51 protein-coding genes, 5 tRNA genes and 1 pseudogene (1 of these 57 only partly in view) are annotated in these 56,117 nt (G+C 71.3%); 39 read left to right on the top strand and 18 right to left on the bottom strand.

What is annotated here, in order from left to right:
• Both ABTY04_RS17445 and ABTY04_RS17440 read left to right on the top strand, forming a co-directional pair.
• A partial coding sequence (locus tag ABTY04_RS17445; protein ID WP_352214207.1) for a carboxyl transferase domain-containing protein occupies positions 1-125 on the top strand: 125 nt, incomplete at its 5' end.
• A gap of 23 nt (positions 126-148) precedes the next feature.
• Positions 149-352, top strand: a complete 204-nt coding sequence (locus ABTY04_RS17440) for an acyl-CoA carboxylase subunit epsilon (protein WP_352214198.1) — start codon at positions 149-151, stop codon at positions 350-352.
• A 260-nt stretch (positions 353-612) separates the two neighbouring features.
• Here the strand turns inward: ABTY04_RS17440 and ABTY04_RS17435 are convergent, their stop codons facing one another.
• From ABTY04_RS17435 to ABTY04_RS17400, 8 genes are all read right to left on the bottom strand, one after another.
• Entirely contained in the window at positions 613-1,194 is a 582-nt protein-coding gene (locus ABTY04_RS17435) for a GTP-binding protein (RefSeq protein ID WP_037792108.1), read from the bottom strand.
• Positions 1,175-1,732, bottom strand: a complete 558-nt coding sequence (locus tag ABTY04_RS17430; protein ID WP_352214197.1) for a DUF742 domain-containing protein — start codon at positions 1,730-1,732, stop codon at positions 1,175-1,177. Before ABTY04_RS17430 ends, ABTY04_RS17435 begins: the two co-directional genes overlap by 20 nt.
• Before the next feature lie 93 nt (positions 1,733-1,825).
• Entirely contained in the window at positions 1,826-2,239 is a 414-nt protein-coding gene (locus ABTY04_RS17425; protein ID WP_008739857.1) for a roadblock/LC7 domain-containing protein, read from the bottom strand.
• A gap of 10 nt (positions 2,240-2,249) precedes the next feature.
• Positions 2,250-5,441 carry a sensor histidine kinase gene (locus tag ABTY04_RS17420; protein WP_352214196.1) on the bottom strand — a complete coding sequence of 1,064 codons (3,192 nt, stop codon included), beginning with the start codon at positions 5,439-5,441 and terminating at the stop codon, positions 2,250-2,252.
• 333 nt (positions 5,442-5,774) lie between these two features.
• Positions 5,775-6,356 carry a GTP-binding protein gene (locus ABTY04_RS17415; RefSeq protein WP_048475966.1) on the bottom strand — a complete coding sequence of 194 codons (582 nt, stop codon included), beginning with the start codon at positions 6,354-6,356 and terminating at the stop codon, positions 5,775-5,777.
• Positions 6,337-6,732 (bottom strand): DUF742 domain-containing protein, encoded by a 396-nt coding sequence (locus ABTY04_RS17410; RefSeq protein ID WP_352214195.1) that lies wholly within the window; start codon positions 6,730-6,732, stop codon positions 6,337-6,339. Before ABTY04_RS17410 ends, ABTY04_RS17415 begins: the two co-directional genes overlap by 20 nt.
• Positions 6,733-6,883: 151 nt before the next feature.
• A complete protein-coding gene (locus tag ABTY04_RS17405) occupies positions 6,884-7,297 on the bottom strand; it encodes a roadblock/LC7 domain-containing protein (RefSeq protein WP_008739864.1) in 414 nt (137 codons plus the stop codon).
• 9 nt (positions 7,298-7,306) lie between these two features.
• Positions 7,307-10,912: a nitrate- and nitrite sensing domain-containing protein gene (locus ABTY04_RS17400; RefSeq protein WP_352214194.1), complete on the bottom strand. Its 3,606-nt coding sequence runs from the start codon at positions 10,910-10,912 to the stop codon at positions 7,307-7,309.
• A gap of 565 nt (positions 10,913-11,477) precedes the next feature.
• On the opposite strand from ABTY04_RS17400, the gene ABTY04_RS17395 reads away from it, so the two are divergent.
• The 10 genes from ABTY04_RS17395 (at position 11,478) to ABTY04_RS17350 (ending at position 16,166) form a co-directional block, all read left to right on the top strand.
• Positions 11,478-11,660, top strand: a complete 183-nt coding sequence (locus ABTY04_RS17395) for a hypothetical protein (RefSeq protein ID WP_352214193.1) — start codon at positions 11,478-11,480, stop codon at positions 11,658-11,660.
• 95 nt (positions 11,661-11,755) lie between these two features.
• Positions 11,756-12,544: a fumarylacetoacetate hydrolase family protein gene (locus ABTY04_RS17390; RefSeq protein WP_352214192.1), complete on the top strand. Its 789-nt coding sequence runs from the start codon at positions 11,756-11,758 to the stop codon at positions 12,542-12,544.
• Positions 12,537-14,012: a glutamate--tRNA ligase gene (gene gltX / locus ABTY04_RS17385; protein ID WP_352214191.1), complete on the top strand. Its 1,476-nt coding sequence runs from the start codon at positions 12,537-12,539 to the stop codon at positions 14,010-14,012. The genes ABTY04_RS17390 and gltX overlap by 8 nt, the downstream gene beginning before the upstream one ends.
• A gap of 162 nt (positions 14,013-14,174) precedes the next feature.
• Positions 14,175-14,852, top strand: coding sequence for a DUF4241 domain-containing protein (locus ABTY04_RS17380; protein WP_352214190.1), 678 nt, complete (start codon positions 14,175-14,177; stop codon positions 14,850-14,852).
• A gap of 10 nt (positions 14,853-14,862) precedes the next feature.
• Positions 14,863-15,591, top strand: coding sequence for an HAD family hydrolase (locus tag ABTY04_RS17375; protein ID WP_352214189.1), 729 nt, complete (start codon positions 14,863-14,865; stop codon positions 15,589-15,591).
• Between the two features lie 86 nt (positions 15,592-15,677).
• Positions 15,678-15,749, top strand: a tRNA-Gln gene (locus ABTY04_RS17370).
• Positions 15,750-15,776: 27 nt separating this feature from the next.
• Positions 15,777-15,849: transfer RNA gene (locus ABTY04_RS17365), tRNA-Glu, on the top strand.
• A 63-nt stretch (positions 15,850-15,912) separates the two neighbouring features.
• Positions 15,913-15,985: transfer RNA gene (locus ABTY04_RS17360), tRNA-Glu, on the top strand.
• A gap of 21 nt (positions 15,986-16,006) precedes the next feature.
• Positions 16,007-16,078 (top strand) — tRNA-Gln (locus ABTY04_RS17355).
• A 15-nt stretch (positions 16,079-16,093) separates the two neighbouring features.
• Positions 16,094-16,166, top strand: a tRNA-Glu gene (locus ABTY04_RS17350).
• Between the two features lie 159 nt (positions 16,167-16,325).
• Here the strand turns inward: ABTY04_RS17350 and ndgR are convergent.
• Entirely contained in the window at positions 16,326-17,042 is a 717-nt protein-coding gene (ndgR, locus tag ABTY04_RS17345; protein WP_030304142.1) for an IclR family transcriptional regulator NdgR, read from the bottom strand.
• A 184-nt stretch (positions 17,043-17,226) separates the two neighbouring features.
• Here ndgR and leuC point away from each other — a divergent pair, with 184 nt between their 5' ends.
• From leuC to ABTY04_RS17325, 4 genes are all read left to right on the top strand, one after another.
• The gene (leuC, locus tag ABTY04_RS17340; protein WP_352214188.1) at positions 17,227-18,654 is read left to right on the top strand and encodes a 3-isopropylmalate dehydratase large subunit; all 1,428 of its coding nucleotides are present in this window, start codon (positions 17,227-17,229) and stop codon (positions 18,652-18,654) included.
• Positions 18,655-18,656: 2 nt separating this feature from the next.
• Positions 18,657-19,250 carry a 3-isopropylmalate dehydratase small subunit gene (leuD, locus tag ABTY04_RS17335; RefSeq protein ID WP_352214187.1) on the top strand — a complete coding sequence of 198 codons (594 nt, stop codon included), beginning with the start codon at positions 18,657-18,659 and terminating at the stop codon, positions 19,248-19,250.
• A 137-nt stretch (positions 19,251-19,387) separates the two neighbouring features.
• Positions 19,388-19,615 (top strand): SCO5555 family protein, encoded by a 228-nt coding sequence (locus tag ABTY04_RS17330; RefSeq protein WP_352214186.1) that lies wholly within the window; start codon positions 19,388-19,390, stop codon positions 19,613-19,615.
• Between the two features lie 144 nt (positions 19,616-19,759).
• Positions 19,760-20,434 carry an HU family DNA-binding protein gene (locus ABTY04_RS17325; RefSeq protein ID WP_352214185.1) on the top strand — a complete coding sequence of 225 codons (675 nt, stop codon included), beginning with the start codon at positions 19,760-19,762 and terminating at the stop codon, positions 20,432-20,434.
• Positions 20,435-20,764: 330 nt separating this feature from the next.
• Here ABTY04_RS17325 and cofC read toward each other — a convergent pair.
• A pseudogene (gene cofC / locus ABTY04_RS17320) lies at positions 20,765-21,437 on the bottom strand (2-phospho-L-lactate guanylyltransferase); the annotation flags it as partial.
• A 194-nt stretch (positions 21,438-21,631) separates the two neighbouring features.
• Here cofC and ABTY04_RS17315 point away from each other — a divergent pair.
• Genes ABTY04_RS17315 through ABTY04_RS17305 form a run of 3 tightly spaced genes read left to right on the top strand, consistent with a single transcriptional unit; the run spans position 21,632 to position 24,588 of the window.
• Complete coding sequence (locus ABTY04_RS17315) at positions 21,632-22,384, top strand: lysophospholipid acyltransferase family protein (protein ID WP_352214184.1); 753 nt, start codon at positions 21,632-21,634, stop codon at positions 22,382-22,384.
• The gene (locus ABTY04_RS17310; RefSeq protein ID WP_352214183.1) at positions 22,381-23,391 is read left to right on the top strand and encodes an NAD(P)H-dependent glycerol-3-phosphate dehydrogenase; all 1,011 of its coding nucleotides are present in this window, start codon (positions 22,381-22,383) and stop codon (positions 23,389-23,391) included. Before ABTY04_RS17315 ends, ABTY04_RS17310 begins: the two co-directional genes overlap by 4 nt.
• Before the next feature lie 39 nt (positions 23,392-23,430).
• On the top strand, positions 23,431-24,588 hold the full coding sequence (locus tag ABTY04_RS17305; RefSeq protein ID WP_352214182.1) for a D-alanine--D-alanine ligase family protein: 1,158 nt from the start codon (positions 23,431-23,433) through the stop codon (positions 24,586-24,588).
• 95 nt (positions 24,589-24,683) lie between these two features.
• Here ABTY04_RS17305 and ABTY04_RS17300 read toward each other — a convergent pair whose 3' ends face one another.
• Both ABTY04_RS17300 and ABTY04_RS17295 read right to left on the bottom strand, forming a co-directional pair.
• Positions 24,684-25,184 (bottom strand): DUF3515 domain-containing protein, encoded by a 501-nt coding sequence (locus tag ABTY04_RS17300; protein ID WP_352214206.1) that lies wholly within the window; start codon positions 25,182-25,184, stop codon positions 24,684-24,686.
• A 23-nt stretch (positions 25,185-25,207) separates the two neighbouring features.
• Positions 25,208-25,441 carry an Lrp/AsnC ligand binding domain-containing protein gene (locus ABTY04_RS17295; protein WP_352214181.1) on the bottom strand — a complete coding sequence of 78 codons (234 nt, stop codon included), beginning with the start codon at positions 25,439-25,441 and terminating at the stop codon, positions 25,208-25,210.
• Positions 25,442-25,685: 244 nt separating this feature from the next.
• Between ABTY04_RS17295 and ABTY04_RS17290 the strand changes: the two genes are divergently transcribed.
• Positions 25,686-26,669: a thiamine-phosphate kinase gene (locus ABTY04_RS17290; RefSeq protein WP_352214180.1), complete on the top strand. Its 984-nt coding sequence runs from the start codon at positions 25,686-25,688 to the stop codon at positions 26,667-26,669.
• Positions 26,666-27,469, top strand: coding sequence for a bifunctional hydroxymethylpyrimidine kinase/phosphomethylpyrimidine kinase (thiD, locus tag ABTY04_RS17285; RefSeq protein ID WP_352214179.1), 804 nt, complete (start codon positions 26,666-26,668; stop codon positions 27,467-27,469). The genes ABTY04_RS17290 and thiD overlap by 4 nt, the downstream gene beginning before the upstream one ends.
• A 142-nt stretch (positions 27,470-27,611) precedes the next feature.
• On the opposite strand, the gene rpmB is transcribed toward thiD, so the two are convergent.
• Positions 27,612-27,797: a 50S ribosomal protein L28 gene (gene rpmB, locus ABTY04_RS17280; RefSeq protein WP_048475950.1), complete on the bottom strand. Its 186-nt coding sequence runs from the start codon at positions 27,795-27,797 to the stop codon at positions 27,612-27,614.
• Positions 27,798-27,945: 148 nt separating this feature from the next.
• Here rpmB and ABTY04_RS17275 point away from each other — a divergent pair, with 148 nt between their 5' ends.
• The 9 genes from ABTY04_RS17275 (at position 27,946) to mutM (ending at position 37,063) form a co-directional block, all read left to right on the top strand.
• Entirely contained in the window at positions 27,946-29,727 is a 1,782-nt protein-coding gene (locus ABTY04_RS17275; protein ID WP_352214178.1) for a DAK2 domain-containing protein, read from the top strand.
• 16 nt (positions 29,728-29,743) lie between these two features.
• Entirely contained in the window at positions 29,744-31,945 is a 2,202-nt protein-coding gene (recG, locus tag ABTY04_RS17270; protein ID WP_352214177.1) for an ATP-dependent DNA helicase RecG, read from the top strand.
• A gap of 109 nt (positions 31,946-32,054) precedes the next feature.
• Positions 32,055-32,633: a 16S rRNA (guanine(966)-N(2))-methyltransferase RsmD gene (gene rsmD / locus ABTY04_RS17265; RefSeq protein WP_352214176.1), complete on the top strand. Its 579-nt coding sequence runs from the start codon at positions 32,055-32,057 to the stop codon at positions 32,631-32,633.
• A 29-nt stretch (positions 32,634-32,662) separates the two neighbouring features.
• Positions 32,663-33,142, top strand: coding sequence for a pantetheine-phosphate adenylyltransferase (gene coaD, locus ABTY04_RS17260; RefSeq protein ID WP_352214205.1), 480 nt, complete (start codon positions 32,663-32,665; stop codon positions 33,140-33,142).
• Positions 33,143-33,245: 103 nt separating this feature from the next.
• Positions 33,246-34,286 carry a DivIVA domain-containing protein gene (locus ABTY04_RS17255; protein WP_352214175.1) on the top strand — a complete coding sequence of 347 codons (1,041 nt, stop codon included), beginning with the start codon at positions 33,246-33,248 and terminating at the stop codon, positions 34,284-34,286.
• A gap of 69 nt (positions 34,287-34,355) precedes the next feature.
• A complete protein-coding gene (locus ABTY04_RS17250; protein ID WP_352214174.1) occupies positions 34,356-35,066 on the top strand; it encodes a YceD family protein in 711 nt (236 codons plus the stop codon).
• A 2-nt stretch (positions 35,067-35,068) separates the two neighbouring features.
• Positions 35,069-35,242: a 50S ribosomal protein L32 gene (gene rpmF / locus ABTY04_RS17245; RefSeq protein ID WP_003965982.1), complete on the top strand. Its 174-nt coding sequence runs from the start codon at positions 35,069-35,071 to the stop codon at positions 35,240-35,242.
• A gap of 19 nt (positions 35,243-35,261) precedes the next feature.
• Positions 35,262-36,074 carry a ribonuclease III gene (gene rnc, locus ABTY04_RS17240; RefSeq protein WP_352214173.1) on the top strand — a complete coding sequence of 271 codons (813 nt, stop codon included), beginning with the start codon at positions 35,262-35,264 and terminating at the stop codon, positions 36,072-36,074.
• 128 nt (positions 36,075-36,202) lie between these two features.
• Positions 36,203-37,063: a bifunctional DNA-formamidopyrimidine glycosylase/DNA-(apurinic or apyrimidinic site) lyase gene (gene mutM, locus ABTY04_RS17235; protein WP_352214172.1), complete on the top strand. Its 861-nt coding sequence runs from the start codon at positions 36,203-36,205 to the stop codon at positions 37,061-37,063.
• Here mutM and ABTY04_RS17230 read toward each other — a convergent pair.
• Together ABTY04_RS17230 and ABTY04_RS17225 are read right to left on the bottom strand one after the other, a co-directional pair.
• Positions 37,036-37,413, bottom strand: coding sequence for a winged helix-turn-helix transcriptional regulator (locus ABTY04_RS17230; protein WP_352214171.1), 378 nt, complete (start codon positions 37,411-37,413; stop codon positions 37,036-37,038). The genes mutM and ABTY04_RS17230 overlap by 28 nt on opposite strands.
• Positions 37,414-37,475: 62 nt before the next feature.
• A complete protein-coding gene (locus ABTY04_RS17225; protein WP_352214170.1) occupies positions 37,476-38,459 on the bottom strand; it encodes a CAP domain-containing protein in 984 nt (327 codons plus the stop codon).
• Positions 38,460-38,594: 135 nt separating this feature from the next.
• On the opposite strand from ABTY04_RS17225, the gene ABTY04_RS17220 reads away from it, so the two are divergent.
• The 4 genes from ABTY04_RS17220 (at position 38,595) to ABTY04_RS17205 (ending at position 45,129) form a co-directional block, all read left to right on the top strand.
• On the top strand, positions 38,595-38,876 hold the full coding sequence (locus ABTY04_RS17220; protein ID WP_352214169.1) for an acylphosphatase: 282 nt from the start codon (positions 38,595-38,597) through the stop codon (positions 38,874-38,876).
• A gap of 349 nt (positions 38,877-39,225) precedes the next feature.
• Positions 39,226-39,441: a hypothetical protein gene (locus tag ABTY04_RS17215; RefSeq protein WP_030162422.1), complete on the top strand. Its 216-nt coding sequence runs from the start codon at positions 39,226-39,228 to the stop codon at positions 39,439-39,441.
• Positions 39,442-39,632: 191 nt separating this feature from the next.
• A complete protein-coding gene (locus ABTY04_RS17210; protein ID WP_352214168.1) occupies positions 39,633-43,469 on the top strand; it encodes an AAA family ATPase in 3,837 nt (1,278 codons plus the stop codon).
• Positions 43,470-43,692: 223 nt separating this feature from the next.
• Positions 43,693-45,129 (top strand): sugar porter family MFS transporter, encoded by a 1,437-nt coding sequence (locus ABTY04_RS17205; protein WP_352214167.1) that lies wholly within the window; start codon positions 43,693-43,695, stop codon positions 45,127-45,129.
• A gap of 49 nt (positions 45,130-45,178) precedes the next feature.
• On the opposite strand, the gene ABTY04_RS17200 is transcribed toward ABTY04_RS17205, so the two are convergent.
• The gene (locus ABTY04_RS17200) at positions 45,179-46,165 is read right to left on the bottom strand and encodes an LLM class flavin-dependent oxidoreductase (RefSeq protein ID WP_352214166.1); all 987 of its coding nucleotides are present in this window, start codon (positions 46,163-46,165) and stop codon (positions 45,179-45,181) included.
• A gap of 64 nt (positions 46,166-46,229) precedes the next feature.
• The gene (locus ABTY04_RS17195) at positions 46,230-47,708 is read right to left on the bottom strand and encodes a cytosine permease (protein WP_352214165.1); all 1,479 of its coding nucleotides are present in this window, start codon (positions 47,706-47,708) and stop codon (positions 46,230-46,232) included.
• 237 nt (positions 47,709-47,945) lie between these two features.
• On the opposite strand from ABTY04_RS17195, the gene ftsY reads away from it, so the two are divergent.
• A complete protein-coding gene (ftsY, locus tag ABTY04_RS17190; RefSeq protein ID WP_352214164.1) occupies positions 47,946-49,160 on the top strand; it encodes a signal recognition particle-docking protein FtsY in 1,215 nt (404 codons plus the stop codon).
• 86 nt (positions 49,161-49,246) lie between these two features.
• Here the strand turns inward: ftsY and ABTY04_RS17185 are convergent, their stop codons facing one another.
• Positions 49,247-49,915, bottom strand: coding sequence for a bifunctional DNA primase/polymerase (locus tag ABTY04_RS17185; RefSeq protein ID WP_352214163.1), 669 nt, complete (start codon positions 49,913-49,915; stop codon positions 49,247-49,249).
• Positions 49,916-50,321: 406 nt separating this feature from the next.
• Between ABTY04_RS17185 and nsdA the strand changes: the two genes are divergently transcribed.
• From nsdA to ABTY04_RS17165, 4 genes are all read left to right on the top strand, one after another.
• Complete coding sequence (gene nsdA, locus ABTY04_RS17180; protein WP_502996656.1) at positions 50,322-51,827, top strand: transcriptional repressor NsdA; 1,506 nt, start codon at positions 50,322-50,324, stop codon at positions 51,825-51,827.
• Positions 51,828-52,210: 383 nt separating this feature from the next.
• Entirely contained in the window at positions 52,211-53,557 is a 1,347-nt protein-coding gene (locus ABTY04_RS17175) for an ammonium transporter (RefSeq protein WP_352214161.1), read from the top strand.
• Positions 53,554-53,892: a P-II family nitrogen regulator gene (locus ABTY04_RS17170; protein ID WP_054226484.1), complete on the top strand. Its 339-nt coding sequence runs from the start codon at positions 53,554-53,556 to the stop codon at positions 53,890-53,892. The genes ABTY04_RS17175 and ABTY04_RS17170 overlap by 4 nt, the downstream gene beginning before the upstream one ends.
• Positions 53,893-53,930: 38 nt before the next feature.
• Positions 53,931-56,117, top strand: partial view of a [protein-PII] uridylyltransferase gene (locus ABTY04_RS17165; RefSeq protein ID WP_352214204.1) — the 5' portion only. 234 nt of this gene lie beyond the right edge of the window; only the first 2,187 of its 2,421 coding nucleotides appear in the window; its start codon is at positions 53,931-53,933; the stop codon falls past the right edge of the window.

Below are 56,117 nucleotides of genomic sequence, written 5' to 3'. Positions count from 1 at the left end.
GCGGTCTCGTGGACGACGTCATCGACCCGGCGGAGACCCGCGAAACCCTGATCAGCGCCCTCGCGATGCTCCGCAGCAAGCACGCCGATCTGCCGTCCCGCAAGCACGGCAACCCGCCGCAGTAAAGAGCGAAGGAGACCTGCCACTCATGGCCAAGACCGCCGACACCCTGCTGCGCGTCGAGAAGGGCAACGCCGCCCCCGAGGAGCTGGCCGCGATCACCGCGATCCTGCTGGCCCGCGCCGCGGCCACCCCCGAGGGACGCCCGGTGCACCGCATCGGCTCGCAGGCCGGCTGGCGCCGCCTGGAGCGCACGCCCGGCTTCCGCACCGCGCACAGCTGGCAGGGCTGACACCACCTGCTCCCACCGACGGCCGCCCGCCGGTCGGGACCTTGACCCCTTGGGGGGCCTGGTCCCGGCCTGACGGGCGGCCGTCGGCCGTTCGGCGCCGGCCGTGAGCGCACGGCAGCGCGCGCCCGGAACGCCGGAACGCCGGAACGCCGCGACGCCGGATGCAGGAACACCGGAACACCGGAAAGCCTGAACGCCGAAAGCCGGGACCCGCGACGGGTCCCGGCTTTCGGCGTTCAGGCAGGGGCTGCCTCCGGCGCCTACCGCAGTCGGGCCATGAGGGCGTGCTCGACGAGCGTGATGAGCGCGCTCTTGGCGTCCGCGCGGTGGCGGGCGTCCGTGGTGATGATCGGGGCGTCCGGGCCGATCTGCAGGGCCTCGCGGACCTCTTCGGGGGTGTACGGCTGGTGCCCGTCGAACCCGTTGAGGGCGATGACGAACGGCAGGCCGCTGTTCTCGAAGTAGTCGACCGCGGGGAAGCAGTCCGCCAGGCGCCGGGTGTCGACGAGGACCACCGCGCCGATGGCGCCGCGGACGAGGTCGTCCCACATGAACCAGAAGCGGTCCTGACCGGGAGTACCGAAGAGGTACAGGATCAGGTCCTGGTCCAGGGTGATGCGGCCGAAGTCCATGGCGACCGTCGTGGTCGTCTTGTCCCCGGTGTGGGTCAGATCGTCGATGCCGGCGGACGCGGACGTCATGACGGCTTCGGTGCGCAGCGGGTTGATCTCGGAGACCGCGCCGACGAACGTGGTCTTGCCCACGCCGAAGCCGCCCGCCACCACGATCTTCGCGGAGGTGGTGGAGCGAGCCGCTCCGCCGTTAGAGCTTGCGAAGTCCACTGAGCACCCTTTCGAGCAGTGTCACATCTGGCTGGCCGCCGGCAGACTCGTCGCCGCCGGGCTGGTGAATGGCGACAAGGCCCGCCTCCGCCAGGTCGGCGACGAGGATACGGGCGACACCAAGAGGAATGGAGAGAAGTGCCGAGATCTCCGCGACGGATTTGATCTCCTGGCACAGACGGCAGATGCGCTGGTGCTCGGGCAACTGCCCTTGCAGACGAGCGGGATCGGCCGTGGTACTGACCAGCGCCTCGATGGCGAGCTGGTAGCGCGGCCGGGTACGGCCGCCGGTCATCGCGTACGGGCGCACCAGCGGGTTGTGCGCCTTGGGGGCCTGTGGCTGCGAGCCCCGGAGGGGCTGCTGCGAGGGCCGGTGAGGCGGCTGGGCCTGCTGGGACTGGCCGTACGGCTGCTGGTAGGGGTTCTGCTCCGGCACGGGCCGGCTGGGAGCGGAGGGGAAGTTGAAGCGGTTCTGGTCGTGCTGCCCACCCTGCGGCTGCTGCGCGCCGCCATAAGGATGTCCTCCGGGTGTTGTCACGTCTCCTCCTCCGACTCCAAGAACGCAGTACTCCCTGTGGAACCGCGCCACCGCACCCTATGGTGCGATGACGCGAAACGCACTGCCTGTTTGCTAGTTGAGAAGACTTCCCTGCAGCTCCGAACGCAGTTCCGGCGTGAGGACACTGCCTGCTCGGTCCACGAGGAGGGCCATCTCGTAGCCCACGAGGCCGATGTCACACTCGGGGTGCGCGAGCACCGCGAGCGACGATCCGTCCGAGACGGACATGAGGAAGAGGAATCCCCGGTCCATCTCGACCACCGTCTGGTTGACGGCGCCACCCTCGAAGATGCGGGAGGCTCCTGCGGTCAGCGACGTCAGACCGGAGGCCACGGCCGCCAGCTGATCGGCGCGGTCGCGCGGGAATCCGTCGGACATCGCCAGAAGAAGGCCGTCGGCGGAGACCACCACCGTGTGGGACACCCCGGGGGTGTTGTCCACGAAGTTGGTGATCAACCAGTTCAGGTTCTGTGCCGCCTGGCTCATCGGGCTCACACTAACGCTCCTGGTCATAGCTGTTACTTGACTGCTCAGAACCCGCGCTGCGTCCCTGCTGGACACCGCGCCGCAGGTTGCTCAACCTGCCGCGGACGTCCTCCGGTGCGCGGGAGACCTGGGGGCCGCCCTGCGGGGTCGTCTCCGCCGCGCCCTCGACCAGGTTGGCCTTGGGCACGCGCCGAGGGAGACCGGACGGGGTGACCCCGCCCGCCTTCGGCTCGCGGAGTTTGGCGGCCTGCTGCCAGCGCTCGTCGTTGTTCGAGCGCCAGGCGTTGCTGCCTTCCTCGTCCCGCTCCGGGGCGGCGGGCTGCTGCTGTCGCTGCGGCCGCTGCTCGAAGAGGGATCCGGTGGACTCCGCTTCTTTCTGCGCCGGCTGCCACTGCTGCTGGCTGCCGCGGCGCGGCAGGCCCGCTCCGGTCACTTCGTGGCCGGTGTCGGCAGCGGCGCCCGGACGGTCGAAGCCTACGCGCTCCGAAGCGGGTTCGGGAGCGGACTGGGGTTCCGATTCGTTCCCGTAGCCCTGCTGGTAGCCGCCGGAGTACGTGTTCTGCTCGGGCCACTCTGCCTGCGGGGACTGGGACGCGTAGCCGCCGTCGTACGCCTGGGCGTCCTGCTGCCGATCCTGGTAGCCGGCTTCCGGATAGGCGTAGTCCTGCTGCGGGTACGCCTCGTAGCCCTGCTGGGCCCCGTGGGCCTGCTGGGAGTCGTACGAGGTGTCGTAAGCCTGTTCGGGCTGCTGCTCGTAGTCCTGGTACTGCTGGTACCCGTGCTCGGGCTGCGGTTCCGCATACTCCTGCTCGGAGTACTCGCCCTGCTGCTCCTGACCGTAGCCCACCTGGGCTTCGAGCGCGGCGCGGCGCTCCTGCTGGCCCAGCGAGCGGCCGACCGGGTCCAGGCCGGAGCCCTCGCCGTCGGCGCCTCTGGACTCGTAGCGGGAGTCGTCGAAGCCGAGTTCCGCAGCCGTGCGCAGGGGGGCGCTCTGCTGCGTCTGCTGCTGGGGGATCATCGACGAGACGGTGAAGTCGTCGTCCGGGATCCCCTCGCCGCCACCACCGTGGGTGATCGCGTCGGGGAGCATGACCAGCGACGTGGTGCCGGCGGCCTCGCCCGAGGGGCGCAGCTGGACGCGGATGCTGTGGCGGTCCGCCAGCCGGCCGACCACGAAGAGACCCATGCGCTGGGAGATCGCGGCGTCCACGGTCGGCGGGTTGGCCAGCTTGTGGTTGATGTCCGCGAAGTCCTCGGCGGTGAGGCCGATGCCCTTGTCGTGGATCTCGACCATGACGCGCCCGTCGGGCAGACGTGTGGCGTTGACGCGGACCTTGGTCTGCGGGGAGGAGAACGTCGTGGCGTTCTCCAGGAGCTCGGCGAGCAGGTGCACGAGGTCGGTCACGGCCTGGCCGTGGATCTCGGCCTCGGAGACGCCCGAGAGCTCGATTCGCTCGTACTGCTCCACCTCGGAGGAGGCGGCGCGCAGGACGTCGACGAGGGGGACCGGCTGGTCCCAGCGGCGGCCCGGCTCCTCGCCCGCGAGGATGAGGAGGTTCTCGCCGTTGCGGCGCATGCGGGTGGCCAGGTGGTCCAGGCGGAAGAGGTTCTCCAGCTGGTCCGGGTCGGCCTCGTTGTTCTCCAGGTCGGTGATGAGGGTCAGCTGGCCCTCGATCAGCGACTGGTTGCGTATGGAGAGGTTCGTGAAGATCGCGTTGACGTTCCCTCGCAGGAGGGCCTGCTCGGCGGCGAGCCGGACCGCTTCCCGGTGGACCTGGTCGAAGGCGCGGGCGACCTCGCCGATCTCGTCCTGGGAGTTGATCGGGATCGGCGCGACACGGGTGTCGACCTTGCCCGGGTCGGTGCGCGAGAGCTGGTCGACGAGCATCGGCAGGCGCTGCTCGGCGACGTCGAAGGCGGCGGAACGCAGCCGGCGCATCGAGCGGCTCATCTGGCGGGCCATCATGCCGGCCAGGATGAAGGCGGCGAGCAGGGCGACGACCACGATGGCGCCGGTCCAGATGGCGTCGTTGCGGGCCGAGTCGGAGACCGCGACGGAGTCGGTGACGGCCTTGTCGAGGAGTTCCTTCTCGATCTCGGCGTAGCCCTCGAACTTGGCGGTGGCCGCGGCCTGCCAGGCCTGGGGCGTGGTGCCGCCCGCGGCGAGCTTGGTCTTGTTCTCGCCGCCGGCTATCGCCTCGGTCATGCCGGTGAGCGCGGAGCGGTCGGGCCCCAGGGGCGGGGACTTGAAGACGGTGCCGGCCTGCTCGGCCTGCTGCTTGGCGGCGGCGAGCTTGGCGGCACCCTCCTGGGACTTCTTGCCCATGACCTCCTTGAGGCGGTCCACGTCGCCCTCGGTACCGGCCGCGACGTACTCGCCGATGGCGATGTCTTCGAGGTAGGCGTACGAGGAGAAGGCGACGAGCTGGGCCTTGCGGACCTCTTCGTTCTCGTTCGGGCGGACCAGGAGATGGGTGCCGACCGAGCGCTGGAGCGAATTGGCGGCCTTGGCCAGCTCGACCGCGTAGACCATGCGGCCGTAGCTGGTGACGTTGCCGGTGCCCAGGCCGAGTTCGTTGGAGAACGTCATGAGGTAGTGCTGGACCAGCACGTACCCCTCTTCGGTCGGGATCGGGCCGAACGCGCTGGGCGGGTTCTTCTTCGCCGTCTCCTGCGCGGTGTAGGCCGTCTGCCGGACGGCGGCGAGCTTGGGTTCCTCCTGGCGGAAGAGCTCCAGGCGCCGCTCCAGACCCTGGTTCGAGGGGAGGTCCTTGGCGGCCCGGGCGAACTTGTCCTTGGCCGCGTCGGTGGCCTGGCGGAACTTGGTGACGTTCTCGTTGTTCTGGTCGCCCTTGAGGAGCGGTTCGGCCGTGAGGTCGCGCTCGTTGAGGAGGGCCTGGCCGTATTCGGCCGCCGCCTGGACGATGCGGGCGGTCTTCTCGGCGTCCTTGGCCTCGTTCCAGGTGTCGACCGAGCCCTTCACCTGGAAGCCGCCCATGACCAGTCCGACGAGGACGGGCACGAGCAGGATGGCGTTCAGACGGGTCGGCACACGCCAGTTGCGGGGCGAGAACCTGCTGGTGCTGCCGATCTTCGCCGGTGGGTCGACGGGTACGTCGACAGACGACGCGGCCGCGCGCTGCGGCGGGGTGAAGTTGCCGCGCGCGGGTTCATCCGCGGGGCTCGAGTTGCTTCGCCTCACTCGACCAACAACCTCTCGGCGGTGCTACCAGCTAGTTAGTTGAATTCCAGCACGGTTAACGGTCCTGTTCCAAACAGTTGGAATCAGCCATTCCCGAAGTCTTACGTGCCGCATAAATCGGACATAAAGAGCGAGCCACGCCAAAAATGGAGCCAGTTGTGAGCGCAGCGATACCACCCGACCGCACCGTGTGTCCGACTGGCAACAATTCACTGTCGAAACGTTATGAACCGAGAGGGCGAGCCGTGTCCTATGACACAGCCCGCCCTCTCACGTTGTGAAGAACCAGTGGTACTTGAGTGGTGCCTCTTGAGCCGCGTCAGCCGGATCGTGTTACTTGAGTCGGGCCATGAGGGCGTGCTCGACCAGCGTGATGAGCGCGCTCTTGGCGTCCGCCCGGTGGCGGGCGTCCGTGGTGATGATCGGAGCGTCCGGGCCGATCTGCAGGGCCTCGCGGACCTCTTCGGGGGTGTACGGCTGGTGTCCCTCGAAGCCATTGAGGGCCACGACGAACGGCAGCCCGCTGTTCTCGAAGTAGTCCACCGCGGGGAAGCAGTCCGCCAGCCGGCGGGTGTCGACCAGCACGATCGCGCCGATGGCGCCGCGGACGAGGTCGTCCCACATGAACCAGAAGCGGTCCTGACCGGGAGTACCGAAGAGGTACAGGATCAGGTCCTGGTCCAGGGTGATGCGGCCGAAGTCCATGGCGACCGTCGTGGTCGTCTTGTCCCCGGTGTGGGTCAGATCGTCGATGCCGGCGGACGCGGACGTCATGACGGCTTCGGTGCGCAGCGGATTGATCTCCGAGACGGCCCCGACGAACGTGGTCTTGCCCACGCCGAACCCGCCCGCCACCACGATCTTCGCGGAGGTGGTGGAGCGGGCGGTTCCGCCATTAGAGCTTGCGAAGTCCACTGAGCACCCTTTCGAGCAGCGTTACATCCGGCGTGCCGCCGGCCTCTCCATTGCCCGGCTGGTGGATGGCCACCATTCCGGCCTCGGCCAGGTCGGCGACGAGGATCCGGGCGACACCGAGCGGCATCGACAGCAGTGCGGAGACCTCCGCGACCGACTTGACCTCGCGGCACAGCGTGCAGATGCGCTGGTGCTCGGGAAGCAGGCCGGACAGGTGCATCGGATCGGCCGTGGTGCTCACCAGCGCCTCGATGGCGAGCTGGTAGCGGGGCCGGGTCCGGCCGCCGGTCATCGCGTACGGGCGAACGAGCGGCTGGTCGCCTTCCGAGTACGACGAATCGCCGTACGCATCGGGATAGGCGGGGGGCGGGGTCATTGATCCTCCGGGCTGGACAGCAGTGGTCAGCGTGCCGTCTGACGGGGCGGCCGGTGGGGGGACGGTATGACGGCCTGGCGGGTGTACTGGGTTCCGGGTCTGATGTCCCGGTCCCCCGGCCGGAAGTACCGTCCGGCCGGGAGATACGGCGTCAGATGAGCAGGCTTCCCTGCAGCTCCGCGCGCAGGTCCGGGGTGAGGACACTGCCGGCGCGGTCCACGAGGAGGGCCATCTCGTAGCCGACGAGGCCGATGTCGCACTCGGGGTGCGCGAGTACGGCCAGTGAGGATCCGTCCGAGACGGACATGAGGAAGAGGAATCCCCGGTCCATCTCGACCACGGTCTGATTGACGGCGCCACCCTCGAAGATGCGGGAGGCTCCCGCGGTCAGCGACGTCAGACCGGAGGCCACGGCCGCCAGCTGATCGGCGCGGTCGCGCGGAAAACCTTCGGACATCGCCAGAAGGAGGCCGTCGGCGGAGACCACCACCGTGTGGGACACCCCGGGGGTGTTGTCCACGAAGTTGGTGATCAACCAGTTCAGGTTCTGTGCCGCCTGGCTCATCGAACTCAACTAACGCTCCTGCTGGTAAGTGGGGTCGATGTGGTAACTGCCGGTCGCCGGGCCGTTGTTGCCGGCCTGACGGCCCTGCTGGATACCCCGTCGGAGGTTGGTCAGACGGCCGCGGACGTCGTCCGGTGCGCGCGAGACCTGCGGACCCGACTGTGCGTCGGCCTGCTGCTGCGCGGTGCCGGCCACGAGGTTCGCCCGCGGTACTCGGCGGGGCAGCCCCGAGGTGGTGATGCCGCCGGCGGCGGGCTGGCGCACGCGCTCGGCCTGCCGCATCAGCTCGTCGTTCGGCGAGGAACGCCAGCTGACGGTCGGCGAGCCGCCGGTCGCCGCCTGGGCGGGCTCGGCCGCGGGCTCCTGGCCGCGCTGCGGCAGCGGCTGCTGCGGGCGCTGCCGGGGAGCCGGAGCCGGAGCCTGGGCCGGGGCGAACTGCTGCGGCTGCTGGTCCTGCTGGGGTACCGCCGTGGCCGGTGCCTGACCGGGGGCCTGCTGGCCCTCCTGGTGGAACCAGTTCGACTCCAGCGTGTCGAAGATCGGACTGCGCTCGTTGCCGAGGCTCGGGGCCGGCGGCAGTGCCTCCGGCTGGGGGGCCTGCGGCAGCTGCGGGGCCTGCGGCTGCGCCTGGGCGAATCCGCCGACACCGGGACCACCGGGCCGCGGGGCCTGGAAGTCCGGGCGGGCGAACTGGCCCGTGGTGGACGGGTCCGCCGCCGGACCGCGCAGGTCCGGACGCTCGAACTGGCCGGTGGTGCTGTTGCCGGCCGGCGGCTGCGGGGCGTTGAAGTCCGGACGGGGGAACTCGGCCGTCGAAGCCGGGCCCGAGAGCTCGTCGTGTCCGCGCGGGACCTCCTGACCGCCGTGGCGCGCCTGGTCGGCGCCCCAGCTGGTGGTCTGCGGCATCCCGGCGGGGGCACCGCCGGTACCCGGGAGCTCCGGACGCGGGGCGCCGCCGCGCGGCGGCAGCTGCGGCCGGGAGCCTCGCGGAGCCGGCGCTGCGGGCGCCTGGACCGAGGGGACCGGGCCCGTGGGGGCGGACGGCTGCTGCGGCCGCTCGAAGCCGTTGCCCTGCGGGAATCCCGCCTGGCCGGAGGCCGTGGGCGCGGGCGTCGGACGGGACGGACCGCGGTGCGGCAGCGGAGCACCGCCGCCGAAGGCGCCCTGGCCCTGGCCGGTCGCGGCGCCGGGCATGCCCGGACCGCCCTGCGGACGCTGGCCGGGACCGCCCTGCGGACGCGCACCGGGACCGCCGTCGCGTCCCGGGAGCGCGGCGCGCTGGCCGCCGGAGACCTGACCGCGCTGCGGGCCGGCGCCCACGGGCTGGCGTGCGCCGCCGCCCGGGACGGAACCCTGCGCGGGAGCACCCGGCATGCCCTGCTGGCCGCCGGAGCCGGCACCGCCGGGACCGCCCTGGCCCGGCATCGGACCCGGCTTCTTGCCGCCCTGGGCGACGTCCACCGGCAGCATGACGAGGGCCGTCGTACCACCCGAGTCGGACGGGCGCAGCTGGATGCGGATGCCGTGTCGCAGGGACAGGCGGCCGACCACGAACAGGCCCATGCGGCGGGAGACGGAGACGTCCACGGTCGGCGGCGACGCGAGCCGCTCGTTGATCGCGGCGAGGTCCTCGGGGGAGAGGCCGATACCGGTGTCGTGGATCTCGACGAGCACGCGGCCGTCGGGCAGCGCGTGACCGGTGACCTTGACCTTGGTCTGCGGGGAGGAGAACGAGGTGGCGTTCTCCAGCAGCTCGGCGAGGAGGTGCACGAGGTCGTTGACGACGCGGCCGGCGACGTCGGTGCCGGGCACCGACGCGAGTTCGATGCGCTCGTACTGCTCCACCTCGGACGCGGCGGCACGGAGCACGTCGACGAGCGGGACGGGGCGGGTCCACCGGCGGCCCGGCTCCTCGCCCGCGAGGACGAGGAGGTTTTCGCCGTTACGGCGCATTCGGGTCGCGAGGTGGTCGAGCTTGAAGAGCGAGGAGAGCTGGTCCGGGTCTGCCTCGCGCGACTCCAGTTCGGAGATGAGCGAGAGCTGACGCTGGATGAGGCCCTGGGAGCGGCGCGAGAGGTTGGTGAACATCGCGTTGACGTTGCCCCGGAGGAGGGCCTGCTCGGCGGCGAGGCGGACGGCCTCGCGGTGCACGTCGTCGAAGGCCGCGGCCACCTGGCCGATCTCGTCGCGGGTGTGCAGGCCGACCGACTCCACGGACGTGTCCACGTCCTGCGGGTCGGACTCGGACAGCTGCTTGACGAGCTCGGGCAGTCGGTCCTGGGCGACCCGGGTCGCGGTGTCCTGGAGGCGGCGCAGCGAGCGGATCATCGACCGCGCCATGACGAAGGCACCTACGAGGGAGACGCCGAGGACGAGCAGGATCAGGGCACCGTTGATGATGGCGTCCTGCTGCGAGGAGTTCTTGAGCTCGCGGGCCTTCTGCTCCATGTCTTCGAGCAGGGTGAGCTCGATGACCTTCATGGCCTGGAGCTTGGTGTCGTCCGCGTCGTACCAGTCCATCCAGGACCGGTTCTTCTCCTTGACGAACTGTCCCTGGGTGCTCAGGACGCGGCGGGCGTAGTGGTCGGCGCTGCCGATCTCCGTGTTGCCGTCGCCGAGCGCCGCGAGGAGTTCCTCGGGCTTGCCCTGGTAAACGAGTTCGAAGGTCTTCTTGGCCTGGCTCTCGCCGCGGAGCGCGGAGAGGGCGTACAGGCGGTCGTTCTCGGAGAGGTTGCCCGCGTGGTCGCCGCTCTCGGGGAGCGAGGCCGCGATGACGGCGCGCTGGATCGAGGCGTACTCCTTGGCGGAGGAGAAGGCCGCCAGGGCGCGCGTACGCTTGATCATCTCCGGGCTGGAGGTGGCCTGGGCCATGTCCTGGGAGAGCGAGAGCAGCGAGACGATGAGCGCGTTGTACTCGGTGACGGTCTGCTGCGCGCCGTTGACGTACGCCTTCTTGCGGATGTCCTCGATGCCGGTGAGCTGGCGGCCGATCTGCAGGATGTTGTTGCGGATCGACTTGAGGGTCTCGTCCTTGTCCTCCGCGCTGTCGACCTTGTCGGTCGCGGAGGCGAAGGCCTTGGCGGCGGCGTCGGTCTGGTCGCGGACACCCTGGACGAGGCTGTTGGCCTTGCCGTCCTTGGTGATCGACATCGGGCCGGCCGACTTGTCCCGCTCCTCCTGGAGCATGGCGGCCAGGTTGGTGGCCTGCCGGGTCATCGTCGTCAGCAGCTGCATGTGCTCCAGCTGTGCGATGTCGTTGAGCGAGTCGTTGATACGGAAGCCACCGAGCGTGGTGGCGGCGACGACCGGCAGGGTCAGCAGCGACACGAGTCGCGTGCTGATGCGCCAGTTGTGCATGGCGAGGCGCGAACCGGGCCCGCTGGGGGCCTTCGGTATCGCCGCGTCCTTGTCGGCCGGCTCTTCGCTCTTCGTCTTGCCCCGGGGCCTGAGGCGCGCCTTCGACTTCACCGTGGTGGTGGTGGAGGCGTCGGGGCCTTTGCCTTCGGCAGCCGGCCCGCGGTTCTGGGCGTGCTGGGGCGAGGAGCCACGGTCGGTCCCGCCGCGCGGCTCCTGCTCCGCCGCAGCGCTGCCATCCCTCTTGAATCGTCCCTGCACTAGCGTCGCAACCTCTGGACCAGGCGTCCCGCCGGGCGACCGGTGGGACGGTGTCGAGTCGTGGGGCATTTCGGCCCCATGGTGGTCGTCGGTGACCGGCGCGTCTCCCTCTCCATACCGCCGCGCGCGGCGCTGTGTCGCGCCACCTGCGCGCCGGCTGTTCCCGCGGCGGTCCCGCGAATTCCAGCACAGTGGCGGATCTCCAACAAGGTGCGCGTGTCGGCCCGACGAGTTGGTGACGTTTCGTGACGGTTGCGCTACGCACTGTGGGTCGCGTTTCGGTGTGAATCGGACTTACGCCATCCAAACGCGGCGGCTGGCAAGGTGTCCCAGTCGAGATGATCAGGAGCGGAATGGCTGATTCAGTGGCGTAATGCCCCTTTTGCCGCCCATAATTGACCGTCCGCTATGTCTGTATTGTCGGGTCGCGGGTGAGCAAACTCACACAGTCGTGGCCATTACTTCCCGGCTGAGCCGGGGAGTCGGATGTTTAGCCTTGCCCTTTACAGGGTTGACGGATCCGACAACCCCCACACGACAACCGAGCCGAGGGCCCGAGACACCGATGAAGACGACGATGATGTTCCGCAACATAGCCAACCCCCGCCGCACCACCCTCGCGCACCTCAAGGACGCCGAGGAGCTGCAGGCGACCGAGGCTCCGGAGCACGCCGTCGAGCTGCCCTCCCAGACCGCGAACCCCCGCCGCACGATCCTCATGGACGCGCCGGTGGCCGCCACGCAGTAGGCACTCGGCCAAAGGAGCGCGAAGCCCCGCTGCCCACCGCGTTAGCCTGGGGACGCAGACTCCAGCCAGCGGAAACAGAGGGGCAGACGCAACACGTGCGCATCGCCAGGTTCTCCATCGACGGCAATGTCGCGTTCGGCGCGGTCGAGGGCAGCACTGCCCCCGGCGCCGAGGGTGAGCTCGTCCTCGACATCATCAAGGGCATCCCGTTCGCGGACTTCGAGCTTTCGGGCACGAAGGTCCCGCTGAGCAAGGTCCGGCTGCTGCCGCCCGTGCTCCCGAACAAGGTCGTGGCCATCGGCCGCAACTACGCGGAGCACGCGGCAGAGCTCGGAAACCAGGTCCCGGACGCCCCCATCACCTTCTTCAAGCCCTCCACCTCGGTGGTCGGCCCGGGCGACCCGATCACGTACCCCTCCTTCTCCCAGGACCTCCACCACGAGGCGGAGCTCGCCGTGGTCATCGGCCGCATGTGCCGCGAGGTTCCGAAGGAGCGCGTCAAGGACGTGATCCTCGGCTACACGTGCGCCAACGACGTCACCGCGCGCGATGTCCAGCAGCGCGAGAAGCAGTGGGCCCGGGCCAAGGGCTTCGACAGCTCCTGCCCCCTCGGCCCCTGGATCGAGACCGACCTCGACCCGCGCGACCTGACCATCCAGTGCACCGTCAACGGCGAACAGCGCCAGCTCGGCCGCACCAGCGACATGGTCCGCTCCATCGAGGACCTCATCGTCCACATCACCGAGGCCATGACGCTGCTCCCGGGCGACGTCATCCTCACGGGGACCCCGGCCGGAGTCGGCCCCCTCAACGTCGGCGACGAGGTCGCCGTCACCATCGAAGGCATCGGCACTCTCACCAACAAGGTGATCAAGCGTGGCTAACGCGAACGTCCGCGTACGTTTCTGTCCCTCCCCGACCGGCAACCCCCACGTGGGCCTGGTCCGGACCGCCCTCTTCAACTGGGCGTTCGCCCGCCACCACGGCGGTACGTTCGTCTTCCGCATCGAGGACACCGACGCGGCGCGCGACTCCGAGGAGTCGTACGACCAGCTGCTCGACTCGCTGCGCTGGCTCGGCTTCACCTGGGACGAGGGCCCCGAGGCCGGCGGCCCGCACGCCCCGTACCGCCAGTCGCAGCGCATGGACATCTACGCGGACGTCGCCAAGAAGCTCAAGGACGGCGGCTACGCGTACGACTGCTACTGCACCACCGAGGAGCTCGACGCGCGCCGCGCCGCCGCCCGCGCCGCCGGCAAGCCCTCCGGCTACGACGGACACTGCCGCGAGCTCACCACCGTGCAGCTGGAGGCGTACCAGGGCGAGCACCGCCCCTCGATCGTCCGCTTCCGGATGCCCGACGAGCCGATCACCTTCACCGACCTGGTCCGCGGCGAGCTCACCTTCACCCCGGAGAACGTGCCGGACTTCGGCATCCTGCGGGCCAACGGCGCGCCGCTGTACACGCTCGTCAACCCGGTCGACGACGCGCTGATGGAGATCACCCACGTGCTCCGCGGCGAGGACCTGCTGTCCTCCACCCCGCGCCAGATCGCCCTGTACAAGGCGCTGATCGAGCTGGGCATCGCCAAGGGCGTCCCGGAGTTCGGCCACCTGCCGTACGTCATGGGCGAGGGCAACAAGAAGCTCTCCAAGCGCGACCCGGAGAGCTCGCTCAACCTGTACCGCGAGCGCGGCTTCCTCCCCGAGGGCCTGCTGAACTACCTCTCGCTCCTCGGCTGGTCCTTCTCCAAGGACCAGGACATCTTCTCGATCGAGGAGATGGTGGCGAAGTTCGACATCCCGGACGTCAACGCCAACCCGGCGCGCTTCGACATCAAGAAGGCCGAGTCGATCAACGCCGACCACATCCGGCTGCTCGACCCGAAGGCCTTCGCGGACGCCTGCACCCCGTGGCTGCAGGCCCCGCACGCCAACTGGGAGCCGGAGGACTTCGACGCCGAGGCCTGGGCGGCCATCGCGCCGTACGCCCAGACCCGCGTGACCGTCCTGTCGGACATCACCGCGAACGTCGACTTCCTGTTCCGCAAGGAGCCGGTCGAGGACCAGGCGTCCTGGGACAAGGCGATGAAGGGCGAGCCCGCGGCCCTGCTGACCACCGCCCGGGCCAACCTGGACACGGCCGACTGGAGCGACCCGGAGTCCCTCAAGCACGCCGTCCTGACCGCCGGGGAGGCCCACGGCCTCAAGCTGGGCAAGGCCCAGGCCCCGGTCCGTGTGGCCGTCACCGGCCGCACCGTCGGCCTGCCGCTCTTCGAGTCCCTGCAGATCCTGGGCAAGGAGCGCTCGCTGGCGCGCATCGATGCGACCCTGGCGAAGCTCGCCGCCTAGCCACCCGTACTCCCCCGGCCACCGCTGGGAGGAGCCCCCACCGCAGGGGGCGGCGGCCGGAACCTCCGGCCGCCGCCCCCTGCGGCGTTGTCGGGGGCCGCCGCTATGGTCGTCCACGTTCGAAGATCGAACAGCTCCTCATGCCGTGCGAAAGGCCCTGCCATGCCGATGACTGCCCCCGACCTCGCCGGGTACTTCACCCCGGGTGCCACCTTCTCGTACGAGGACGGGCCGAACGGCACCCTCTCGGTGGCCGACGGGGGCTCCCTGTGGCTGCCCACCGGCCGGGTCGTGGCCTGCGACCCCTTCGTCTACCTCGGCGGAGGCGACCCTTCGTCCTTCACCGCGCAGGTGGAGCCCGGCCGCTACCGGGTGGAGGCCGCCATGGCCACCCTCACCCAGCCCGGCGAGCCCGAGCCCGCGCCCGGCGAGGGGCACCGCAGGGTCGCTGCCGCCCGCCTGGTGATCCGTGAGACCCCGACCGCCTCCTGGGAGCTCGCCCTGCGGGACGGGCAGGACCCGTCCGGGCTCGGCGACGACGAGTACTTCGGCTATGGCGTCGACGCCGGCACGGGCTGCTTCTACGACGCTGCCGCCGACGAGTCCTTCCCCGACTGCGAGGGCGACGAGGGGCCGCTGTGGGACGCCTTCGAAGGGGCGGGCCACGCCGCCGGCGCCTACCGCGTCGAGGGCGAGGACGGCCACGACCTCGTGGCCTTCTCCTCGGGCTGGGGCGACGGCTCGTACCCGACCTGGGTGGGCCGCGACGCCGACGGGGAGATCACCTGCTTCGTGACGGACTTCTTCGTCGTGCCGCCGCAGGACGGGGGAGCAGCGTAGCCTCGGCCGTATGCCGATCCGCGCCGTGCTCTGGGACATCGACGACACCCTGTTCGACTACACCGGGGCGGACACCGCGGGCCTCGCGCGGCTGCTGGCGGAGGAGGGCGTCGCAGAGCGCTTCGGCACGCCCACGGAGGCCCTGGCCCGGTGGCGGGAGGCGACCACCCGCCACTGGGACCGCTTCGCGGCCGGCGAGACGGGATTCCAGGAGCAGCGCCGCGACCGGGTGCGGGACTTCCTCGGCGCACCGGCGATGGACGACGCCGACGCCGACGACTGGTTCGAGCGGTACGTCGACCACTACAAGACGGCCTGGGAGGTCTTCCCGGACGTGGTGCCCGCCCTCGACGCCCTGGCGGCCACCCACCGGCACGGGGTGCTCTCCAACTCCTCGGCCGTCAACCAGGATCCCAAGCTGCGCAGCCTCGGCCTGCGCGACCGTTTCGAGGTGCTGCTCTGCGCGGTGGAGCTGGGCGTCAGCAAGCCCGAGGCCGGGGCCTTCCTGGCCGGCTGCGAGGCGCTGGGCCTGCCGCCCGGCGAAGTGGCGTACGTGGGGGACCAGCCCGAGATCGACGCGCGGGGCGCCCGGGACGCCGGGCTCACGGCGGTCTGGCTCGACCGGGAGGGCGGACGCGGGCCCGGACCGGACGGCGTGCACCGGATCGCCGGGCTCGCCCAGCTCCCGGAGCTGCTGTCAGCGGATACCCGTTTTGGAGCACGGTCAGGCATCCGGTAATGTTCTTTCTGCGCCGCCGGAGCGGGCCGAAAGGCCGGACGGAGGCGCCACTCGAAAGAAAATCCCCCCAAGGGCTTGACTTTCGGTGGGGTATAGTGTAATTGGCAACACGAGGGTTTCTGGTTCCCTTATTCTAGGTTCGAGTCCTGGTACCCCAGCGCAGTGCAGCAGTAACGCAGTGCTTTGCCCCCGTTGTGTAGCGGCCTAGCACGCCGCCCTCTCAAGGCGGTAGCGCCGGTTCGAATCCGGTCGGGGGTACAGATCCTTCCCGCAAGGTCTCCATTGGGTAGCTCCCGGACGTCTTGATGCAGGATCGCTAGGGCCCCCGTTGTGTAGCGGCCTAGCACGCCGCCCTCTCAAGGCGGTAGCGCCGGTTCGAATCCGGTCGGGGGTACTGGTCTGGTATAGACCACATTGGGCTATGGTGTAATTGGCAACACGAAGGTTTCTGGTTCCTTTGTTCTAGGTTCGAGTCCTGGTAGCCCAGCGCAGTACAAAGCAAGCCCCCGTTGTGTAGCGGCCTAGCACGCCGCCCTCTCAAGGCGGTAGCGCCGGTTCGAATCCGGTCGGGGGTACGCACAGAAGAGGCCCTCCGCGTTCGTCGCGGAGGGCCTCTTCGCTGTTCCCGTGCACACTCCGCCCCGGCACAAGTGCGGGCCCGGAGGCGCGTGTTCGGACGTGTGCGGCGTCGTACGCGCCCCCGGGCCCGGGGGAGTGGGGGAAAGGCCGGCAAGTCAGCCGGAGCGGCGCAGGGCCTCCGTCAGGCGGGCGGCCGCGTCGATGACGGCCTGGGCGTGCATCCGGCCCGGGTGGCGGGTCAGGCGCTCGATCGGCCCGGAGACCGACACGGCCGCCACCACACGGTTCGACGGCCCGCGCACCGGCGCCGAGACGGACGCCACACCGGGCTCCCGCTCGCCGATCGACTGCGCCCAGCCGCGGCGCCGTACGCCCGACAGGGCCGTCGCCGTGAAGCGCGCGCCCTGCAGCCCGCGGTGGAGCCGCTCGGGCTCCTCCCAGGCCATCAGGATCTGCGCGGCCGAGCCCGCCTTCATGGGGAGCGTGGAGCCCACCGGGACGGTGTCCCGCAGGCCCGACAGCCGCTCCGCGGCCGCCACGCAGATGCGCATGTCGCCCTGACGCCGGTAGAGCTGCGCGCTCTCGCCCGTCACGTCACGGAGGTGGGTGAGTACCGGTCCCGCCGTGGCCAGCAGGCGGTCCTCGCCGGCCGCGGCGGCGAGCTCCGCCAGCCGCGGTCCGAGGATGAACCGGCCCTGCATGTCCCTCGCCACCATCCGGTGGTGTTCCAGTGCCACGGCCAGGCGATGTGCCGTGGGTCGTGCGAGCCCTGTCGCCGCGACCAGCCCGGCGAGGGTGGCCGGACCGGACTCCAGTGCGCTCAGTACCAGAGCTGCCTTGTCGAGAACGCCGACGCCGCTAGAGTTGTCCATGAAACGATATTCGCGTCTCACACTGTGAAACGCAAGTTCAATTTTTCCAAGAACCAGCGAGTCTGTATGTGCGGGTCCACGAACCACTGGGTCCGAGCCGTCGTCCGGTACGTGGGGTACGGGCGATCAGGCGCACCAGATCTCTACAAAGCGCCGGCACAACCGGCCGGCCGGAGGGAAAGCGATGGGTAGGACACTCGCGGAGAAGGTCTGGGACGACCATGTCGTCCGGCGAGCCGAGGGCGAGCCCGACCTCCTCTTCATTGATCTGCACCTGCTGCACGAGGTGACCAGCCCCCAGGCCTTCGAAGGCCTGCGGCAGGCCGGCCGCAAGGTCAGGCGGCTCGACCTCACCATCGCCACCGAGGACCACAACACCCCCACCCTCGACATCGACAAGCCCATCGCGGACCCGGTCTCCCGCGCCCAGCTGGAGACGCTGCGGGCGAACTGCGCCGAGTTCGGTGTGCGCCTGCACTCCCTGGGCGATGTCGAGCAGGGCGTCGTCCACGTCGTGGGACCGCAGCTGGGCCTGACCCAGCCGGGCACCACCGTGGTCTGCGGTGACTCCCACACCTCCACGCACGGCGCCTTCGGCGCACTGGCCTTCGGCATCGGCACCAGCCAGGTCGAGCACGTACTGGCCACCCAGACGCTGCCGCTGGCCCGCCCGAAGACGATGGCCATCACCGTCACCGGCGAGCTGGCCGAGGGCGTCACCGCCAAGGACCTGATCCTGGCGATCATCGCCAAGATCGGCACCGGCGGCGGCCAGGGCTACATCCTGGAATACCGCGGCGAGGCCATCGAGAAGCTCTCGATGGAAGCGCGCATGACCATCTGCAACATGTCGATCGAGGCCGGTGCCCGCGCGGGCATGATCGCCCCCGACCGGACCACCTTCGACTACCTCCAGGGCCGCGACCACGCCCCGCAGGGCGCGGACTGGGACGCGGCGGTCGCGTACTGGCAGACCCTGCGCACCGACGACGACGCGGTCTTCGACGCCGAGGTCGTCATCGACGGTGCCTCGCTGTCGCCGTTCGTCACCTGGGGCACCAACCCGGGCCAGGGCGCACCGCTGTCGGCCAACGTCCCCGACCCGGCTTCGTACGAGGACGCTTCGGAGCGCCTGGCCGCCGAAAAGGCCCTGGAATACATGGGGTTGACCGCCGGGCAGCCGCTGCGCGACATCAAGGTCGACACCGTCTTCGTAGGTTCGTGCACCAACGGCCGCATCGAGGACCTGCGTGCCGTCGCCGGCATCGTCGAGGGCCGCAAAATCGCCGAGGGCGTACGGATGCTGGTCGTCCCGGGCTCCGTCCGGGTCGCCCTCCAGGCCGTGGAAGAGGGCCTGGACAAGGTCTTCAAGGAGGCGGGCGCCGAATGGCGGCACGCGGGCTGCTCGATGTGCCTGGGCATGAACCCCGACCAACTGGCGCCCGGTGAGCGCTCCGCGTCCACCTCCAACCGCAACTTCGAGGGCCGGCAGGGCAAGGGAGGGCGCACCCACCTCGTCTCCCCGCAGGTGGCCGCCGCCACCGCGGTGCTGGGCCACCTGGCCTCGCCCGCCGACCTGTCCGACGCCAACGCGACCGCCGGAGTCCGATAACCATGGAAGCCTTCACCACCCACACCGGCCGGGCCGTCCCGCTGCGCCGCAGCAACGTCGACACCGACCAGATCATCCCGGCCCACTGGCTGAAGAAGATCACCCGCGACGGGTTCGAGGACGGGCTCTTCGAGGCCTGGCGCAAGGACCCCGAGTTCGTCACGAACCGCCCGGAGCGCCAGGGGGCGACCGTGCTGGTCGCGGGTCCCGACTTCGGCACCGGTTCCTCGCGCGAGCACGCCGTCTGGGCCCTGCAGAACTTCGGGTTCAAGACGGTCATCTCCTCCCGCTTCGCCGACATCTTCCGCGGCAACTCGCTGAAGAACGGTCTGCTGACGGTGGTCCTGCCGCAGGAGACGGTCGACCGGCTGTGGGAGCTGACCGAGGCCGACCCGACCGCCGAGATCACGGTCGACCTGGTCGCCCGCCGGGTCCGCGCGGCGGGAATCGAGGCGGAGTTCGAACTCGACGACAACGCCCGCTGGCGTCTGCTGGAGGGTCTGGACGACATCTCGCTCACCCTTCAGAACGAAGCGGACATCGCCACGTACGAAAGCGCCCGCCCGAGCTACAAGCCGCGCACGATTCAGGCCTGATTCCTGCCTGATCAGCGCTTATTCGCCCTCGGGTGATCACATCGACAACACTGTGCCCCCCGCCCTCCGGCGGGGGGCACAGCCGTGTGTTGAGGCCCCGTGAGGCGACAACTCGCCCCAGATGGCACAATCTGTGCATGGAACGCGACAGTCAACTTGAGCTCTACGCACTCGTCGCGGACCGGTTGAAAGAAGCACACACAAGGGTGCGCACGCTGCAAGTCCCGGAGGGCGTAAGGATGGCGCTGTCCCGGAAGCTGTTGGTCGTCACGGCCGCGGCGAAGCATGATCTCGCCGATGCGGCAAGGCGCCTGGACAGGTTGATGAAGGACCTCGACGAGGGTCGATTCCCTGAAGGCGACTGATGCGAAGGAACTCCGTAACGACCTACACCGTTGCGGCACTAGGGTGATTAGCCCGTTTCGTGTTTGATTTGCGGTATATATCCGCCTAACGTGCGAAATAAGCTTGAACACATTCGTTCTGGCGAAGTCTCCGAAGGGGAAGACGTGAACAAGGCGCAGCTCGTAGAAGCGATTGCCGACAAGCTGGGCGGCCGCCAGCAGGCCGCCGACGCCGTCGACGCGGTACTGGACGCGATGGTCCGCGCTGTGGTCGCGGGCGACCGGGTGTCGGTCACGGGCTTCGGCTCGTTCGAGAAGGTCGACCGCCCGGCCCGCTACGCCCGCAACCCGCAGACGGGTGAGCGCGTCCGGGTCAAGAAGACCTCGGTTCCCCGCTTCCGCGCGGGCCAGGGCTTCAAGGACCTGGTCGCCGGCACCAAGAAGCTGCCCAAGGGCGGCGAGGTGTCGGTGAAGAAGGCGCCCAAGGGCAGCCTCTCCGGCGGCGCTTCCGCGACGGTCAAGAAGGCCGTGGCCAAGAAGGCCACCACCGCCAAGAAGGCGGCGGCGAAGACCGCGGTCGCCAAGAAGACCACCGCCAAGAAGGTCGCCACCGCCAAGAAGGTGGTCGCCAAGACCGCCGCGGCGAAGAAGACCACCGCAGCGGCCAAGAAGACCACCGCCGCGGCGAAGAAGACCACGGCGGCGGCCAAGAAGACCACCGCCGCTGCCAAGAAGACGGCTCCGGCGGCCAAGAAGGCCACCGCGAAGACCACGGCGCCCGCCAAGAAGGCCACGGCGCGCAAGACCACCGCGAAGAAGACCACGGCCCGCAAGAAGTAGGGCCACGAGTCACACACGCCGGGCCGGCTTCCCCAGCAGGGGGAAGCCGGCCCGCGGTGCTGTTCGCGCTGTTCGTGCAGGTCGGCAGGTCAGCAGGTTGGCGCGGCCGTGGGGCGGAGACTCAGAAGGTCTGCAGGGTGATCAGGGTGATCCGCAGCGCCGGCCCCTCGCCGTCCGTCTCGATCCGGACCCGCTGTCCGGGGCGCAGCAGCCGCAGGCCGCCCGCGTCGAAGGCCGGGGCCTCGAAGGGCACCGGGGTGCCGTCGTCCAGCAGCACGCTGCCGCTGCGGGTCTGGGAGTCGTACGTGTACGCGGTCGCCTGCATACGGGAACTGTATCGGGCCGTGTGGCGGCCCACCCCGAGGGCGAGGGCCGTCCGCAGATCCGCGACCGTGTCCACGTCCCGGCGCACGCTCTCGACGTCCGCGAGGACTATTTCCGCAGCTCCCGAGGCGGAATGCCGGGCCCGCGACGGGCCCCCGAACGAGGGTGCCAATTCCACGCCCGGAGAGGCGGAAAGCAGAGTCGTACCGATTTGCGCCGCATCCGCGAGAAATGCCCGGGGAAATGCGGACGCGGCTTCGAGCACGCGTAGCAATTCCGGCGGGCGCAGCGCGGGCAGATCCGCGTTCATCGCGGCCACCGCCGCCCCCGGCCGGGCCGCGCGCACCTCCCGCGCCCCGTGGGCCAGCGCCGCGTTGAGCCCGGCGGCCGGGGTGTCCGGCACGATCCGCGCCCCCAGCCGCGCCAGTTCCGCGCCGGCCTCCGCGTCGTCCGTGACGACCACCACATCCGCCACTGCCGTGCAGGCCAGCGCCGCTGCCACGGTGTCCTGGGCGAACGCCAGCGCGAGCCCGGGACAGGACGCGCCCACGGCCGACGCGAGACGGCTCTTGGCCACCGCCAGGGGTTTCAGCGGGACCACCAGACTCCAGACCGCGTTCGTGGCGCACCCCTTCCCTCCGGTGCACGGCCGCACCTGCGTGGACCGCGGCCGGGTCATGGCCGGGTCATGCGTCGGCCCATTGTCGCCTCTGCCCGGCGGACCCGGAGGCCCGGTGCTCCGGGCGGGGCGTACGGTGTTCTCGACAGAGACCGGACCTGGGGCCACACTTGTCCGGCCGACGAGGTGCCCAAGCTCCCCGGCCGCCGCCGGGAGGCAACCCCGCGCACCCGTTCTAGAGGAAAGGTGTCCGAGTGTCCCGCCGCAGAATCGGCTTCTGGTACCGCCTGGCGGCGGTCATCGCAAAACCGCCGCTGGTGGTGCTCTTCAAGCGGGACTGGCGGGGAATGGATCACATTCCGGCCGAGGGCGGGTTTATCACGGCCGTCAATCACAACTCGTATCTGGACCCGCTCTCCTACGCGCACTTCCAGTACAACACCGGCCGGGTGCCCCGTCTGCTCGCGAAGGCGGCCCTCTTCAAGGTCCCCATTGTCGGCGCGATCCTGCACGGATCCGGCCAGATCCCGGTCTACCGCGAGACCACCAACGCCCTGGACGCATTCCGGGCCGCCGTGGACGCGATCGAGAGCGGCGAATGCGTGGCCTTTTATCCGGAGGGCACCCTCACCCGCGATCCGGACATGTGGCCGATGGCCGGCAAGACCGGCGCCGCGCGGGTGGCGCTGATGACCAGGGCACCCGTCATTCCGGTGGCCCAGTGGGGCGCGAATCTGGCGATGCCGCCCTACGCCAAGGAGGACAAGGTCAGGCTGTTCCCGCGCAAGACCCTCCAGGTGCTCGCCGGACCTCCCGTCGACCTCTCCGAGTTCTACGACCGGGAACCCACCCCCGACGTACTCAAGGAGGCCACCGAGACCATCATGGCGGCCATCACCGCGTTGCTGGAGGAGCTGCGCGGCGAGAAGGCCCCGGAGCAGCTGTACGACCATCGCAAGGCCAGGGCGGAACAGCGGCGCAAGGCCGCGGGGGAGGACCAGAAGTGACACGTCCCGTGAAGGCAGCCGTCTTCGGAACCGGCTCCTGGGGCACGGCCTTCGGCATGGTGCTCGCCGACGCAGGCTGCGAGGTGACCCTGTGGGGCCGCCGCCGCGAGGTGGTCGACGCCATCAACACCGGGCGGACGAACCCGGACTACTTCCCGGGCGTCGAACTCCCGGCGAACATGCACGCCACCACCGACGCGGCCGAGGCCGCCCGCGGCGCCGATTTCGCGGTCCTCGCCATCCCCTCGCAGACCCTGCGCGGCAACCTCGCCGACTGGGCCCCGCTGCTCCCCGCCGACGCCGTGCTCGTCTCCCTGATGAAGGGCATCGAACTCGGCACCGCCAAGCGGATGAGCGAGGTCATCGAGGAGGTGGCCAAGGTCCCCGCCGAGCGCGTCGCGGTCGTCACCGGCCCCAACCTGGCCCGTGAGATCGCCGCCCGGCAGCCGGCCGCCGCCGTCGTCGCCTGCTCCGACGAGGCCGTCGCGCAGCGCCTCCAGGCGGCTTGCCACACCCCGTACTTCCGCCCGTACACGAGCACCGACGTCATCGGCTGCGAGCTGGGCGGCGCCGTCAAGAACGTCATCGGCCTCGCCGTCGGCATCGCCGACGGCATGGGCCTGGGCGACAACACCAAGGGCTCGCTCATCACCCGGGGCCTCGCCGAAGCGACCCGGCTGGGCCTGGCGATGGGCGCCGACCCGCTCACCTTCTCCGGCCTCGCGGGCCTCGGCGACCTCGTCGCCACCTGCTCCTCGCCGCTCTCCCGGAACCACACCTTCGGCACCAACCTCGGGCGCGGAATGACCCTGGAGGAGACCATCGCGGTCACCAAGCAGACCGCCGAAGGCGTCAAGTCCTGCCAGTCGGTGGCCGATCTGGCCCGCCGCCACGGAGTGGACATGCCGATCACCGACACCGTCGTCGAGATCGTCCACCACGGCAAGCCGCCGCTGGTCGCGCTGAAGGAACTGATGGGGCGCAGCGCCAAACCGGAACGCCGCTGACTCCTTTCCGGACGTCCGAGCGGGTATCGTCGTGGCGATATGAGCAGCGAGAACCTCCCCCAGACCCCTGAGCAGCAGGGCCGCAAGCCCCGCGTGGCCGTCGTGTTCGGCGGCCGCAGCTCGGAACACGCCATCTCGGTCGTCACCGCGGGCGCCGTACTGCGCTCCATCGACCGGTCCAAGTACGAGGTGCTGCCCATCGGCATCACCACGGACGGCCGGTGGGCGCTGACCGCCGACGAGCCCGAGCGGATGGCCATCGCCGACCGCAGGCTGCCGAGCGTCGAGGAGCTTGCGGACTCCGAGGACGGCGCCGTGGTGCTGCCCGTCGACCCGGCCAACCGCGAGGTCGTCTACACCGAGCCGGGAGCGGTCCCCAAGGCCCTGGGCGAGGTCGACGTGGTCTTCCCCATGCTGCACGGCCCGTACGGCGAGGACGGCACCCTTCAGGGGCTCCTGGAGCTCTCCGGCATCCCCTACGTAGGCTCGGGCGTCCTCGCCTCGGCCGTCGGACAGGACAAGGAGTACATGAAGCGGGTCTTCACGTCCTTCGGCCTCCCCGTCGGCCCGTACGTGACCATCCGCCCCCGCGAGTGGGAGGCCGACCGGGACGCCGCCCGCGGCCGGATCCTGGACTTCGCCGGCGAGCACGGCTGGCCGCTCTTCGTCAAGCCCGCCCGGGCCGGCTCCTCCATCGGCATCACCAAGGTCGACGACGCCTCCGGCCTGGACGAGGCGATCCGCGAGGCCCGGCGCCACGACCCGAAGATCATCGTGGAGGCGCTGCTGCGCGGCCGCGAGATCGAGTGCGGGGTGCTGGAGTTCGAGGACGGGCCGCGCGCGAGCGTGCCCGCCGAGATCCCGCCGGTCTCCAGCCACGACTTCTACGACTTCGAGGCGAAGTACATCGACTCCGCCTCCGGAATGGTGCCCGCTCCGCTCACCCCGGAGCAGACCGCCGAGGTGCAGCGCCTCGCGATCGAGGCGTTCGACGCCGCGTCCTGCGAGGGCCTGGTGCGGGCCGACTTCTTCCTCACCGAGGACGGCACCTTCGTCATCAACGAGATCAACACCATGCCGGGCTTCACGCCGATCTCCATGTACCCGCGCATGTGGCAGGAGTCGGGCGTCGAGTACCCGGAGCTGGTGGACCGCCTGATCCAGGCGGCCCTGACCCGCTCCACCGGGCTGCGCTGACCCGCAGCCGCAGCGCCCAACGCCGACCGCCCGCCGGGAATCCCGGCGGGCGGTCGGTGCGAAAAGGGGGCGGGGGCCGTCGGGCCATCGGGCCGTCAATACGACGCGATCCCCTCGGGGACGGTCTTGGCCACGACGGCGGACAGCCCCACCAGCATCCCGGCATCCGTGGCATGCTCCTTGTCGACCCGGACCTCCGTGTACGCGAGCCGCAAGCCGGTGATGAAACGGTACCCCCCGCCAGTGCTGTCGGGGAGCTTCTTCAGCAGCCACCGGACGCCGTTGACCTCCACGCCCCCCTCCTTCACGTCCGCCATCTCGGGGGGCTTGGGAATACCGCACCGCAGTACGATCGCCGAGCCGCCCCACGCGGCGGTCAGATCCGACTCCGGCCGGGTTTCGGCCCGCGCCAGGCCGGCCACCGTCTCCGGGAGTTCCTTGTGCAGTGCTGCACAGAACCCCGCGACGTCGGCGGGCGGCGTGGGCGGCGGGTCGACCCGGGCCTCGGAGTCACCCGGGGTACAGCCCGCGAGGGCCAGTACGGCGGCCAGGACGGGCAGTGCGGGCACACGGACGGGCCGGCGGTGGAGTGACATCACCGGCCAAGAGTAGACGGGGGCTACAGATGGACCACCGGGCAGGTAAGGGTGCGGGTGATGCCCTCCACCTGCTGGACCTTGGCGACGACCAGGCGGCCGAGCTCGTCCACGGTGTCGGCCTGGGCGCGGACGATCACGTCGTACGGGCCCGTCACGTCCTCGGCCTGGATCACCCCCGCGATCTGGCTGATGGACTCGGCGACGAACGACGCCTTGCCCACCTCGGTCTGGATAAGGATGTACGCCTGTACCACGGAACCTCCAGGGCGGCCACGAGGATCGATTCCCCTAACCTTCGGATGGGCCCAGGGATTCGGGTGGGCCCGGGGAAGAAGGGACGCCACGGTACCGCGTTGCCGAGCACCTCGGGGAGACCCGGGGGCACGGCGCCACGCACAGCGGGGCGTACGGAGAGCAGAAGTTGACGTATCTGTTGACGGTACCCAGAGCTGTGACGGCTCGCGACCGCAAGCGGACTGGGCAAGAAGGGGCACAGCGATGAAGGGCACTGTGGGCGAGCTGGGGGAGTTCGGGCTCATTCGGGAGCTCACCTCACGGCTCACCACCACCCCGGCGGTCCGGCTCGGACCGGGCGACGACGCCGCGGTCGTGTCGGCCCCCGACCGGCGGGTCGTGGCGAGCACCGACATCCTGCTTGAGGGCAGGCACTTCCGGCGCGACTGGTCCACGGCGTACGACGTCGGCCGCAAGGCCGCCGCGCAGAACCTCGCCGACATCGCCGCCATGGGCGCGGTGCCGACCGCGCTGCTGCTCGGCCTCGTCGTGCCCGCCGAGCTGCCGGTCACCTGGCCCACCGAGCTGATGGACGGGCTGCGCGACGAGTGCCAGGTCGCCGGAGCGGCCGTGGTCGGCGGCGACGTCGTCCGCGGGGACATCATCACCGTGGCCATCACCGCCCTCGGTGACCTGCGCAACCACGAGCCCGTGCTGCGCTCGGGCGCCCAGCCCGGCGACGTCGTGGCCGTCACGGGCTGGCTGGGCTGGTCCGCGGCCGGATTCGCAGTGCTCTCGCGCGGCTTCCGCTCCCCGCGGGCCTTCGTCGAGGCACACCGGCGCCCCGAGCCCCCGTACCACGCGGGCCCCGCGGCCGCCGGGCTCGGCGCCACCGCCATGACCGACGTCAGCGACGGCCTGATCGCCGACCTCGGGCACATCGCGGAAGCCAGCAAGGTCCGCATCGACCTGCGCTCGGCGGCCGTCGACATCCCGACCCAGATGCACGACATCGGGCAGGCCGTCGGGGTCGACCCCTTGCAGTGGGTGCTCACCGGAGGGGAAGATCACGCCATCGTGGCGACCTTCCCGCCCGATGTGAAACTGCCGGCCCGGTGGAAGGTCATCGGGGAGGTGCTGAACCGGTCCGCGCTGCCCCAGGTGACCGTGGACGGCGCGCCCTGGACGAGCACCGGCGGCTGGGACCACTTCGGTTCCGACCCGTCCACCGAGGAGACCTCCAGATGACCGACGCGCCGGCGCTGTGCCTGACCGTCGCCGGATCCGACTCCGGTGGTGGCGCCGGGATCCAGGCCGACCTGAAGACCATGCTGGCGCTCGGCGTGCACGGGATGAGCGTGGTGACCGCGGTGACCGCGCAGAACTCCCTCGGGGTGCAGGGAGTCTGGGAACTGCCCGCCGAGGCCGTGAAGGCCCAGTACCGGGCCGTCGTGGACGACATCGGCGTCCAGGCGGTCAAGACCGGGATGCTGTCCTCCACCGCGCTGGTGGAGACCGTGGCCGAACTGCTGGCCGGCACCTCCGCCCCGGCCGTCGTGGACCCGGTCGGGGTCTCCAAGCACGGGGACGCGCTGCTCGCCGCCGCGGCGCTGGACGCCGTACGCAAGGAGCTGCTGCCCCGGGCGACCGTGGCCACCCCGAACCTGGACGAGGTGGCACAGCTCACGGGCGTGGTGGTGGAGAGCGAGGACGACATGCGGCGGGCCGCCGACGCCGTGCTGTCGTACGGGCCCGAGTGGGCGCTGATCAAGGGCGGGCACCTGGCCGCCCACGGGAACGAGGCCGCCGACCTGCTGACCGACGGCGACACGCAGCTCTGGCTGCGGGCCCCGCGGCACGACAACCGGCACACCCACGGCACCGGCTGCACCCTGGCCAGTGCGATAGCCGCCGGACTCGCCAAGGGGCAGGACGTGCCGCAGGCCGTCATGGAGGCCAAGGAGTACGTGACCGGCGCCATCGCGGCCGGCTTCGCGCTCGGCGGCGGCATCGGCCCGGTGGACCACGCCTGGCAGTGGCACCGCTGAGGGCGGCACAACGGCAGAAGACCACCGCGTCGCGTGACGCGGTGGTCTTCGTGTCCGGTGGACCGGACAAGGCAAAAGGCCGGTCCACGAGGTGGACCGGCCTTCTTGGCAACCGGAAAGGGCTGCGCTACGACGGGTGGCGTCAGCGCGAGACCTTGCCGGCCTTGATGCACGAGGTGCAGACGTTGAGGCGCTTCGGCGTCCCACTGACCACGGCACGGACGCGCTGGATGTTCGGGTTCCAGCGACGCGAGGTGCGGCGGTGCGAGTGGGAGATGTTGTTGCCGAAGCTCGGCCCCTTGGCGCAAACGTCGCAGTTGGCAGCCACAGGTCACTCCAAAGACTTCAGATGCACTTACAGTGAAATCCGGCGCACCGGAATCAGATATCTGAAGTGGTTTGCCGGGGGAATGGCCCGACTCTCATCGGGCAACCGGAGCAGCATACAACGACTGCTCCCGTCCAAGAAAACTACCATGGCTGCCCCCGCCCCCGCCCGCGGTCCCGGACGTCCGGCAGTCCTTCGTTACCCTGCGGTGAACCCTGGCCCGCACAAGGAGGAACGCCCGGTGCCGCACGAGCCGCAGCCGCAGCCCGCCGACGAGCTCGACGCCGAAGCGGTGCGCACCTGGAGCTCGCTGGCCGTGGCCGCACTGGGCCGGGCCCGCGAGGACATCGACGCGATCAACGTCTACCCGGTTGCGGACGCGGACACCGGCACCAACCTCTACCTGACCGCCGAATCGGCGGACCGCGCACTGGCCGAGGCCCTCGGGGCGCCCGCGGACGTGAGCGAGGCCACAGCGGCCGGTCCGGCCTCCGGCGCCGTGGCCCCCTCCCTGCCCCAGGCCGTACGGGCCTACGCGCACGGCGCCCTCATAGGCGCCCGGGGCAACTCCGGGACGATCCTGGCCCAGCTGCTGCGCGGGGTGGCCGACGTCCTCGGCGACGAGCCCGGGGGCCGCGGGCCGGGCCGGCTGCTGGCCCAGGCGCTGACCCGGGCCGCCGAGGAGGCCTACCAGGCGGTCGCGCACCCGGTGGAGGGCACCATGCTCACCGTCGCCGCCGCGGCGGCACGGGCCGGCGAGGCGGCCGCCGGCCCCGCCGGCACCGCCGCGGACGTGGCCCGCGCCGCCTACGACGGGGCCCGCGCGGCCCTGGCCGACACCCCGGGGCAGCTGGCCGAGCTGGGCCGGGCCGGGGTGGTCGACGCCGGGGGCTGCGGGCTCGTCGCCGTACTCGGGGCCCTGTGGCAGGCGCTCTCCGGCCAGGAGCCCGCCGCCGAGGCGGTCCGCGGCCGGGCCGTCCCCGTACCCCTGCCGCCGCAGCCCTGCGACGCCGAGGAACAGGGCGGGCCCGGGTACGAGGTGATCTACCTGCTGGAGGCCGCCGAACCGGCCGTGGCGGAGCTGCGCGAGCGCCTCGACGGGCTCGGGGACTCCCTGGTCGTGGTAGGCGGCGACGGACTGTGGAACGTCCACGTCCACGTCGACGACCCCGGTGCCGCCGTGGAGGCCGGGGTGATCGCCGGCCGGCCGTACCGGATCCGCATCACGCACTTCGGCGACGAGCGGCGCCGGGCGCGCGGGGAGCGCGTCCAGCGGGCCGTCGTCGCCGTGGTCCCGGGCGAGGGGCTGGCCGCGCTGTGCGGGGAGGCGGGCGCGACCACCGTGCTCGCCCGCCCCGGAGAGGTCCCGGACGCCGCCGGACTCGCCGACGCCATCCGGCGCGCACACGCCCGCGAGGTGGTGCTGCTGCCCGGCGGCGCCGACCAGCGTGCCGCCGCGGCCGCCGCGGCGGAACGGGCCCGCGCCGACGGCGTACGGGTGGCCGTGATCCCCACCCGGTCCGCGGTCCAGGGCCTGGCCGCCCTCGCCGTGCACGACCCAGACGGCAGCTTCGACGAGGACGTGGTCGCCATGACCGCGGCCGCCGGCGCCACCCGCTACGGGGAGCTCGCCGTCGCCGAGCGGCAGTCGTTCACCTCCGCCGGCATCTGCCAGGCCGGGGACGTGCTCGGGCTCATCGACGGCGACGTCGCCGTCATCGGCTCCGGTCTCACCGAGACCGCCGAGGCGGTCCTGAAGCGGATGCTGGGCTCCGGCGGCGAACTCGTCACCCTGGTCCTGGGACCGGAGGTGCCCGACGCCCTCGCCGAGCAGCTGCAGGCGTACGTACAGCAGGGGCACCTGGCGGTGGACACGGTCACCTACCGCGGCGGGCGGTACGCCGCGCCCCTCCTCATCGGGGTCGAATAGCCGGCTTGTCAGCGCGATGGTGTGCAATGAACACGTGCCCGCGCTCGACGAAGACCTCAAGAAGACGCTCGGCCCCGCCACCGCCAAGGTGCTGGCCGAGCAGCTCGGCCTGCACACGGCCCTGGACCTGCTCCACCACTACCCCCGGCGGTACGCCGAGCGCGGCGAGCTGACCTCGCTGGACGGTCTCGCCGACCAGATCGACGAGCACGTGACGGTCGTCGCCCAGGTCGCCGACGCCCGGATCCTGACCTTCAACGGGAGCCGCGGCAAGCGCCTGGAAGTGACCATCACCGACGGCAGCGGCCGCCTCCAGCTGGTCTTCTTCGGGGCGGGCGTCCACAAGCCGCACAAGGAACTGCTGCCGGGAACCCGCGCCATGTTCGCGGGCAAGGTCGGCATGTTCAACCGCAAGCTGCAGCTCTCCCACCCCGCGTACGAGCCGCTCGGCGCGGAGGCCTCCGACCGGGACGCGGCCGCCGCGTTCGCCAACCAGCTCATCCCGATCTACCCGGCCTGCGCGAAGCTGGAGTCCTGGAAGATCGCCAAGTGCGTGGACGCGGTGCTGCCCAGCGCCCGGGAGGCCGTGGACCCGCTGCCGGACGCACTGCGCGAGGGCCGCGGACTGGTCCCGCTCCCCGAGGCCCTGCTGAAGATCCACCGGCCGGGCACCAAGGCCGACATCGAGGACGCGCGGCAGCGGCTGAAGTGGGACGAGGCCTTCGTCCTCCAGGTCGCCCTGGCCCGCCGCCGGCACGCCGACTCCCAGCTCCCGGCCGTCCCGCGCCGCCCCGCTCCCGGCGGCCTGCTCGACGCCTTCGACGCCAAGCTCCCCTTCACCCTCACCGAAGGCCAGCAGACCGTCTCGAAGGAGATCTTCGACGACCTGGCCACCGAACACCCCATGCACCGCCTCCTCCAGGGCGAGGTCGGCTCCGGCAAGACCCTGGTCGCGCTGCGGGCCATGCTCGCCGTCGTGGACTGCGGCGGGCAGGCCGCCATGCTCGCCCCCACCGAGGTGCTCGCCCAGCAGCACCACCGCTCCATCACCGAGATGATGGGCGAGCTCGCCGAGGCGGGAATGCTCGGCGGCTCCGACCAGGGCACCAAGGTCGTGCTGCTCACCGGCTCCATGGGGATGCCGGCGCGGCGCCAGGCCCTGCTCGACCTGGTCACCGGCGAGGCCGGCCTCGTGATCGGCACGCACGCGCTCATCGAGGACAAGGTGCAGTTCCACGACCTCGGCCTGGTCGTGGTCGACGAACAGCACCGCTTCGGAGTGGAGCAGCGCGACGCGCTGCGGTCCAAGGGCAAGCAGCCCCCGCACCTGCTGGTGATGACCGCGACCCCGATCCCGCGCACGGTCGCGATGACCGTCTTCGGGGACCTGGAGACCTCCGTCCTCGACCAGCTGCCCGCCGGCCGCTCCCCGATCGCCACCCACGTCGTACCGGCCAAGGACAAGCCGCACTTCCTGACCCGGGCCTGGGAGCGGGTGCGGGAGGAGGCCGAGAGCGGGCACCAGGCGTACGTGGTGTGTCCGCGCATCGGTGACGGCGAGGACGATCCGAAGAAGAAGTCCGCCGAGGACGACAGCGAGAACCGGCCGCCGCTGGCCGTCCTGGAGATCGCCGAGCAGCTCGTGCGCGGTCCGCTCGCCGGGCTGTCGGTGGAGGTGCTGCACGGCCGGATGGACCCGGCCGACAAGGACGACGTCATGCGCCGCTTCGCCGCGGGAGAGGTCAAGGTGCTGGTCGCCACCACCGTCATCGAGGTCGGCGTGAACGTCCCGAACTCCACGGTCATGGTGATCATGGACGCGGACCGGTTCGGCGTCTCCCAGCTCCACCAGCTGCGCGGCCGCGTCGGCCGGGGCTCCGCGCCGGGGCTGTGCCTGCTGGTCAGCGAGATGCACGAGGCGAGCCCCGCCCGGGCCCGGCTGGCCGCCGTCGCCGCCACCCTGGACGGCTTCGAGCTCTCCCGGATCGACCTCGAACAGCGCCGCGAGGGCGATGTGCTGGGCCAGGCCCAGTCGGGCGTGCGCTCCTCGCTGCGGATGCTCGCGGTCATCGAGGACGAGGAGGTCATCGCCCAGGCCCGCGAGGAGGCCGCCCGCGTGGTCGCCGCCGACCCCGGGCTGGAGCAGCTGCCGGGGCTGAGGAGCGCGCTGGAAGCCCTGCTGGACACCGAGCGGGAGCAGTACCTGGAAAAGGGCTGAGCGGCACCGTCCTGGGTTGTCCGGGGCGGTACGACCTATCGTTGAAGTCCGCAGTACCCGGCAGTACCCGTCGGGAACCCCGCCCCACCGTCGTACCGAAGGACCCCAGATGACCCGCGTGATCGCCGGCAGCGCCGGCGGGCGACGGCTGACCGTGCCCCCGGGCACCGGCACCCGGCCGACCTCGGACCGGATGCGTGAAGGCCTCTTCTCGACCTGGGAGTCGCTGCACGGCGTCGAGGGGGCCCGCGTGCTCGACCTGTACGCCGGCTCCGGCGCCGTCGGCCTGGAGGCCCTCTCCCGCGGCGCGTCCCACGCGCTGCTGGTGGAGCCCGAGGCCAAGGCCGCCAAGGCGATCCGGGACAACATCAAGGCGCTGGGCCTGCCCGGCGCCGAGTTCCGGGCGGGCAAGGCGGAGCAGATCGTGGCGGCCGCGGCGGCCGGGGACCCGTACGACGTGGTCTTCCTGGACCCGCCGTACGCCGTCGAGCACGGCGATCTTGGCGAGATCCTCCTCACACTCCGCGCCAATGGCTGGCTCACGGACGATGCGCTCGTCACCGTGGAGCGCGGCACGAGGAGCGGTGCGTTCCCGTGGCCCGAGGGGTTCGAGCCGCTCCGCTCCAGGAAGTACGGCGAAGGCACCCTCTGGTACGGCCGTGCCGCCTTCACCAGCGAAGATTCATGATGACCGCACCGGAGAGCAAGGGGACCAAGTTGCGCCGCGCCGTCTGTCCGGGATCCTTCGATCCCATCCACAACGGACACCTCGACATCATCGGACGCGCCTCCCGGCTGTACGACGTCGTGCACGTCGCCGTGATGATCAACCGGTCGAAGCAGGGCCTGTTCACCGTCGAGGAGCGGATCGAGCTGATCCGCGAGGCGACGGCCGACTACGGCAACATCCAGGTCGAGGCCTTCCACGGCCTGCTCGTCGACTTCTGCAAGCAGCGGGACATCCCGGCCATCGTCAAGGGCCTGCGCGCGGTCAGCGACTTCGACTACGAGCTCCAGATGGCCCAGATGAACATGGGCCTGTCGGGCGTCGAGACGCTGTTCGTCCCGACCATCCCCACCTACAGCTTCCTGTCCTCCTCGCTGGTCAAGGAGGTCGCGGCCTGGGGCGGCGACGTCGCCCACCTGCTGCCTGCGCACGTCCACGCGGCACTCCTGGAGCGGCTGCGCAACCGCTGACCGCCTGGCAGGGCGTCAGGCAGTGTCGGGGGCCCGTCCGGTGGCCGTACAGTCGTCCCGTCCGTCTCAGGAACCGCCCGAGGCCGAGAGAGTGCGAGCCCCCATGGACGTGCAGAAGAAGCTCGACGAGATCGTCGCGGCCGTCGGCGGCGCCCGGTCCATGCCCATGTCGGCCTCCTGCGTGATCAACCGCGCCGAGCTGCTCGCCCAGCTCGAAGAGGTGCGCCAGGCGCTGCCCGGCTCGCTCGCGCAGGCGCAGGAGCTCATCGGCGGCCGGGAGCAGATGGTCGAGGACGCCCGCCGCGAGGCGGAGCAGATCATCGAGTCCGCGCACGCCCAGCGCGGTTCGCTGATCTCCGACACCGAGGTCGCGCGCCGCTCCCAGGCCGAGGCGGACCGGATCCTGGCGGACGCCCGCAGGGAGGCCGAGGAGATCCGGGCCGAGGCCGACGACTACGTCGACAGCAAGCTCGCGAACTTCGAGGTCGTGCTCACCAAGACCATTGGATCGGTCGACCGCGGCCGCGAGAAGCTGCTGGGCCGCGGCCCGGGCCTGGACGCCCAGGGGCACCCGGACGCGGACGCGCCCGAGCGCAGCCACGACCCGGACGTGCAGCGGCAGCAGGCGGACGCGTACGTGGACACCAAGCTGGCGACCTTCGAGGCGGTGCTCTCCAAGACCCTGGAGGCGGTCGGCCGGGGCCGCCAGAAGCTGCTGGGCCGGGTCCCCACGGACGACCTCGGGGCGCACATTGCGGCCCAGGACGCCGCGGGCGGGCAGCAGGCCCGCTCGGCGAGCGACGCGGACTTCCTGGCGGGCCTGGCGGAGCCGGCGCCCCCCGTGGCCCCTGCGATCCCGGCGCAGGCCCAGCAGGAGCCCGCGTACGCCCCGTACGGCTACCAGCAGCCCCAGCAGCCGGACGCCTACTCCTACCAGGACCCGTACGCCTACCAGCAGCAGGTCCAGCAGCCGGATCCGTACGCGGCGATGGGCTACGACCAGCAGCCGGACCCCTACGCGGCCTACCAGCAGCAGCCGCAGGCCCCGCAGCAGCCGCAGCAGCCCGCGCTCGACGAGACCAGCTTCTTCGACACGAGCATGATCAATCTGGATCAGCTGCGCCAGTACGAACAGGGCCGCTGAGGCCGGATTGGGCTCAGAGCGAAGCGCCGGGTATCCTGGCTCTTCGGTCGCGCGTATGCGCCGCGGTCCATGCTGCCCACAAGCGGCGGAATTCTTGATCTTCAGCGATCTGTGAAAGCAGGAACGGCCCTGAACACCCGCCTCGACCACCGCAACCCCCTCGTGTTCGACACGCACGAGCTGGGTCGGCGTCCTGGTGCCATGCAGCGGCTGTCCCGTGAGATCGCGGCACCGGCGGACCTCGGTCTCGCCGGCGTCATCGGGGTACCGGAAGGCTCCCCGCTGAAGCTCAGCCTCCGCCTTGAGTCGGTCATGGAAGGGGTGCTTGTCACAGGCACCGCCCGTGGATCGGCCGTAGGGGAGTGCGTAAGGTGTCTGGAGTCTGTCGAGCGCGAGCTCAAGGCGGACTTCCAGGAGATGTTCTCGTACCCTGACGCCGACGACCGGACCCGCTCAAAGGCGGAGCCGGCCGACGACGCCGAGGACGACGAGGACACGCTCTTCCTTGAGGACGGATTGTTCGACCTCGAACCCGTGCTGCGGGATGTGGTGGTGCTCGCACTGCCCATGCAGCCGGTGTGCCGGGAGGACTGTCTCGGACTGTGCCCCGATTGCGGGCTCAGCCTGAACGACGACCCGGACCACCACCATGATGCCGTCGACATCCGTTGGGCGGCATTGCAGGAACTCGTCGTGACCGATCAGGACGGCGAGAAGGACAACATGAGCGGCACTGCATCTGACGACGTTCAGAGCGCCGCCGAGAAGCAGGAGAAGTAGCCGTGGCTGTTCCGAAGCGGAAGATGTCGCGCAGCAACACGCGCCACCGCCGGTCGCAGTGGAAGGCTGCGGTCCCCACCCTGGTTTCGTGTGAGCGTTGCCAGGAGCCGAAGCTCCAGCACATTGCGTGCCCGAGCTGCGGCACCTACAACAAGCGTCAGGTCCTCGAGGTCTGAGCGGCTGGTGAGAGGCGCAATGTCTGAGCTGTCCAACGCTGAGAAGCAGGCAGACAGTAACAACGCGGCCTCGTCCCACACGCTTCTGGAAGGGCGGCTCGGGTATCGACTCGAGTCCGCCCTTCTGGTGCGTGCACTGACCCACCGCTCGTACGCGTACGAGAACGGCGGTCTGCCCACCAACGAGCGCCTGGAGTTCCTCGGGGACTCCGTGCTCGGCCTGGTGGTCACGGACACGCTGTACACGACCCACCCCGACCTGCCCGAAGGCCAGCTGGCCAAACTGCGGGCCGCGGTGGTCAACTCGCGCGCACTGGCGGAGGTCGGGCGCGGCCTCGAACTCGGCTCCTTCATCCGGCTCGGCCGGGGCGAAGAGGGCACGGGCGGCCGGGACAAGGCCTCCATCCTCGCCGACACCCTTGAAGCGGTGATCGGCGCGGTCTACCTCGACCAGGGCCTCGAAGCGGCCTCGGAGCTGGTGCACCGGCTCTTCGACCCGCTCATCGAGAAGTCCTCGAACCTCGGGGCCGGCCTGGACTGGAAGACCAGCCTCCAGGAGCTCACGGCGGCCGAAGGCCTCGGCGTACCGGAATACCTGGTCACCGAGACCGGACCGGACCACGAGAAGACCTTCACCGCTGCCGCCCGCGTCGGTGGTGTCTCGTACGGCACCGGCACCGGCCGCAGCAAGAAGGAAGCGGAACAGCAGGCTGCGGAGTCCGCATGGCGCGGTATCCGCGCCAAGGCGGACGAGCGGATCGCGGCGGAAGCCGCGGCCCCGGCCGAGGACGGCGGGTCGCCGACACCCGCCGGCCCGACGCCGAACGGCTGAACCCTTCCTTCGGGAACTTCCGCCCGCCCCTGCCGCGCAGGGGCGGGCGGACCCGTTTCCGGGCCCGGCGGGGGAGGCCGGTAGGCTCGCCGGGAGCGCCCAGAACTGCATCCGTCCGGAGGATCACCGTGCCCGAGCTGCCCGAAGTCGAAGTCGTACGGCGGGGCTTGGAGCGCTGGGTGGCCGGCCGTACGGTCGAGGCCGTCGAGGTGCTGCACCCGCGCGCGGTACGCCGCCACCCCGCAGGCGGGGCCGATTTCGCGGCGCGGCTGACCGGCGAGACGATCGGCGTCCCACAGCGGCGCGGCAAGTACCTGTGGCTGCCCCTGGAGGGGCGGGACCTCTCCGTGCTCGGGCACCTCGGCATGAGCGGACAGCTCCTCGTGCAGCCCGAGGAGGCTCCCGACGAGAAGCACCTGCGCATCCGGGTGCGGTTCCGGGACACCGCCGGGACCGAGCTCCGCTTCGTCGACCAGCGGACCTTCGGCGGGCTCTCGCTCCACGAGAACACTCCCGACGGGCTGCCCGACGTGATCGCGCACATCGCCCGGGACCCGCTGGACCCCCTCTTCGACGAGGCCGCCTACCACGCGGCGCTGCGCGCCAAGCGGACCACCGTCAAGCGGGCCCTGCTGGACCAGTCCCTGATCAGCGGTGTCGGCAACATCTACGCCGACGAGGCGCTGTGGCGGGCCAGACTGCACTACGAGCGCCCCACCGCCACGCTGACGCGCCCCCGGAGCGCGGAACTCCTCGGCCACGTCCGGGACGTGATGAACGCGGCCCTCGAAGTGGGCGGCACCAGCTTCGACAGCCTCTACGTCAACGTGAACGGCGAGTCCGGTTACTTCGACCGTTCGCTCGACGCCTACGGGCGCGAGGACGAGCCCTGCCGGCGCTGCGGGACCCCGATGCGTCGCCGCCCGTGGATGAACCGGTCCAGCTACTTCTGCCCGCGCTGTCAGCGGCCGCCGCGCGCGGCGTCGTAGGACTGGCGGGCCGTCAGCACCTGGGGCATGCTGCCCTCAAGGAAGTGGATGAGCGCGATCAGCCGGTCTGCGACCTCGATGCCGAGCGGGGTGAGCTCGTAGTCGACGCGCGGCGGGTTCGTCGGCTGCGCCTCGCGGTTGACGATGCCGTCGCGCTCCAGTGCGTGCAGGGTCTGGGAGAGCATCTTCTCGCTCACGCCGTCGACCTTGCGGCGCAGCTCGTTGAACCGGCACGAGCCGTCGCGCAGGGCGCCCACCGTGAGGCTGCCCCAGCGGCCCGTGACGTGCTCCAGGGTCTCCCGGGACGGGCACGCGCGCGCGAAGGCGTCAAACGGAAGTTCTGTCTCCATGCCGACCAGCTTAACTCCGTACAGCGCTTACCAGAAGACTGCGCTTTCCGATGGCTAGTGCTCTAGAAGCCGAAGTCCTGGGTCCACCAGGGGCCGTCGGCGGCGAAGTACACACCGACGCCCAGGGTGCGGAACTCGCAGTTGAGGATGTTCGCCTTGTGGCCGGGGCTGTTCATCCAGGCGTTCATGACCGACTGGGCGTCACCCTGGCCGCGGGCTATGTTCTCGCCGCCGAGCCCGCCGAGGCCCGCCTTGGTGGCGCGGTCCCACGGGGTGTTCCCGTCGGGGTCCGTGTGGGCGAAGAAGCCGCGGGTGGCCATGTCCTTGCTGAAAGCCCCGGCCAGTGCCGCGAGCGGCGGGTTCGCCCGGACCGGACCGCAGCCGGCCTGCGCGCGCTCCTGGTTGACCAGGGCGAGTACGGCGGCCTCCTCCGCGGAGTGCCCGTCGGCGGGTGCCGGAGCCGGCTTCGGGGCCGCCGTGGGCGCAGGGGCCGGCGGCTTGGGGGCGGCGGTCTTCGGCGGCACGGGGACCGGCTTCGTCTCCGGTTTCGTATCCGGCTTCACCTCCGGTTTCGTATCCGGCTTCACCTCTGGCTTCGTCTCCGGCTTCGTCTCCGGCTTCGCCTGTTTCCTGGCGGCGGTGGACGGGGTGGGCGAGGCGGAGGGGATCGGGGAGGCCGGTGCGGCCGACGGGGAGGGCGAGGTGGACGGTGAGGGGGAGGCCGAGGGCGACGGGCTGCTCGTGGCGGGCTCCGAGGAGGCGCGGCCGGACAGGTTGACGAGGCCGCCCTGCCGGTCGGTGATGCTGTCGGGGCTCGGCGAGGCCTTGGTCTCGGCCTTGGCCTTGGCCCTGGCCTGCGTCCCGGCGGCCGGACCGTCGGCACTGACGCCGACGTAGGGGAAGGCGGTGCCGACCGGAACCGTGCCGGTGGTCACGGCCGCCGTGCCGAGGACCACGGCCACGGAGACGCCCAGCAGGCCGGTGCGCACGAGGGCGCGGCGCTTGGCGCCGCCGGCCGGCGTGGCGTGGAGTCGGTGGCGTCCCATTGGCGGCGTACCTTCCTTGCAGGTCAAGATCATCCCTTACGCACCCAAATGGGTGAGTTCATTGCTGCGCGACTGTACGGCAATGGGCGCGGGGGCGATGTGGGGCGGAACTCTTGACCCGGTTAGCGTTCACGCATGAATGAAGACGTCCGCCTGACCGCGTGGGTGCGCGGCCGTGTACAGGGAGTGGGCTTCCGATGGTTCACCAGGGCCAATGCGCTGGAGATCGGCGGAGTCATCGGGTTCGCGCTCAACCTCGACGACGGGCGAGTGCAGGTGGTGGCCGAAGGTCAACGTGAGAATTGCCACCGGCTGCTCGACTGGCTGCGCTCCGCCGACACGCCCGGGAGGGTGGACGGAGTGACAGAGATCTGGGGCACACCGCGCGGTGGCTACGACGGGTTCGCGATCCGGTGACCGATCGACTGATCATGTACTGATCACATGTCCCCGTGGTCCGCACCCGGCCGGATCTGCACGTTCGCCGTCGACGCGTTGCCGCCGGGCGCGAAGCGTGGAAGGCTCGGAGTAGCGGACGATCTCCACGTTATTCGAGAGGGCCGGGCTGCCCGCCGATACGGGGCGTGATCGTGTTGACCGTCAAACTTTTTGGTGAGACGCTGGAAGCCCCGCGCACCTGAGCTGTTTGGCAGTGCTGGCAGTAGTAAACGCAGTGACTGACAGTCGCTGCCGGACATCCGCGGGTGCGATTCCCTCACGACCCACACCGCTTCGGTCGGTCACTCAGTGTGGAGGACCATCCATCATGGCAAAGGCGCTTCTCGGTTACGTCGGCGGTTCCGATCCGCGACTCCTCGCCGAGATGCGACGGCTTCAGCAGCGCGTCCAGGACCTTGAGTCCGAGCTTGTACGGATTCAGTCCGAAAATGACGCGCTGAATGCGGCCGCCGCTCAGCACGGAGACTCGCTGCTGGACCGCATCGACATCGACGTACCCCAGGCGGAGCCTGCGCTCACCTGATTCGCGCTCAACTCGTCGCTCGACTCAAGCCCCTCACGATCTGCAAGGGACGCTCCGGCGTCCCTTCTTTCTTTGGCCGCCGCGTCAGCGTGCGAGCACGTTGGGCCAGGTGGGGGGCCGATTCCTTTAACGTCGGTTGCGCCCTGCACCTTCATGGGCGAAACCGAACGCGAAAGGTAGAGTCCGGCGGCGTGCACCTCAAGTCCCTGACCCTGCGTGGCTTCAAGTCCTTCGCCTCTGCAACCACCCTGCGCTTCGAGCCCGGCATCACGTGCGTCGTGGGCCCGAACGGCTCGGGCAAGTCCAACGTGGTGGACGCGCTGTCCTGGGTCATGGGGGAACAGGGCGCCAAGTCCCTGCGCGGCGGCAAGATGGAAGACGTGATCTTCGCCGGCACCACCGGGCGGCCGCCGCTCGGGCGGGCCGAGGTCTCGCTGACCATCGACAACTCCGACGGCGCCCTGCCGATCGAGTACGCCGAGGTCACCATCACGCGGATCATGTTCCGCGGCGGCAGCAGCGAGTACCAGATCAACGGGGACACCTGCCGGCTGCTCGACATCCAGGAGCTGCTCTCCGACTCCGGCATCGGCCGCGAGATGCACGTCATCGTCGGCCAGGGCCAGCTGGACTCCGTCCTGCACGCCGATCCGATGGGCCGCCGCGCCTTCATCGAGGAGGCGGCCGGCGTACTCAAGCACCGCAAGCGCAAAGAGAAGGCGCTGCGGAAGCTGGACGCCATGCAGGCCAACCTCGCGCGCGTGCAGGACCTGGGCGACGAACTCCGGCGCCAGCTGAAGCCGCTGGGGCGGCAGGCCGCGGTGGCCCGGCGGGCGGCCGTCATCCAGGCCGACCTGCGCGACGCCCGGCTGCGGCTGCTCGCCGACGACCTCGTCACGCTGCGGGGGGCGCTGGACGCGGAGATCGCCGACGAGGCGGCACTGAAGGAGCGCAAGGAGGCGGCCGAGGCCCAGCTCGCGCAGGCGCTGCGGCGCGAGACGGAGCTGGAGGAAACGGTGCGGCAGTTGACGCCGCGGCTCCAGCGGGCCCAACAGACCTGGTACGAGCTGTCGCAGCTGGCCGAGCGGGTACGGGGGACCGCGTCCCTGGCCGACGCGCGGGTCAAGTCGGCCTCGGCTCCGGCGGAGGAGGAGCGGCGGGGCCGCGATCCGGAAGACATGGAGCGGGAGGCCGCGCGGATCCGCGAGCAGGAGGCGGAACTGACGGCCGCGCTGGAGGCGGCCTCGCGCGCGCTGGAGGACACCGCCCTGCACCGGGCGGAGCTGGAGCGGTCGCTGGCCGAGGAGGAACGGCGGCTGCGGGACGCCGCGCGGGCCATCGCCGACCGGCGCGAGGGCCTGGCCCGGCTGACGGGCCGGCTGGGCGCCGCCCGGTCCCGGGCCGGCGCCGCGCAGGCGGAGATCGACCGGCTGGTGGCCGCGCGGGACGAGGCCGAGGCCCGGGCCGGGGCCGCGCAGGCGGAGTACGAGGCGCTGGCCGAGGAGGTCGGCGGGCTCGATGACCCGGCCGTGGACGAGGAGTACGCGGCGGCGCGGGCGGAGCTCGCGGCGGCGGAGGCCGCGGCGGCGGGGGCGCGGGATGCGGTGACGGCCGCGGAGAAGTCGCGGGCGGCGGTGTCGGCGCGGCGGGACGCGCTGGCGCTCGGGCTGCGGAGGAAGGACGGCACCGGGGCGCTGCTCGCGGCGCGGGAGCGGCTGGCCGGGCTGCTGGGGCCGGCGGCGGAGCGGCTGTCGGTGACCCCGGGGTACGAGGTCGCGGTGGCGGCGGCGCTGGGATCCGCGGCGGATGCGGTGGCCGTGGCGTCGGCGGGGGCGGCGGCCGGGGCCATCCGGCATCTGCGGGATGCGGACGCGGGCCGGGCCACGTTCCTGATCGCCCCGGCGCCGGGGCGACTGTTTCCGGCGCAGGCGGCCCAGGCCGCGGGGCCGGGCTCGGACGCCCCGGCGGTCCGGGCTGCCGTCGGCGCGGATGCGCTGCACCCGGCGGACCCCTCGGCGGAGCGCCCGGTCCCGGGTCGGGCCGGTGCCGACGGGGTCGGGCCGCAGGAAGCTTTCCCCCACCCCGCCCCTTCCCGGAACCAGGGCCCCGCCCCGGCCCCCGCGCCTCAATCGCCGGCGAGGCTGACACCGCCCGACCACGGCTCCGCCCCGGACCCCGTCTCCGCGGGGCTCGTGGAGACGGGCTCCGGCGTGCACGGTGTGGCTGCCGCAGGGCTCGTGCAGGGGGACGCCGCCGTCGTGCGGGCCGTGGCGTGGGTGCTGCGGGAGTACGCCGTCGTCGGGACCCTCGACGAGGCAGAAGCGCTCCTCGGGGCACGGCCCGGCATCGTGGCCGTGACCCTCGACGGGGACGTGCTCGGCGCGCACTTCGCGCACGGCGGCTCCGCCGGGGCCCCCAGCCTGATCGAGGTGCAGGCCGCCGTCGACGAGGCGGCGGCCGAACTGGCGCGCCTGGACGGGCAGTGCGCGGAGCTCGGCGCGGCCCGGGATGCCGCCCGGACCCTGCGCCGGGAGCTCGCCGCGCGGGTCGAGGAGACCGGCGAGCGCCGCCGGGCCGGGGAGCAGGCCCGGGCCGGGGTGGCGCAGCAGCTGGGGCGGCTCGCCGGACAGGCCAAGGGGGCCGCCGGCGAGGCCGAGCGCAGTGCCACCGCGGCGGCCAAGGCCCAGGACGCGCTGGAGCAGGCGCTGGCCGATGTCGAGGAGTGCGCCGAACGGCTGGCCGTTGCCGAGGAGAGTGACCCCGTCGGGAGTGGCGCGGAGGAGCCCGACAGTGCGGTGCGGGACCGGCTCGCCGCCGACGGGGCCAACGCCCGGCAGACCGAGATGGAGGCCCGCCTCCAGCTCAGGACCCACGAGGAGCGGGTCAAGGGCCTGGCCGGCCGGGCCGATGCGCTCGACCGCGGGGCCCGCGCCGAGCGCGAGGCCCGGGCCCGTGCCGAGCGGCGCCGGGCGCGGCTGCGCCACGAGGCCGAGGTGGCCCGCGCCGTCGCCGACGGGGCCCGGCAGCTGCTCGTGCACCTGGAGGTCTCGCTGCGCCGGGCCGAGCAGGAGCGCGCCGCCGCCGACCACGACAAGGGGCTGCGGGAGCGGGAGCTCGGCGAGGCCCGGACCCGCGGCCGCGACCTCAAGGGCGAGCTCGACAAGCTCACCGACTCGGTGCACCGCGGTGAGGTGCTCGGCGCCGAGAAGCGGCTGCGCATCGAGCAGGTGGAGGCAAGGGCGGTGGAGGAGTTCGGGATCGAGGCCGCCGGTCTCGTCGCCGAGTACGGTCCGGACCAGCCGGTGCCGCCGAGCCTGCCCGCCGAGGGGGAGGAGCTCCCGGACGACCCGGAGCACCCCCGCAACCTGCCCGGTCCTTTCGTCCGTGCGCAGCAGGAGAAGCGGCTCAAGGCGGCCGAGCGCGCCTACCAGCAGCTAGGCAAGGTCAACCCGCTCGCGCTGGAGGAGTTCGCGGCGCTGGAGGAGCGCCACCGGTTCCTCAGCGAGCAGCTGGAGGACCTGCGCAAGACCCGCGCCGACCTCCTTCAGGTCGTGAAGGAGGTCGACGAGCGGGTCCAGCAGGTGTTCGCCGAGGCCTACCGGGACACGGCCCGGGAGTTCGAGGGGGTGTTCTCCCGGCTGTTCCCCGGAGGTGAGGGCCGGCTGATCCTCACCGACCCCGACAACATGCTGACCACCGGCGTGGACGTGGAGGCCCGGCCGCCGGGCAAGAAGGTCAAGCGGCTCTCGCTGCTCTCCGGCGGCGAGCGGTCGCTGACCGCCGTCGCTCTGCTGGTGTCCATCTTCAAGGCCAGGCCCAGCCCGTTCTACGTGATGGACGAGGTCGAGGCCGCACTCGACGACACCAATCTGCAGCGGCTGATCCGGATCATGGAAGAGCTCCAGGAGAGCTCGCAGCTGATCGTGATCACGCACCAGAAGCGGACGATGGAGGTCGCCGACGCGCTGTACGGCGTCTCCATGCAGGGCGACGGCGTGTCGAAGGTCATCAGCCAGCGACTTCGCTGACACCGCCCCTTCTTTCAAGAAATGAATGTTGCGCCTCGGTGATGGTTGCCACAGTCCCTGGCAAGTGAAGTTCTCCCCAGGTATTGACTTCAAGAACTGAACACATAGGCTCGCTGCGCTGCCTCTTCCTTTCGGGTGGTGCCGGATCTTCTGCTGTGCGCCACTGGAAGGAATCACCCCCACCCAGCCCGTCACCGCAGCCGGGAACCCGCAGGAGCAGACCTTGACCAGCAGCACAGCGCAGGCGCCGGTGCCGGGCGGCGGCGGCCGGGCCGCCCATCCCGACCACCTCGGGCACGTCATCTTCATCGCCGCGGCGGCTGCCATGGGCGGCTTTCTCTTCGGCTATGACAGCTCGGTCATCAACGGTGCCGTCGTCGCCATCCGCGAGCGGTTCGACATCGGGTCGGCCGCACTCGCCCAGGTGATCGCCGCCGCGCTGATCGGCTGCGCGCTCGGCGCCGCCACCGCCGGCCGCATCGCCGACCGGATCGGCCGGATCCGCTGCATGCAGATCGCGGCCGTCCTGTTCACGGCGAGCGCGATCGGCTCGGCCCTCCCCTTCGCCCTCTGGGACCTCGCCGTCTGGCGCGTCATCGGCGGCTTCGGCATCGGCATGGCCTCCGTCATCGGCCCCGCCTACATCGCCGAGGTGTCCCCGGCCGCCTACCGCGGCCGGCTCGCCTCGTTCCAGCAGGCCGCGATCGTCATCGGCATCGCCATCTCCCAGCTCGTCAACTGGGGGATCCTGAACCTCGCCGACGGCGACCAGCGCGGCACGATCGGCGGCCTCGAAGCCTGGCAGTGGATGCTCGGCGTCATGGTCGTCCCGGCCGTGCTCTACGGAGCGATGTCCTTCGTCATTCCGGAGTCCCCCCGCTTCCTGATCTCGGTCGGCCGTACCGACGAGGCCAAGAAGGTGCTCACCGAGGTCGAGGGATCGAAGGTCGACCTGGAGGCGCGCGTCTCCGAGATCGAGGACGCCATGCACTCCGAGCACAAGTCCACCTTCAAGGACCTGCTCGGCGGCAGCTTCGGCTTCCTGCCCATCGTCTGGATCGGCATCGGCCTGTCCGTCTTCCAGCAGCTCGTCGGCATCAACGTGATCTTCTACTACAGCTCCTCGCTGTGGCAGTCCGTCGGCATCGACCCGACCAGCTCGTTCCTCTACTCCTTCACCACGTCGATCATCAACATCATCGGCACGGTGATCGCGATGATCTTCGTCGACCGGATCGGCCGCAAGCCGCTGGCGCTCATCGGCTCGGCCGGCATGGCGATCTCCCTCGGCCTCTGCGCCTGGGCCTTCTCCTACACGGAGGGCACCGGCGGCAACATCACCATGCCGGACACCCAGGGCACGATCGCACTGATCGCCGCGCACTCCTTCGTGCTCTTCTTCGCCCTCTCGTGGGGCGTGGTCGTCTGGGTGCTGCTCGGCGAGATGTTCCCGAACCGCATCCGCGCCGCCGCGCTCGGCGTCGCGGCCGCGGCCCAGTGGATCGCCAACTGGGTCATCACGGTCACGTTCCCGACGCTGTCGGACTGGAACCTGTCCGGCGCGTACGTCATCTACACGGTCTTCGCCGTGCTCTCGATCCCGTTCGTCCTCAAGTGGGTGCCGGAGACCAAGGGCAAGGCGTTGGAGGAGATGGGGTAACCACCCCCGCCACCACCCCTTCTCCTCTTGTGACAGGTGCTGCCCCCGCTCACTTCCCGAGCCGGGGCAGCACCTGTTCGCACAGCAGCTGCAGGCTGCGCCAGCCCTCGTCCAGCGGCATCCCGCCGCACAGCGGGTGCAGCACCAGATTGCCCGCCTCGCCCGCGCCCGTCGCGTATGCCACCGCCTCGTCCGGGGTCAGGACCCGGTAGACGCCCTCCGCGCGCAGCTCCGCCACCGAGCGCGCGGCCGACCGTACGGCGCTGCGGATGTCCTTCGACTGCCAGGACGCGTACGTGCCCGCCTCGTGCAGGAAGTGCTCGCCGTACTCGGCCCAGACCCGGTCCGGGTCCTGTGCGATGTGCAGCAGCGGGGTCTCGGCCGCGGGCATCATGCAGAAGCCCTCCGTCCCGTGCTGTGCGAGCTGCTCGTGGTAGTACGCCTCCAGCTCCGGCAGGTGCGCGCTGGGGAAGAACGGCAGCCCGAGCCGGGCCGCGCGCCGGGCCGCCGCCCGGGAGCTGCCGCCGACCAGCAGCAGCGGGTGCGGCTGCGTGAAGGGCGTCGGGGTCACCCGTACCGTGCGTCCGCGGAACGTGAACGGCTCACCGGTCCATGCCTTCAGCAGGGTCTCCAGCAGTTCGTCCTGGAGCCTGCCGCGCCGGCCCCACTCGACGCCGTGCTGCTCGTACTCCTCGGGCCGGTAGCCGATGCCCGCGACCGTGACGAGGCGGCCGCCGCTCAGCAGGTCGAGGACCGCGATGTCCTCGGCCGCCTTCAGCGGGTCGTACAGCGGGCCGATGATCGCCGAGACGGTGACCGCGATCCGGCGGGTGGCGCCGAAGACCGCCCCTGCGAAGGCGAACGGCGAGGGCAGCCAGTTGTTGGCGGTGCCGTGGTGCTCCTCCGTCTGGACGGTGTCGATCCCGCGGTCGTCCGCGTACCTCGCCATCTCCAGCGCGGCCTTGTAGCGGGCGGAGAGGGTCTCGGGGGTGCCGTGCGGGTCGACGAGATTGAACCGGGCCACGGTGATGGGCATGGAGGAGTCCCCCTTCGCCGGATGCTGGGTGGGCGGGCGAAGGGGGACGTTAGCTGACGTGGCGTCAGTTGGACAGGGATCCGGCGGGCACGGGCTCCTCGGACGGGGCCGGGGCCGCGGCAGGATCCGCGGGCGCGCTGCGCGGGAGTACGGCGTACAGCACGCCGGACGTGACGATCCCGGCCGCCCAGCCCAGGCCGTTCCGCCCGATCCAGGTGTCGGCGAGCGGCCCGCCGAACCAGTCGACCTCGGTGAAGAGCAGCCCCACGACCAGGGCCAGGCCCCAGGCGGTCATCGCCTGCCAGGCGTACCCGCCCCGGTACCAGTAGGCGCTGGTGCGCGTGGTGTCCAGCAGCGCGGCGCCGTCGTACGAGGTCCGGCGCAGCATGTCGACGCCGAAGACGCCGATCCAGGCGGAGAAGGCCACGGCGAGGAGGGTCAGGAAGGAGATGAACGAGCCGAAGAAGCTGGTCGCCACCACCATCAGCAGGAAGCCGAAGACCAGGCTGATGGCGGCGTTGACGCTGACGGCCGCCGCGCGCGGGACCTTGATGCCGAGGGTCTGCGCCGTGAAGCCGGCCGAGTACATGGACATCGAGTTGATCAGCAGCATGCCGACGAGCGCGATCAGCAGGTACGGGACCGCGATCCAGGCGGGCAGCAGATTGCCGATGAAGGAGACCGGGTCCTGCGCCGTGGCCAGGTCCGGGGTGCCCACCGCCATGACCGCGCCCATCAGCACCATCGGGATCACGACGACGGCGGCGCCGCCGATCGTCGCGCCGACCATGCCCTTGGCGGAGGCCGTACGCGGCAGGTAGCGGGTGAAGTCCGGGCCGGACGGGACCCAGCTGATGCCGCCCGCGGCGATGGTGCCGATGCCGGCGATCATCATCGTCGTCGGGCCGGCCGGCTTGGCGAAGACGGCGGACCAGTCGCTCTCCACGACCAGATAGCCGAGCACGAGCACGCTGAAGGCGCCGAAGAGGTACGTCGACCAGGTCGAGCAGACGCGCAGCGCGCCGATGCCGAGCCCCGACACCAGGAACGTGCAGCCGACGAAGAGCAGCAGGGTGACCGCGATCAGTGGGGTGCTCTTGCGCACGCCGAACAGCAGGTCCAGCACGGTGAGCACGGCGAACGCGCCGCTCACCGCGTTGATGGTCTCCCAGCCCCAGCGGGCGACCCAGATCAAGGTGCCGGGGAAGAGGTTGCCGCGCTGGCCGAACACGGCGCGCGAGAGCGCCATGCCGGGGGCGCCGCCGCGCTTCCCGGCGATCGAGATCAGGCCGACGATCCCGTACGAGACGATGGGCGCGGCGACCGCGACGACGAGCACCTGCCAGATGTTGAGCTTGTTGAAGATCACCAGACCGGCGCCCATGGTCAGCAGCAGCACGCTGATGTTGGCGGCGACCCAGGTGGGCACGAGCTCACGGACCCGGCCGCTGCGCTCGCTGTCCGGGACGGGTTCGAGACCGCGGGTCTCGACCGACGTCTCCGTCGACGTCTCCATCGCGCCGTCGGTGGGCTCGGCAGGCATGCGGCAACTCCGTGGGGCGGGGGTGAGGCAAGGGGCGGAGCCACCCATCATCGTAGATTTGCTGTGAAAACCGTAAATCGTGCCGTACGGCCTGATGCGGTCGTTGGGGACGCCGGCAAAAGCAGGGGTTGTCGCGGCCCACCGGGTGGGCCGCGACGGCCGGCCCGGCCGACTGAGGCGCGCGGCACCGCCGGGAGAACGAGGGCTCGCCACGAGGTCACGCATACTGAAACCGTTATGGACATCCTCATCCTTGCCGTAGTCATCGCCCTGGTCGCGGTCGGCGTGATCAGCGGGCTGGTGGTCGGCAGCCGCAAGAAGAAGCAGCTGCCGCCCGCGCCGCCCAGCACGCCGACCATCACTGCCCCGCCTGCCGAACCGCAGGTGGGGGAGGACGCCGTAGAGACGGCGGAAGAGCCCCGCCGCACGATCGAGGAGGTCGCCCTTCCCGAAGCGGAGGCTGCGGCTCCCGAGGCCCCCGCCGTCGCCGAACCCGAGGCGCCGGCCGTCCCCGAGATCGAGGTGCCCGAGCCCACGGCCGGCCGCCTGATCCGGCTGCGCGCCCGGCTCGCCCGGTCGCAGAACTCGCTCGGCAAGGGGCTGCTCACGCTGCTCTCTCGCGAGCACCTCGACGAGGAAACCTGGGAGGAGATCGAAGAGACCCTCCTGATCGCCGACGTCGGTGTCGTGCCGACGCAGGAGCTCGTGGACCGGCTCCGCGAGCGGGTCAAGGTGCTGGGCACCCGCACCCCGGCGGACCTGCGCGCCCTGCTGAAGGAGGAACTGCTGACCCTGGTCGGCACCGACTTCGACCGCGCGGTGAAGACCGAGAGCGGCGTCGACACCCCGGGCGTCGTGATGGTCGTCGGCGTCAACGGCACCGGCAAGACCACCACCACCGGCAAGCTGGCCCGCGTGCTCGTCGCCGACGGCCGCTCCGTGGTCCTCGGCGCGGCCGACACCTTCCGCGCCGCCGCCGCCGACCAGCTCCAGACCTGGGGCGAGAGGGTCGGAGCCCGCACCGTGCGCGGCCCCGAGGGCGGCGACCCGGCCTCGATCGCCTACGACGCGGTCAAGGAGGGCATCGCCGAGGGCGCCGACGTGGTGCTCATCGACACCGCCGGCCGCCTCCACACCAAGACCGGCCTCATGGACGAGCTCGGCAAGGTCAAGCGCGTCGTCGAGAAGCACGGCCCGCTCGACGAGGTCCTGCTGGTCCTGGACGCCACCACCGGGCAGAACGGCCTGACCCAGGCCCGCGTCTTCGCCGAGGTCGTGGACATCACCGGCATCGTGCTGACCAAGCTGGACGGCACCGCCAAGGGCGGCATCGTCGTCGCCGTCCAGCGCCAGCTCGGCGTCCCGGTCAAGCTCGTCGGCCTCGGTGAGGGCCCCGACGACCTCGCGCCGTTCGAGCCGGAGGCGTTCGTGGACGCTCTGATCGGCGACTGAGCGCAGACGGTACGCACGGCAGCGCCCCCGCGATCCGGCCGGAACGCGGGGGCGCTGCCGTGCGTACGGGCGCACGCGTACGGGCGTCAGCGCCGCAGGCGGTGGCAGATGTACGCGAGGGTGCCCAGCAGCAGCCGGGCCTGCGGCGGACCGCCCGCCGAATCGAGTGCGGGCGGGCGCAGCCAGCCGACCGGGCCGAGGCCCGCGTGGTCGGAGGGCGGGGCGGTCAGGCAGGTGCCGGGCCCCAGAGCGCGCAGGTCGAGGTCGGCGTCGTCCCAGCCCATCCGGTACAGCAGCTGCGGCAGCTCGGCGGCCGCTCCCGGCGCCACGAAGAACTGGGCCCGGCCGTCCGGGGTCGCGGTGACCGGCCCGAGCGGCAGGCCCATCCGCTCCAGGCGGACCAGCGCGCGGCGCCCGGCCTCCTCCGAGACCTCGATGGCGTCGAAGGAGCGGCCCACCGGGAGCAGGACCGCAGCGCCCGGGTACTCGCCCCAGATCGCGGTGACCTCGTCGAGGGTGGCGCCCGCCGGGACGGTCGGAGCGAGGGGCAGCGGATGGGCCCCCGGCGCGCTGCAATGCGTAAGACCGCAGGAGCAGCCGCGGGCGGGGGCGGCGGCGCGGGCGCCGGGGACCACGTCCCAGCCCCACAGTCCGGTGTACTCCGCGACCGCCGTGCACTCCGACGTCCGGCCGCGGCGCCGTGAGCCGGAACGGAACTCCTTGGTGCTGCGGCTGCCGCCGATCGTGAAGCCCATGCCCATGCCCCCTCCAACGGGTCGGACGCGCAGGTGGTTACGACGTCGGCCGGACGGGATGCGGGCCGGGTGCGGGTCCGGCCCCGGAGGGGCTGCCCGGCGCACTCCTCGCCGCGCGCGCCCCTGGCGCACTCCCGTCCATCCAATCGTTTTCGCCTCGGTGTCAAGTGAATCGCGCCTGGCGGGTGGCTTGTTCATTCGAGGGGGTGGCGAATGGTGGCGTTTCCGGAATCGGCCTCGCCGCAGGGGTGATCGTAGGATTACTTTCAGTGCACCAAACCCCGAAGGCGGGCCGTCCGTGGTTATGCCGGAGGCAACGTGTGGAGGATCTGTGAAGGTCCGTGGCGGCGCTCGCCGCTCCAGCCAGGGTTTCGTGTGAAAAGGCTGAGTGGATGGGGGCGTTCCAGTGAGCGGCAACGGCGCAAGCGGAACGAGCGAGGAGCCGGAGGTCCCGGGCTCTGCCGACCGCAATGAGCAACTGACCTCCTGGTTCGTCCGCAGCGGCTGGTCGAAGGGCGAGCTCGCCCGCCAGGTCAACCGGCGGGCCCGCCAGATGGGCGCCCACCACATCAGCACGGACACCTCCCGGGTGCGCCGCTGGCTCGACGGCGAGCAGCCCCGCGAGCCCGTCCCGCGGATCCTGTCCGAGCTGTTCTCCGAGCGGTTCGGCTCCGTCGTCGCCATCGAGCAGCTCGGGCTGCGCACCGCCCACCAGACGCCCTCCGTCTCCGGCGTCGACCTGCCCTGGGCCGGCCCGCAGACCGTCGAACTGCTCGGAGAGTTCTCCCGCAGCGACCTGATGCTGGCCCGCCGCGGCTTCCTCGGGACCTCCCTCGCTCTCTCCGCCGGCCCCGCCCTCATCGAGCCCATGCAGCGCTGGCTCGTCCCGGTCCCCCCCGCCGACCCGGGCCCCCGCGAGGCAGGGGCGCCCGGAGCCCTCAGCGGCCACCGCCCGCCCCGGCTCTCCGAACCGGAACTCGGCCTCCTCGAAGCCACCACCGTGATGTTCCGCCAGTGGGACGCCCAGTGCGGCGGCGGACTGCGCCGCAAGGCCGTCGTGGGCCAGCTGCACGAGGTCACCGACCTGCTCCAGGAGAGCCACCCGGCCCCCGTCATGCGGCGGCTCTTCAAGGTCGCCGCGGAACTCGCCGAACTGGCCGGCTGGATGAGCTACGACATCGGCCTGCACCCGACCGCGCAGAAGTACTTCGTCCTGGCGCTGCACGCCGCCAAGGAAGGCGGGGACAAGCCCCTCGGCTCGTACATCCTCTCCAGCATGAGCCGCCAGATGATCCACCTGGGCCGCCCCGAGGACGCCCTGGAACTCATCCACCTCGCGCAGTACGGAAGCCGCGACTGCGCCGGCCCGCGCACCCAGGCCATGCTGTATGCGATGGAGGCCCGTGCCTACGCCAACATGGGCCAGCCCAGCCGCTGCAAGCGGGCCGTCCGGATGGCCGAGGACGCCTTCTCCGACGTCGGCTTCGGAGGCGAGCCCGAACCCGACTGGATCCGCTTCTTCTCCGAGGCCGAGCTCAACGGCGAGAACTCCCACTCGTACCGCGATCTGGCCTACGTGGCCGGGCGCAGCCCCATGTACGCCTCCCTCGCCGAACCCGTGATGCAGCGGGCCGTGGAGCTCTTCGGGAAGGACGAGGAGCACCTGCGCTCGTACAGCCTCAACCTCATCGGCATGGCCACCGTGCACCTGCTCCAGCGGGAGCCCGAGCAGGCCGTCGTCCTCGTCGACCAGGCCTTGAAGGTGGCGGAAAAGGTGCGCTCCGAACGGGTCAACACCCGGATCCGCAAGACCGTCGACACCGCCGCCCGCGAGTACGGCGACGTCGCCGACGTCGTCCGGCTGACCGACCGCCTCGCATCCCGCCTCCCCGAGGCCGCCGAGGCCGTCTGACGGCCCGCGCGGCCGCCCCCGAAGCCCCGGCCGCGGCAGTCACCCCGTGAAGCCCGATCAGGCTCCCCCGGCCAGGTCACCCGGGTCACTGCCGCGGCCGGCCCACCCTTTCTGCGCCTAAACCGGCGCCGCTCTCGCGGAGGCGGTTGCCCACCGTCGTGGTTCCTCAATTGATGGTTGCCGTGTTCATCGTGCTGTAACAGCCCGGACGCCTTCGTCATCGGCGCGAAACACCGAGCGGCGCCGCCGGAAACCGGCCTGCGCGAATCTCAGGGTCAATAACCGGCCAGCCCCCAGGCCCGCCCCCCCCGGCCTTACGCCTTGCGCCGCTCAGGTTTTCACGATCGCCCGCACGCGAACGTACCGACGACGAGGAGACGCCGATGGCATCAGCCATCACGACCCTCGCGGCAGACGCCCCGACGCTGTCTGCCGCGAACACCGGGTTCATGCTCATCTGCTCCGCCCTGGTCATGCTGATGACCCCGGGACTCGCCTTCTTCTACGGAGGCATGGTCCGAGTCAAGAGCAGCCTCAACATGCTGATGATGAGCTTCATCAGCCTCGGGATCGTCACGATCCTCTGGGTCCTCTACGGCTTCAGCCTCGCCTTCGGCACCGACTCCGGCAGCGTCATCGGCTGGTCCTCCGACTACGTCGGCCTCAGCGGCATCGGGATCACCGAGCTGTGGGACGGGTACACCATCCCGGTCTACGTCTTCGCCGTCTTCCAGCTGATGTTCGCCGTCATCACCCCGGCCCTGATCAGCGGTGCCCTCGCCGACCGCGTGAAGTTCAGCGCATGGGCCCTGTTCAGCGCCCTGTGGGTCACCGTCGTCTACTTCCCCGTCGCCCACTGGGTCTGGGGCACCGGCGGCTGGCTCTTCAAGCTCGGCGTCATCGACTTCGCGGGCGGCACCGCCGTCCACATCAACGCCGGCGCCGCCGCCCTCGGCGTCATCCTCGTCATCGGCAAGCGCGTCGGCTTCAAGAAGGACCCGATGCGCCCGCACAGCCTCCCGCTCGTGATGCTCGGCGCCGGTCTGCTCTGGTTCGGCTGGTTCGGCTTCAACGCCGGGTCCTGGCTCGGCAACGACGACGGCGTGGGCGCCGTCATGTTCGTCAACACGCAGGTCGCCACCGCCGCCGCCATGCTCGCCTGGCTCGCGTACGAGAAGCTGCGCCACGGCTCCTTCACCACCCTCGGCGCCGCCTCCGGCGCGGTCGCCGGCCTCGTCGCCATCACCCCCTCCGGCGGCTCCTGCTCCCCGCTCGGGGCGATCGCCATCGGCGCCATCGCCGGTGTCGTGTGCGCCATGGCCGTCGGCCTCAAGTACAAGTTCGGCTACGACGACTCCCTCGACGTGGTCGGCGTCCACCTCGTCGGCGGTGTCATCGGCTCGCTGCTGGTCGGCTTCTTCGCCACCGGCGGGGTCCAGTCCGACGCGGCCGGCCTCTTCTACGGCGGCGGCCTGGAGCAGCTCGGCAAGCAGGCCGTCGGGGTCTTCTCGGTCCTCGCCTACTCTCTCGTCGTGTCCGCGATCCTCGCCTTCCTCCTCGACAAGACGATCGGGATGCGGGTCACCGAGGACGACGAGGTCTCCGGCATCGACCAGGTCGAGCACGCCGAGACTGCCTACGACTTCAGCGGAGCCGGCGGCGGAGCCTCCTCCCGGAGCACCGCCACACCCGTCCCCGTTGCCGCCGCGACCAAGAAGGTTGACGCATGAAGCTGATCACCGCGATCGTCAAGCCGCACCGGCTGGACGAGATCAAGGACGCCCTCCAGCGGTTCGGAGTCCAGGGGCTCACGGTCTCCGAGGCCAGCGGGTACGGCCGCCAGCGCGGCCACACCGAGGTCTACCGGGGCGCCGAGTACACCGTGGACCTCGTACCGAAGATCCGCATCGAGGTGGTCGTCGAGGACGACGACGCCGAATCGGTGATGGAGGTCCTGGTCAAGGGCGCCCGCACCGGGAAGATCGGTGACGGCAAGGTGTGGAGCGTCCCCGTGGACGCGATCATCCGCGTCCGCACCGGCGAGCGCGGCGCAGAAGCGCTCTAGGCGACGGGAGCTCCTGGGTGACGAGCGCCGAACAGACCATGACGGGCGATTCGAACGATCCGTCCGGCTCGGGACCCAGCGGGTACGCCGCGGCCCGGCTGCGACTCCTCCAGGAGGAGTCGCGGTCCGGGCCTTCGCGGCGTTCCGCGCTGGCCGGGCTGACCGACGACTGGCTGACCGGCCTGTTCGCCACGGCCGTACGGGAGACCGGGGTCCGGGGCGCCGCCCTCGTGGCCGTCGGCGGCTACGGGCGCGCCGAACTCTCCCCGCGCAGTGACCTCGACCTGCTGCTGCTCCACGACGGCAAGGCGGAGCCACGGGCGCTCGGCATGCTGGCCGACCGGATCTGGTACCCCGTGTGGGACCTGGGCGTCGCCCTCGACCACTCGGTGCGGACCCCGGCCGAGGCCCGCAAGACCGCCGCCGAGGACCTCAAGGTGCACCTGGGGCTGCTGGACGCCCGGCCCGTCGCGGGCGACGCCGGGCTGCTCGCCGGCCTGCGCACCTCGGTGCTGGCCGACTGGCGCAACCAGGCCGCCAAGCGGCTCCCGCAGTTGCACTCCCTGTGCCGGGAGCGGGCCGAGCAGGCCGGGGAGCTCCGCTTCCTGCTGGAACCCGACCTCAAGGAGGCCCGCGGCGGACTCCGCGACGTCACCGCGCTGCGGGCCGTCGCCGCTTCCTGGCTGGCCGACGCCCCGCGCGAGGGGCTGGTCGAGGCCCGGCAGCGGCTGCTGGACGCGCGGGACGCCCTGCACCTGGTGACGGGGCGCGCGACCGACCGGCTCGCGCTCCAGGAACAGGACCAGGTCGCGGACCGGCTGGGCCTGCTCGACGCGGACGCGCTGCTGCGCGAGGTGTACGAGGCCGCGCGGGTCGTCGCGTACGCCGGCGACGTGACGTGGCGGGAGGTCGGCCGGGTCCTGCGGGCCCGCGCGGCCCGGCCGAGGCTGCGCGGGCTGCTGGGGCCGCGGGGGGCCGCGGCGGCCGAGCGGGCGCCGCTCGCCGAAGGGGTCGTGGAGTCCGACGGCGAGGCCGTCCTGGCCCTGGCCGCCCGGCCCGACCGGGACCCGGTGCTGCCGCTCCGCTTCGGCGCCGCGGCCGCGCAGGCGGGGCTGCCCGTCTCGCTGCACGCCGTACGACGGCTCGCGGCGCAGGCGAAGCCGCTGCCCGTGCCGTGGCCCGCGGAGGCGCGGGAGCAACTGCTGACCCTGCTGGGGGCGGGGGAGCCCACGGTGGCGGTCTGGGAGGCCCTGGAGGCGGAGGGCCTGATCACCAGGCTGCTGCCCGACTGGGAACGGGTGCGGTGCCGTCCGCAGCGCAATCCCGTGCACACCTGGACGGTGGACCGGCACTTGGTGGAGACGGCGGTGCGCGCCTCGGCCCTGACCCGCCGGGTGAGCCGCCCGGACCTGCTGCTGATGGCCGCCCTGCTCCACGACATCGGCAAGGGCTGGCCGGGGGACCATTCGGTGGCGGGCGAGACGATCGCCCGCGACGTGGCCGTACGGGTGGGCTTCGAGGCGGAGGACGCCGCCGTGCTGGGCGTGCTCGTACGGCACCACCTGCTGCTGATCGACACCGCGACCCGGCGGGACCTGGACGATCCGGCGACGGTCCGGTCGGTCGCGCAGGCCCTGGGGTCGCTCGGCACGCTGGAGATACTGCACGCGCTGACCGAGGCGGACGCCCTCGCCACCGGGCCCGCGGCATGGAGCACGTGGCGGGGCTCGCTGGTGGCGGACCTGGTGGCGAGGGTGGCATCGGTCCTGCGGGGCGCGCCGCCCGTCGCGGCGGAGCTCGCCATCGCGACGGCCGAGCAGGAACGCCTCGCGGTGGAGGCGCTGCGCACCCGGGAGCCGGTGCTGGCGCTGCACGCGCGCCGGGAGGAGGACGACGCGGTCGGGGCCGAACTGGTGGTGGCGGTCCCGGACCAGCCGGGGGTCCTTCCGGCGGTGGCCGGCGTGCTGGCCCTGCACCGGCTCACGGTCAGGGCCGCGGACCTGCGTTCGGTGGAGCTCCCGGACCTGCCTGGCGAGGTCCTGGTCCTGCGGTGGCGGGTGGCCGCCGAGTACGGCTCGCTGCCGGAGGCGGCCCGGCTGCGCACCGACCTGGTCCGGGCGCTGGACGGCTCGCTGGACGTCCCGGCGAAGCTGGCGGACCGCGAGGCGGCGTACCCGCGGCGGCGCGGGGTGGTCCCGCCGCCGCCCCGGGTCACGGTGGTCCCG

This window comes from Streptomyces sp. NPDC097981 (genome assembly GCF_040302565.1).
GTDB lineage: Bacteria > Actinomycetota > Actinomycetes > Streptomycetales > Streptomycetaceae > Streptomyces.
Note: the sequence above shows the minus strand (reverse complement) of the source record. Positions and strands in the feature narration are given on the sequence as shown.

What these genes read in the sequence shown, in the direction of transcription:
- ABTY04_RS17440 (WP_352214198.1), top strand. Translation starts at nt 149, where the DNA reads ATGGCCAAGACCGCCGACACCCTGCTGCGCGTCGAGAAGGGCAACGCC.
- ABTY04_RS17425 (WP_008739857.1), bottom strand. Translation starts at nt 2,239, where the DNA reads ATGAGCCAGGCGGCACAGAACCTGAACTGGTTGATCACCAACTTCGTG.
- ABTY04_RS17410 (WP_352214195.1), bottom strand. Translation starts at nt 6,732, where the DNA reads ATGACCCCGCCCCCCGCCTATCCCGATGCGTACGGCGATTCGTCGTAC.
- ABTY04_RS17405 (WP_008739864.1), bottom strand. Translation starts at nt 7,297, where the DNA reads ATGAGCCAGGCGGCACAGAACCTGAACTGGTTGATCACCAACTTCGTG.
- ABTY04_RS17395 (WP_352214193.1), top strand. Translation starts at nt 11,478, where the DNA reads ATGAAGACGACGATGATGTTCCGCAACATAGCCAACCCCCGCCGCACC.
- ABTY04_RS17380 (WP_352214190.1), top strand. Translation starts at nt 14,175, where the DNA reads ATGCCGATGACTGCCCCCGACCTCGCCGGGTACTTCACCCCGGGTGCC.
- ABTY04_RS17375 (WP_352214189.1), top strand. Translation starts at nt 14,863, where the DNA reads ATGCCGATCCGCGCCGTGCTCTGGGACATCGACGACACCCTGTTCGAC.
- ndgR (WP_030304142.1), bottom strand. Translation starts at nt 17,042, where the DNA reads ATGGACAACTCTAGCGGCGTCGGCGTTCTCGACAAGGCAGCTCTGGTA.
- leuC (WP_352214188.1), top strand. Translation starts at nt 17,227, where the DNA reads ATGGGTAGGACACTCGCGGAGAAGGTCTGGGACGACCATGTCGTCCGG.
- leuD (WP_352214187.1), top strand. Translation starts at nt 18,657, where the DNA reads ATGGAAGCCTTCACCACCCACACCGGCCGGGCCGTCCCGCTGCGCCGC.
- ABTY04_RS17330 (WP_352214186.1), top strand. Translation starts at nt 19,388, where the DNA reads ATGGAACGCGACAGTCAACTTGAGCTCTACGCACTCGTCGCGGACCGG.
- ABTY04_RS17305 (WP_352214182.1), top strand. Translation starts at nt 23,431, where the DNA reads ATGAGCAGCGAGAACCTCCCCCAGACCCCTGAGCAGCAGGGCCGCAAG.
- ABTY04_RS17300 (WP_352214206.1), bottom strand. Translation starts at nt 25,184, where the DNA reads ATGTCACTCCACCGCCGGCCCGTCCGTGTGCCCGCACTGCCCGTCCTG.
- ABTY04_RS17290 (WP_352214180.1), top strand. Translation starts at nt 25,686, where the DNA reads ATGAAGGGCACTGTGGGCGAGCTGGGGGAGTTCGGGCTCATTCGGGAG.
- thiD (WP_352214179.1), top strand. Translation starts at nt 26,666, where the DNA reads ATGACCGACGCGCCGGCGCTGTGCCTGACCGTCGCCGGATCCGACTCC.
- ABTY04_RS17275 (WP_352214178.1), top strand. Translation starts at nt 27,946, where the DNA reads ATGGCTGCCCCCGCCCCCGCCCGCGGTCCCGGACGTCCGGCAGTCCTT.
- recG (WP_352214177.1), top strand. Translation starts at nt 29,744, where the DNA reads ATGGTGTGCAATGAACACGTGCCCGCGCTCGACGAAGACCTCAAGAAG.
- rsmD (WP_352214176.1), top strand. Translation starts at nt 32,055, where the DNA reads ATGACCCGCGTGATCGCCGGCAGCGCCGGCGGGCGACGGCTGACCGTG.
- ABTY04_RS17255 (WP_352214175.1), top strand. Translation starts at nt 33,246, where the DNA reads ATGGACGTGCAGAAGAAGCTCGACGAGATCGTCGCGGCCGTCGGCGGC.
- ABTY04_RS17250 (WP_352214174.1), top strand. Translation starts at nt 34,356, where the DNA reads ATGCTGCCCACAAGCGGCGGAATTCTTGATCTTCAGCGATCTGTGAAA.
- rnc (WP_352214173.1), top strand. Translation starts at nt 35,262, where the DNA reads ATGTCTGAGCTGTCCAACGCTGAGAAGCAGGCAGACAGTAACAACGCG.
- ABTY04_RS17230 (WP_352214171.1), bottom strand. Translation starts at nt 37,413, where the DNA reads ATGGAGACAGAACTTCCGTTTGACGCCTTCGCGCGCGCGTGCCCGTCC.
- ABTY04_RS17225 (WP_352214170.1), bottom strand. Translation starts at nt 38,459, where the DNA reads ATGGGACGCCACCGACTCCACGCCACGCCGGCCGGCGGCGCCAAGCGC.
- ABTY04_RS17220 (WP_352214169.1), top strand. Translation starts at nt 38,595, where the DNA reads ATGAATGAAGACGTCCGCCTGACCGCGTGGGTGCGCGGCCGTGTACAG.
- ABTY04_RS17215 (WP_030162422.1), top strand. Translation starts at nt 39,226, where the DNA reads ATGGCAAAGGCGCTTCTCGGTTACGTCGGCGGTTCCGATCCGCGACTC.
- ABTY04_RS17200 (WP_352214166.1), bottom strand. Translation starts at nt 46,165, where the DNA reads ATGCCCATCACCGTGGCCCGGTTCAATCTCGTCGACCCGCACGGCACC.
- ABTY04_RS17195 (WP_352214165.1), bottom strand. Translation starts at nt 47,708, where the DNA reads ATGCCTGCCGAGCCCACCGACGGCGCGATGGAGACGTCGACGGAGACG.
- ftsY (WP_352214164.1), top strand. Translation starts at nt 47,946, where the DNA reads ATGGACATCCTCATCCTTGCCGTAGTCATCGCCCTGGTCGCGGTCGGC.
- ABTY04_RS17185 (WP_352214163.1), bottom strand. Translation starts at nt 49,915, where the DNA reads ATGGGCTTCACGATCGGCGGCAGCCGCAGCACCAAGGAGTTCCGTTCC.
- ABTY04_RS17175 (WP_352214161.1), top strand. Translation starts at nt 52,211, where the DNA reads ATGGCATCAGCCATCACGACCCTCGCGGCAGACGCCCCGACGCTGTCT.
- ABTY04_RS17170 (WP_054226484.1), top strand. Translation starts at nt 53,554, where the DNA reads ATGAAGCTGATCACCGCGATCGTCAAGCCGCACCGGCTGGACGAGATC.